At 70.8% G+C, this 41,602-nt stretch carries 31 protein-coding genes and 1 pseudogene; 18 read left to right on the top strand and 14 right to left on the bottom strand.

The genetic code is table 11. From position 1 onward, the window contains the following. Positions 1 to 298: pseudogene (locus CKO28_RS13570) on the bottom strand (IS21 family transposase); the annotation flags it as partial. 358 nt (positions 299 to 656) lie between these two features. On the opposite strand from CKO28_RS13570, the gene CKO28_RS13565 reads away from it, so the two are divergent. After that, complete coding sequence (locus CKO28_RS13565) at positions 657 to 887, top strand: hypothetical protein (RefSeq protein WP_200341324.1); 231 nt, start codon at positions 657 to 659, stop codon at positions 885 to 887. A gap of 105 nt (positions 888 to 992) precedes the next feature. On the opposite strand, the gene CKO28_RS13560 is transcribed toward CKO28_RS13565, so the two are convergent. Further along, complete coding sequence (locus CKO28_RS13560) at positions 993 to 2,009, bottom strand: Fe(3+) ABC transporter substrate-binding protein (protein ID WP_242480555.1); 1,017 nt, start codon at positions 2,007 to 2,009, stop codon at positions 993 to 995. Positions 2,010 to 2,273: 264 nt separating this feature from the next. Here CKO28_RS13560 and CKO28_RS13555 point away from each other — a divergent pair, with 264 nt between their 5' ends. Further along, positions 2,274 to 2,789: a PAS domain-containing protein gene (locus tag CKO28_RS13555; protein WP_200341323.1), complete on the top strand. Its 516-nt coding sequence runs from the start codon at positions 2,274 to 2,276 to the stop codon at positions 2,787 to 2,789. Between the two features lie 24 nt (positions 2,790 to 2,813). Here the strand turns inward: CKO28_RS13555 and CKO28_RS13550 are convergent, their stop codons facing one another. Next, positions 2,814 to 3,452, bottom strand: coding sequence for a histidine phosphotransferase family protein (locus CKO28_RS13550; protein WP_200341322.1), 639 nt, complete (start codon positions 3,450 to 3,452; stop codon positions 2,814 to 2,816). A 165-nt stretch (positions 3,453 to 3,617) separates the two neighbouring features. Between CKO28_RS13550 and CKO28_RS13545 the strand changes: the two genes are divergently transcribed. The 6 genes from CKO28_RS13545 (at position 3,618) to CKO28_RS13520 (ending at position 10,948) form a co-directional block, all read left to right on the top strand. Then, positions 3,618 to 3,800: a DUF3553 domain-containing protein gene (locus CKO28_RS13545; RefSeq protein ID WP_200341321.1), complete on the top strand. Its 183-nt coding sequence runs from the start codon at positions 3,618 to 3,620 to the stop codon at positions 3,798 to 3,800. A 92-nt stretch (positions 3,801 to 3,892) separates the two neighbouring features. Further along, a complete protein-coding gene (locus CKO28_RS13540) occupies positions 3,893 to 5,620 on the top strand; it encodes an NADH-ubiquinone oxidoreductase-F iron-sulfur binding region domain-containing protein (RefSeq protein ID WP_200341320.1) in 1,728 nt (575 codons plus the stop codon). Next, a complete protein-coding gene (gene fdhF / locus CKO28_RS13535) occupies positions 5,617 to 8,391 on the top strand; it encodes a formate dehydrogenase subunit alpha (protein WP_200341319.1) in 2,775 nt (924 codons plus the stop codon). Before CKO28_RS13540 ends, fdhF begins: the two co-directional genes overlap by 4 nt. 179 nt (positions 8,392 to 8,570) lie before the next feature. Then, entirely contained in the window at positions 8,571 to 9,260 is a 690-nt protein-coding gene (locus CKO28_RS13530) for a ceramidase domain-containing protein (protein ID WP_200341318.1), read from the top strand. 217 nt (positions 9,261 to 9,477) lie between these two features. Beyond that, positions 9,478 to 10,428 carry a UbiA family prenyltransferase gene (locus CKO28_RS13525; protein WP_200341317.1) on the top strand — a complete coding sequence of 317 codons (951 nt, stop codon included), beginning with the start codon at positions 9,478 to 9,480 and terminating at the stop codon, positions 10,426 to 10,428. 40 nt (positions 10,429 to 10,468) lie between these two features. Continuing rightward, complete coding sequence (locus CKO28_RS13520; RefSeq protein WP_200341316.1) at positions 10,469 to 10,948, top strand: type II toxin-antitoxin system RatA family toxin; 480 nt, start codon at positions 10,469 to 10,471, stop codon at positions 10,946 to 10,948. Here the strand turns inward: CKO28_RS13520 and CKO28_RS13515 are convergent. Further along, positions 10,945 to 11,241, bottom strand: a complete 297-nt coding sequence (locus CKO28_RS13515; RefSeq protein WP_200341315.1) for an ATP-binding protein — start codon at positions 11,239 to 11,241, stop codon at positions 10,945 to 10,947. The genes CKO28_RS13520 and CKO28_RS13515 overlap by 4 nt on opposite strands. Positions 11,242 to 11,329: 88 nt before the next feature. Between CKO28_RS13515 and CKO28_RS13510 the strand changes: the two genes are divergently transcribed. Continuing rightward, complete coding sequence (locus tag CKO28_RS13510; protein ID WP_200341314.1) at positions 11,330 to 12,058, top strand: SDR family oxidoreductase; 729 nt, start codon at positions 11,330 to 11,332, stop codon at positions 12,056 to 12,058. A gap of 9 nt (positions 12,059 to 12,067) precedes the next feature. Here the strand turns inward: CKO28_RS13510 and CKO28_RS13505 are convergent, their stop codons facing one another. From CKO28_RS13505 to gabD, 7 genes are all read right to left on the bottom strand, one after another. Next, positions 12,068 to 12,256: a hypothetical protein gene (locus tag CKO28_RS13505; RefSeq protein ID WP_200341313.1), complete on the bottom strand. Its 189-nt coding sequence runs from the start codon at positions 12,254 to 12,256 to the stop codon at positions 12,068 to 12,070. 135 nt (positions 12,257 to 12,391) lie between these two features. After that, positions 12,392 to 13,186, bottom strand: coding sequence for a DUF2189 domain-containing protein (locus tag CKO28_RS13500; protein ID WP_242480554.1), 795 nt, complete (start codon positions 13,184 to 13,186; stop codon positions 12,392 to 12,394). 273 nt (positions 13,187 to 13,459) lie between these two features. Then, positions 13,460 to 14,396, bottom strand: a protein-coding gene (locus CKO28_RS13495; protein WP_437127629.1) for an IS630 family transposase whose coding sequence is annotated in 2 segments (ribosomal slippage) — positions 13,460 to 14,060 and positions 14,059 to 14,396 — 939 coding nt in all. Because the reading frame shifts where the segments join, the coding sequence is not laid out codon by codon here. A gap of 444 nt (positions 14,397 to 14,840) precedes the next feature. Then, positions 14,841 to 16,079 (bottom strand): nicotinate phosphoribosyltransferase, encoded by a 1,239-nt coding sequence (locus CKO28_RS13490; RefSeq protein ID WP_242480553.1) that lies wholly within the window; start codon positions 16,077 to 16,079, stop codon positions 14,841 to 14,843. A gap of 66 nt (positions 16,080 to 16,145) precedes the next feature. Beyond that, positions 16,146 to 17,534, bottom strand: a complete 1,389-nt coding sequence (locus tag CKO28_RS13485) for a class II 3-deoxy-7-phosphoheptulonate synthase (protein WP_200341312.1) — start codon at positions 17,532 to 17,534, stop codon at positions 16,146 to 16,148. A gap of 169 nt (positions 17,535 to 17,703) precedes the next feature. Next, positions 17,704 to 19,119: a glutathione-disulfide reductase gene (gene gor / locus CKO28_RS13480; RefSeq protein WP_200341311.1), complete on the bottom strand. Its 1,416-nt coding sequence runs from the start codon at positions 19,117 to 19,119 to the stop codon at positions 17,704 to 17,706. A gap of 113 nt (positions 19,120 to 19,232) precedes the next feature. Then, entirely contained in the window at positions 19,233 to 20,714 is a 1,482-nt protein-coding gene (gene gabD, locus CKO28_RS13475; RefSeq protein ID WP_200341310.1) for an NADP-dependent succinate-semialdehyde dehydrogenase, read from the bottom strand. Between the two features lie 202 nt (positions 20,715 to 20,916). Between gabD and CKO28_RS13470 the strand changes: the two genes are divergently transcribed. The 3 genes from CKO28_RS13470 (at position 20,917) to CKO28_RS13460 (ending at position 24,338) form a co-directional block, all read left to right on the top strand. Next, positions 20,917 to 21,615: an SDR family NAD(P)-dependent oxidoreductase gene (locus CKO28_RS13470; protein ID WP_200341309.1), complete on the top strand. Its 699-nt coding sequence runs from the start codon at positions 20,917 to 20,919 to the stop codon at positions 21,613 to 21,615. A gap of 1,053 nt (positions 21,616 to 22,668) precedes the next feature. Beyond that, on the top strand, positions 22,669 to 23,679 hold the full coding sequence (locus CKO28_RS13465; protein WP_200341308.1) for a sugar kinase: 1,011 nt from the start codon (positions 22,669 to 22,671) through the stop codon (positions 23,677 to 23,679). After that, positions 23,679 to 24,338 (top strand): bifunctional 4-hydroxy-2-oxoglutarate aldolase/2-dehydro-3-deoxy-phosphogluconate aldolase, encoded by a 660-nt coding sequence (locus tag CKO28_RS13460; protein ID WP_200341307.1) that lies wholly within the window; start codon positions 23,679 to 23,681, stop codon positions 24,336 to 24,338. The genes CKO28_RS13465 and CKO28_RS13460 overlap by 1 nt, the downstream gene beginning before the upstream one ends. Before the next feature lie 52 nt (positions 24,339 to 24,390). On the opposite strand, the gene CKO28_RS13455 is transcribed toward CKO28_RS13460, so the two are convergent. The 3 genes from CKO28_RS13455 to CKO28_RS13445 form a co-directional block, all read right to left on the bottom strand. Next, a complete protein-coding gene (locus CKO28_RS13455) occupies positions 24,391 to 27,582 on the bottom strand; it encodes an efflux RND transporter permease subunit (protein WP_200341306.1) in 3,192 nt (1,063 codons plus the stop codon). 50 nt (positions 27,583 to 27,632) lie between these two features. Next, the gene (locus CKO28_RS13450) at positions 27,633 to 28,724 is read right to left on the bottom strand and encodes an efflux RND transporter periplasmic adaptor subunit (RefSeq protein ID WP_200341305.1); all 1,092 of its coding nucleotides are present in this window, start codon (positions 28,722 to 28,724) and stop codon (positions 27,633 to 27,635) included. Positions 28,725 to 28,822: 98 nt separating this feature from the next. Continuing rightward, complete coding sequence (locus CKO28_RS13445) at positions 28,823 to 32,062, bottom strand: ATP-binding cassette domain-containing protein (RefSeq protein ID WP_242480552.1); 3,240 nt, start codon at positions 32,060 to 32,062, stop codon at positions 28,823 to 28,825. Positions 32,063 to 32,270: 208 nt separating this feature from the next. Between CKO28_RS13445 and CKO28_RS13435 the strand changes: the two genes are divergently transcribed. The 6 genes from CKO28_RS13435 to cydB all read left to right on the top strand — a co-directional run. After that, the gene (locus tag CKO28_RS13435; protein ID WP_200341303.1) at positions 32,271 to 34,829 is read left to right on the top strand and encodes a cation:proton antiporter domain-containing protein; all 2,559 of its coding nucleotides are present in this window, start codon (positions 32,271 to 32,273) and stop codon (positions 34,827 to 34,829) included. A 105-nt stretch (positions 34,830 to 34,934) separates the two neighbouring features. Further along, positions 34,935 to 35,552, top strand: coding sequence for a FecR family protein (locus CKO28_RS13430; RefSeq protein WP_200341302.1), 618 nt, complete (start codon positions 34,935 to 34,937; stop codon positions 35,550 to 35,552). A gap of 28 nt (positions 35,553 to 35,580) precedes the next feature. Next, a complete protein-coding gene (locus CKO28_RS13425; RefSeq protein ID WP_200341301.1) occupies positions 35,581 to 37,503 on the top strand; it encodes a CHASE2 domain-containing protein in 1,923 nt (640 codons plus the stop codon). 762 nt (positions 37,504 to 38,265) lie between these two features. Next, on the top strand, positions 38,266 to 39,207 hold the full coding sequence (locus CKO28_RS13420) for an ACP S-malonyltransferase (RefSeq protein ID WP_200341300.1): 942 nt from the start codon (positions 38,266 to 38,268) through the stop codon (positions 39,205 to 39,207). A 272-nt stretch (positions 39,208 to 39,479) separates the two neighbouring features. After that, positions 39,480 to 40,904 carry a cytochrome ubiquinol oxidase subunit I gene (locus tag CKO28_RS13415; protein ID WP_200341299.1) on the top strand — a complete coding sequence of 475 codons (1,425 nt, stop codon included), beginning with the start codon at positions 39,480 to 39,482 and terminating at the stop codon, positions 40,902 to 40,904. Positions 40,905 to 40,916: 12 nt separating this feature from the next. Beyond that, on the top strand, positions 40,917 to 41,602 hold a 686-nt coding region (gene cydB / locus CKO28_RS13410), incomplete at its 3' end, for a cytochrome d ubiquinol oxidase subunit II (RefSeq protein ID WP_200341298.1).

Below are 41,602 nucleotides of genomic sequence, written 5' to 3'. Positions count from 1 at the left end.
GCCAATCGCGCACGCGCCGCTCCAGGGTCCGGCGGACCTCCTGGTCGGGAAAGCTCTCCGGATGATTGCGCATCAGGTAGTGCATCAGCGTGACCGGCTTGAGACTGGGGTCCCGTTCCAGCATCGGCACGAGCTCGCTTTCCCAGACCCCGGCCAAGGGATCCGGCACGGTCCGCCCGCGCGCGGTCTGGCGCTCGGAGGGCTTGCGCGGGTCTTTCTCATGCCGCCGGGCGGTACGCTCGCTCATGCCCGCGCGCGCGGCGGCGACGGCCTGGTTGTGATGCTTGCGTTCACGCATATAGAGTGCCTTCTGCTGGTCGGTGATGGGTCTACCGGGCAACCGCACCTCCATCGACTTGATCGACAGAGTTCTTGTTTTTCCTGCGGTCGCCCTAACGATCCGCACCGGCCAGTTTCCACCCGAAAAGACGGATCCACCGGGGCCAGCGCGATCCACAAGGCCCGGCCTCACCGACGGCCGGCCGACCTACGGCGCGCGACTGGGGGCGCGCGGTCGGCCGGCCTGTTCGGCCGGGCCTGTGGATCGCCCCGAGCCAGCCGTCACCGGTCAACGTGGCTGACGCTCACCGGCCACCGTTGTTGTCGCAGAACAGCTCGGCATCGTCGGGCTCACGCTTGCGGGCTGCGCCCGCGCGATGGACCCGACCGTGCTGGTGGGCGCCTCGCAGAGCCGGGCGGTGATTCTGTCCGATCCGGAGCGCGACTGGCGCGCGGCCGCGCAGCAGCACTGCGCGGACCATGGCCGCACGGCAGAACTGCGCAGCGTGCAGCAGCCGGACCCGGCGCCGTACACCGTTCGGCGCTACCTGGGCGCCCGCGATATGGGGCCGAACAAGTTGTACTATGTCGACTGCGTCGAACCGTAGGCCGGATCGAAACGTGGGGCCGCCCGCGGCGGACAGGCGGCATGAAAAACGCCCGCCCGGGGGACTTCCCCGGGCGGGCGCAGACCGTGGGCATCCGGGAGGGTGCTACTTCCAGCCGACGCGGTCGAAGATGCGCTGCGCCTCAGGCAGGTTCTCGCCGTAGGCGGCGACGTTGATGTCGTCGATCTTGAAGTCGCCCAGCTGCTTCAGCTTGGTGTTGGGCGCGACCTCCGGCACAGCCGGGTACTCGTTGTTGCCGTTGGCGAAGTAACGTTGGGCGAAGTCGCTCGCCAGGAACTCCAGGAACCGCACGGCATTCTCGCGGTTCGGGCCGTCCTTCACCACGCCCGCGCCGGAGATGTTCACGTGGGTGCCGCGGCCGTCCTGGTTCGGAAATACGTAGCCGACGTTCTCGACCGACTTGGGCTGGTTCTCCAGCAGGCGGACGAAGTAGTAGTGGTTCGCGACCGCCACGCCGCACTCGCCGGCGGCCACGCCCATGATCTGGTCGGTGTCGCCGCCCTCGGGCTCGCGGGCGAAGTTCTCGACCACCCCGGCGGCCCACTCCTGGGCTTTATCCTCGCCGTGATGCTCGATCAGGCTTGCCAGCAGGGACTGGTTGTAGATGTTGGAGGAAGAGCGGATGCAGACCTCGCCCTCCAGCTTCTCTTTGGCCAGACCCTCGTACGTGGTGACCGGCGGCCCGTCGTAGCGGGTCTTGTCGTAGAAGATGATCCGCGCGCGGGTGGAGAAGCCGAACCATTCGCCGTCCGGATGACGCAGGTTCTGAGGAATCCGGTCGTTCAGCACGTCGCTGTGGACCTCGGCGAATAGACCCTCGGTCTGCGCGCGCCACAGCCGGCCGGCGTCGACCGTGATCAGAACGTCGGCGGGGGTGTTGCGCCCCTCGCTCTCGATCCGCTGGATCAGCGCGTCCGAGGTGCCCTGGATCCGGTTGACCTCGATGCCGGTCCGCTCCTCGAACTCGGCGTACAGCTTCTCGTCGGTCTGATAGTGGCGGGCGGAATAGATGTTCACCTCGCCCTGAGCCTGGGCCGCGTCGGTCACCGCGAGCCCTGCGGCGAGCGCCATCGCCGCCGCTGTCATGCCATAAGCGCGCATGGTCTCTCGTCCCTCCCCTCGATCTGGTTTCGCGCCAGAGATTCTCGCGCGGGATCGGCGGGCGCGCTGTCTGGTCACAAGCGCCCCCATCGTGCCTGGGAGATAATGCAAGTGAATTGCAGTTGCAAGACGGGGCGGCGGGCGATGTTTCGCCGCACCGTTCGCTGAATGGTGCGCGATCGCGCCCGAACGGGTCCGGCAACCTTGCGCGCAATGTCGTTTTCTTGAATAATCGGTAATTCTCGTAAGATCGCGGCAGGTCGCATGTACGGTATAAACGGCCGTTATCACAATTGTGAAATAGGCCATGCTTACGAGTATTGGCGCTCGAAGGCCGGCGACGCTGGAATTCCAGCCCGTGCGGACATCGATCCGATCGAAATGTGGTCCTGGATACCGGCAACCTTGCTGGCAGAAGCCATCTTCGACGACCACGGCGCCCCCGCCGACTTTTTCTTCCGCGTCGCGGGGAGCCGGGTCTGCGAGCGCTACGGCCGCGAACTGACCCACCGGCATCTTTCCGAAATCCCGATGCAGGAGCAGCGCGACAGCGTGCTGGCGAACTACCGCGCCGTGATCGACACGCAGCGCGCGTTCTATTCGATCAACCGCTTCTTCGACACCGACGGCATTCTGCGCAGCTTCGAAATGCTGCTGCTGCCGCTGCGCGCGCATGGCAGCCGGTGCGACATGCTGCTGGGCGTGGTGATGCCGCTGCCGCGCGACTACGACGCGCCGGAAGGGGTGTGGATCTACGAAGCCGGCCCCGAATTGGCGTAAGGCGCCCTCCGTCCGGACCGACGGCTATTCCGGCAGCTGGACCAGGAAGGTGACCGCCCCTTCGGCTTCGCGCACGTCCAGGTCGCCGCCCATGCGCCGCGCGATCAGGCGGCTGAAGTACCCCTGCACCGCGCGCGGGCCGAGGTTGGCGACGTCGACGGCGTCGGCGAGCGCCGCGCGGGTCTCGTCGCGCAGGCGGGCGTTCGCGTCCTCGCCCGCGACGCGGACCGACCGCCCGTCACCCGCGGCTTCGACGCGGATCGTGCCGCCGCGCTGTAGGGTGTCGACCGCGAGCAGGATCAGGTTCAAGAGCAGCTTGCCGCCGCCCTCCGGACCGTGCAGCACCAGCGCGTCGGCGTCCCACGCCAGCTCCGCCTTCTGCGACGTCAGGTAGCCTTCGGCCAGGCGCTTCACTTCCGCGGGCCCCATATCGACCTGCCGGCCCGCCTGGCCATAGGCGAGGCGGAAAAACTGCACCGTCGAGGAGGCCTGCTTGGCCGATTTGTCCGCAAGCGCCAGCGCATCCTGCAGCATCTCCGGGTCGAGATCCTCGGCCATCAGCTCGAGGCCGTTGTTTACCGCCCCGACCGGCGAGACCAAATCGTGGCACAGGCGCGAGGCCAGCAGTTCAGCAACCCGCAAGTCGATTTCGATGTCCTGCATTAAATGCCCCCTTGATCCGACGCCCGGGCGGCCTGCCCGTCGCAACGCGCCCGGCCGGTCCCGTTGTGCGCCGTGGTGTGTGTCGCTGCAACCCCCATCTATGTCGCTCTGGGTCAGATTGACGCAGGCCGGGTTATGTAGGGTACAAGTCACTGAGGAGCCGACATGACCGACGAACCGCTGGCGCCCGGTATGCTGGTGCGCAATCCCGACGCCCCCGACTGGGGACTGGGTCAGGTGCAGTCGGTGATCGGCACCCGGGTGACCGTCAACTTTGAGAACCAGGGCAAGCTGCTGATCGACATCGCTCACGCCCGGCTCCATATCGTTGACGCCAACCACGGCTGACGCCAGCTCCGGCGAACAGGAGTGATGCAGGCGACCGTGCCAGCGCGGCGACGGCTCCCCTGCCTTCCGGCACTAAGATGGGGCCACACGCCATGGCCGACGGAAACCCGCCTAGCCCGCAGCGGCCGCTGGAGCGCCAGGTCAGCCCCGGTTCCGGCCGGCGCAAGGCGCCGACGACGCCCAAGGGCCGCCAGTTGGATCCCGAAGCCGTCGACGCGGTGCGCGCCCTGTTGGGCGACCGGTCGCGCCAACGCGACCTGCTGATCGAGCATCTGCATCTGCTGCAGGACCATTTCGGCTGCCTGCACGCCCGCCACCTGCACGCGCTGGGCGAGGAGATGCGCCTGCCGATGGCGGTGGTCTACGAAGTGGCGAGCTTCCACGCCCACTTCGACATCGTCGAGGACGGCGAGGCGCCGCCGCCGGAGCTGACCATCCGGGTATGCGACGGCATCGCCTGCGAGATGGCGGGCGCGCAGGAGCTGTTGGCCAAGCTGCCGCAGTCGCTGAGCGACAAGGTCCGGGTGGTCGCCGCGCCCTGCATGGGCCGCTGCGACACCGCCCCGGTCGCGGAGATCGGGCACCAAGGGCACCTGCATCACGCCACCGTGGCGAAGCTGGCGATCGCCGGTTCGGGCGGGCCGGTCGACGTGCACCAGCCGACCCCGGTGGATTACGATACCTACGTCGCCCACGGCGGTTACACCGTGCTGCGGGAACTGCTCGACGGGACCCGCACCGCCGACAGCATTCTGGGCGCGCTGTCGGACGCCAACCTGCGCGGCCTGGGCGGCGCCGGCTTCCCCGCCGGCAAGAAGTGGGGAATCGTCAGCCAGCAGCCGCACCCGCGTTACGTCGCGATCAACGCCGACGAGGGCGAGCCCGGCACCTTCAAGGACCGCTGGTGCATGGAGCGCGACCCGCACCGCTTCCTGGAGGGTGCGCTGATCGCCAGTGCGAGCGTGTCCGCGGACGCCTGCTACATCTACCTGCGCGACGAGTACCCGCAGGTGAACCGGCTGTTGCGCCAGGCAATCGACCGGGTGGCGCAGGAAGGGCTGATCGACCAGATCTGCCCGGTCTACCTGCGGCGCGGGGCCGGCGCCTACATCTGCGGCGAAGAATCGGCGATGCTGGAATCGATCGAGGGCAAGCGCGGCCTGCCCCGGCACAAGCCCCCGTTCGCCGCGGAGGTCGGGCTGTTCGGCCAGCCCACCCTGACCAACAACGTCGAGACGCTGTACTGGGTGCGCGACATCATCGAGCACGGCCCGCAGTGGTTCGCCGGCAAGGGCCGCAACGGCCGCAAGGGCCTGCGCCTGTTTTCCGTCTCCGGCCGGGTCAACAAGCCCGGGGTGGTGCACGCGCCCGCCGGAATCACGGCGCGCCAGTTGATCGACGAGTACTGCGGCGGCATGGCCGAAGGGCACGCCTTCAAGGCCTATCTGCCGGGCGGCGCCTCGGGCGGCATCCTGCCCGCGCGCCTGGGCGATATCCCGCTCGATTTCGGCACGCTCGACGAATACGGCTGCTTCATCGGCTCGGCCGCGATCGTGGTGCTGTCGGACCAGGACGACATCAAGGCCGCCGCCCGCAACCTGCTGCGCTTTTTCAAGCACGAGAGCTGCGGCCAGTGCACGCCGTGCCGCAACGGCACGGAAAAAGCGGTTAAGCTGCTCGAGCGCGATAGCTGGGACCAGGACCTGCTGGCCGACCTGTCGCAGGTCATGCGCGACGCCTCGATCTGCGGCCTGGGCCAGGCAGCCCCGAACCCGATCGACTGCGTGTTCAAGTACTTCCCCGAGGATCTCGCGTCATGACCGACGACACCATCCGCTTCGAGATCGACGGCCGTGAGGTCGAGGCCGCGCCGGGCGAGACGATCTGGACCGTCGCCAAGCGCGCGGGCATCGAGATCCCGCACCTGTGCCACCGCCCCGAGCCGGGCTATCAGCCGGACGGCAACTGCCGCGCCTGCATGGTGCAGGTGGAGGGCGAGCGGGCGCTGGCCGCGTCCTGCATCCGCAAGCCGTCGCAGGGCATGAAGGTCTCCGTCTCGGGCGAGCGGGCGAAGAAGTCGCGCGAGATGGTGTTCGAGTTGCTGGTCGCCGACCAGCCCCAGCGCGCGACCAGCCACGATCCGACCAGCCAGTTCTGGCAGTGGGCCGACCGCGTCGGCGTCGACCGCTCCCGCTTCCCCGAGCGCGAGCAGTGGCAGCCCGACACCAGCCATCCGGCGATGTCGGTCAACCTCGACGCGTGCATCCACTGCAACCTGTGTGTGCGCGCCTGCCGCGACGTCCAGGTCAACGACGTGATCGGCATGGCGCACCGCGGGTCCGAGGCCAAGGTCGTGTTCGACTTCGACGACCCGATGGGCGAGAGCACCTGTGTCGCCTGCGGGGAGTGCGTGCAGGCATGCCCGACCGGCGCGCTGATGGAAAGCGCGCTGTTGGACGCGAACCAGACCCGGACCGAGTGGCCGGACGAGCAGGTGGCGAGCGTATGCCCCTACTGCGGCGTCGGCTGCCAGGTCACCTACAACGTCAAGGACGACCGGATCATCTCGGTCGACGGCCGCAACGGCCCGTCGAACCAGCAGCGGCTGTGCGTGAAGGGCCGCTTCGGCACCGATTACAGCCGCCATCCCCAGCGCCTGCGGGTGCCGATGATCCGGCGCGAGGACGCGCCCAAGCGCGGCGACGATCAGGTCGACCCCGCCAACCCCTGGACGCATTTCCGCGAAGCCAGCTGGGACGAGGCGCTGGAGGCGGCGGCCGGCGGCCTGCAGCGGATCCGCGACCGTGACGGCGCATCCGCCCTCGCCGGCTTCGGCTCCGCCAAGGGCACCAACGAGGAAGCCTACCTGTTCCAGAAGACGGTGCGGGTCGCCTTCGGCACCAACAACGTCGACCACTGCACCCGGCTGTGCCACGCCTCCTCGGTCGCCGCGCTAATCGAGAACCTGGGCTCCGGCGGCGTGTCCGCGCCGTTCAACGCGGCCAACGATGCCGAGTGCATCATCGTGATCGGCGCCCGCCCGACCGAGAACCACCCGGTCGCGGCCAGCTACCTGAAGCAGGCGGCCAAGAACGGCGCCAAGCTGATCGTCATGGACCCGCGCTATCATGTGCAGCTGGGCCGCTACGCCTGGCGCAACGTCCAGTTCAAGCCGGGCCAGGACGTGGCGCTGCTGAACGCCATGCTGCACACCATCTTCGCCGAGGGCCTGGAGGATACGCAGTACATCCAGGCGCACGCCGACGGCGTCGACGCGCTGCGGGAAAAGGTCAAGGACTTCCCGCCGGAGGAGATGGCCGAGGTGTGCGGCGTCGACGCGCAGACGATCAAGGAATGCGCGCGCGTCTACGCCACCTCGAGCGCCTCGATCATCTTCTGGGGCATGGGGATCAGCCAGCACGTCCACGGCACCGACAATTCGCGCAGCCTGATCAACCTCGCGCTGTCGACCGGCCATATCGGACGCAAGGGCACCGGCCTGCATCCGCTGCGCGGGCAGAACAACGTGCAGGGCGCCTCGGACGCCGGGCTGATCCCGATGGTGTTCCCGGACTACAAGCCGGTCACCAACGCCGACTTCAAGAGCAAGTTCGAGGAGTACTGGGGCACCGAGCTGAACGGCCAGAGCGGCCTGACGGTGGTGGAGATCATCAACGCCGCGCACGACGGCAAGATCAAGGGCATGTACGTCCAGGGCGAGAACCCGGCGATGTCCGACCCGGACCAGACCCACGCCCGCCAAGCGCTCGCCAAGCTGGAGCATCTGGTGGTGCAGGAGATCTTCCTGACCGAGACCGCGTTCCACGCCGACGTGGTGCTGCCCGCCTCCGCTCAGCAGGAGAAGGCCGGCACCTACACCAACACCAACCGGCAGGTCCAGCTGGGACGCCCGGCGATTTCCCTGCCCGGCGCGGCGCGCCAGGACTGGTGGATCACCCACGAGATCGCCCGGCGGATGGGCCACGACTTCGGCTTTACCCAGGTGCGCGAGATCTACCATGAGATGGCGGGGATCATGCCCTCGCTCAACAACATCACCTGGGACCGGCTGGAGCGCGAGGGCTCGGTCACCTACCCCTGCCCGGCCCCGGACCATCCCGGCCACGGCATCGTGTTCACCGAAGGCTTCCCGACCACCTCCGGCCGGGGCGGCATGAAGCCGGTCGACATGACGCCGCCGGCGGAGCTGCCGGACGAGGACTACCCGCTGGTGCTGACCACCGGCCGGCAGCTGGAGCACTGGCACACCGGAGCGATGACCCGGCGCGCCCGGGTGCTCGACGACTTGGAGCCGGGCGCGGTCGTCTCGATGCACCCGCGCGAGATCGGCAAGCGCGGCTGGCGCGCCGGCCAGCGCGTCCGGGTCACCACGCGGCGCGGGTCGATCGCGCTTCAGCTGCGCGCGGACCGGGAGGTGCCGTCGGGCATGATCTTCATCCCGTTCGCCTATGCCGAAGCGGCCGCCAACGTGCTCACCAACCCGCAGATCGACCCCGACGGCAAGATCCCGGAGTTCAAGTTCTGCGCCGCCCGGATCGACAACGCGGACGTGAAGGAGGCGGCGGAGTAGCTCCCACCGGGCCTGTTGGACCCGGCCGATGCCCGCGATCGTCTGGCTTCCCGATTGGGTGAGCAGAGCATCCCGGCGGGGCCGTCTCCCACGGGGGTAAATGGGACACGGCTTGCTGCCTTGACGCCGGCGTTTCGACCACGTAGCTCACGCGCGACACCAGGGCGGGAGAGACACGCGTGGACGGCTGGTCCCAGCAGATCGACATCTATTGCGAGCGGATGGGCCCGCAGTTCTGGGCCGAGCCGGTCAACGCGGTGACCAACGCCGCGTTCCTGATCGCAGCGGTCTGGGTGTTCGCCGTGCTGCGCCGCGACGACCGGCTGGAGGCCGGCACGGGTCTGCTGCTCGGTCTGCTGACGGCGATCGGCGTCGGCTCGTTCCTGTTCCACACCATCGCCACGCGCTGGGCCGCGCTCGCCGACGTGCTGCCGATCATGCTGTTCATCCTGGCCTATCTCGGGCTCACGATGCGCCGCGGCTTCGGCCTGAACTGGTGGTGGGCCGGCGGGATCACGCTTGCGTTCCTGCCGGCCAGCATGGCTTTCGAAACCGGCGTCGAGCGCGTCCTGGGCGACGCGCTGGGCGGCTCCAGCGGCTACCTGCCCGCGCTGGCCGCGCTGCTCGTCGCCGGCGGCTGGCTGCTGGCGCGCGGGGTGACCGCGGGCTGGTGGCTGCTGGGCGCCGCAGGGGTGTTCGTCGCGTCGATCACCCTGCGCACCCTGGACGGGCCGCTGTGCCAAGCCACGCCGTTCGGCACGCATTTCATGTGGCACGTGCTCAACGCCGTGGTGCTGGGACTGTTGATCTGGGCGCTGGCCCGAATGCCCGGCGCACCCGGAAAGTCCGCGCGCGGCAAGGCCGCGTAAGCTGAACCCACGGCCGCCCGCCGATCCGGTACGCATTTCAAGACCCCGCAGCGCCGCGTTCAGTGCATATCCGGTCTTCAAACCTTCCCAGGCCAAACTGATCCAGCGCAATTCTGGGGCTTCCCAGCCTGTCTAGATAAGGCATCGTAGGCACGGGCGGCGCCGACCTCACGCGCCGCCGCCGCGCGTCACGAAGACCACTGGGGGGACGCACACCGTGGCCATCGAACCTTCCTGGGATGCCCTGGGCGGCGACCGGCCGCACCAGATCGCCAAGCGCCTGCTGCTGGCAACCCGGCCGCCGTTCATGTCGGCCTCGGCACTGCCGGTCCTGCTGGGAACGGCGTACGGCGCGCGGCAGGCGATCGGCTTCGCCGGCGTGGAGTTCGTGCTGGCGATGGCCGCGACCTTGCTGGTGACGGCCACCGCCAACGTCCTGAACGATGTCTACGACGACATCTCCGGCACCGATCCCCAGAACGACAGCCGGCTGCACCCGTTTACCGGCGGGTCCCGGTTCATCCAGAACGGCGTGATGACCCGCCACGAGATGGCGCGCTGGGGCGCGACGCTGGGCGGGGCGTCGATCGTGCTGGGGCTGCTGCTGACCGCGCTCGCGGGCTCGGAGATCCTGGCGTTCGGCGCCATCGGGCTGGGCCTGGCGCTGGCCTACTCGATGCCGCCGCTGCAGCTTGCCAGCCGCGGGCTGGGCGAACTTGCCGTGGGCAGCGCGTTCGGCCTGCTGCCTGTGGTCGGCGCGTTCTGGCTGCAGACCGGGCAGATCACCTGGACGGCCGGCCTGATCTCGCTGCCGGTCGCCTGCTGGGTGGTCAACATCCTGCTGGCGAACGAGGTTCCCGACGTCGCGGCGGACGCTGCCGCCGGCAAGCGCACCCTGGCCGTGCGCCTGGGCCCGGCGGGCACGCACGTCGCCTACCTGATCGTGCACACAGCGGGCGCGGTCGCGGCCGGCGTGGCCGCGTTGCTGGGCTTGCTGCCGATCTGGGCGCCGCTGGTCCCGGTCGCGATCGCCGTGGCCGCGCCGTTCGCCACCCGCGGCCTGCCTCAGATCGGCGACCCGCAGGCGATGACCGGCGGAATCAAGTTCACCATGCTGGCGCACAACGCCGGAACGCTGTGGCTGGCCGGCTGCGCCCTGCTGGCGTAAGCCCGTCAGGCTCCCTGCCCAACCCGGAGGACGCGGCGACATGGCGACCGTCTATCAGCGGCTCAAGGTCCCCTACTCCGCCCAGCAGATGTTCGACCTGGTGGTCGACATTGAGCGCTACCCCAGGTTCGTACCGGGCTGGCGCGCGGTCCGGATCACCGACCGTAAGGGCGATGGCGAGCGCGGCTGGCTGCACGTCGACCAGGTGATCGCGGACAAGGGCATCCGTTTTCGCTTCGACACGGACGCCCGGTTCACCCGGCCGACCTACCTGCGGATCGCGGCCAACGGCCGGCCGTTCCAGTATTTCGTGCTGCGCTGGCAGTTCCAGCCGCAGGATGACGGCGGCTGCGAGGTGATCGCCCACGCCCGCTACCGCCTGCGCAACATTCCGCTGCGTCATCTGGCGGAAAAATATTTCTCCCAGACCTTCAACACCGTGGTCAGTTCGTTCGCCGAGCGGGCAAAGAAGCTTTACGGCGTGCCGGCAGGGGCCGAGCGCCCGCGCAAGCGGGCTTAAGCGCCGCCGTGCGTGCCCGAAACGTCGGACCATCGCTTAGACGGCAGCGATCCGGGCAGACGGAAGCGCCGGTTCGACCGTCCGAGCGGGCGGAAATAGAGCCGCATCTCGGTGCCCGCATCGGGCGCGCTATCGATCTTCGGGCGGGCCCCGTGCGTGCGCGCCAGCCAGTCGACGATGGCGAGACCAGGGCCGCTGCCCTCGGTCGCGCGGCAGTCACCGCCGCCGGGCCGGTGCGATCCCGCAACCACGCGCACAGGGCAACCGCCGCCGGGCGCTGATTCGACCTTCATCGATCTTGCTCTCTCTTCAAGCAGTTAGAGCAAAATGCACGTTGAAGGTTGACTCGACCTTCATCGATTTTGCTCTAGCTGACCCGATATGACCGACCCGACCCCGACATTCGGCAGCTTTCCGGCGGACGGCGCCGCGGTGGTGATCGGCGCCGGCGGCGCGATCGGGCGGGCGAGTGCCGAGGCCCTGCGCGCCAGCCGCCGCTTCCGTGCCGTGCATGCCCTCTCCCGACGCAGCGATCCGCCGATCGACGTCACCGACGAGGCCAGCATCGCCGCCGCGGCCGAGCGGGTTCAGGCCGCCGGCCTGCCGGTGCGCCTGGTGCTGGACTGCACAGGTTTCCTGCATGACGAAACCCACGGCGGGCCGGAGAAGAGCTACCGACGGCTCGATCCCGCGCACATGGCCCACGCTTTCGCGGTCAACGCGATCGGACCGGCGCTGGCGATGAAGCATTTCCTGCCGCTGCTGCCGCGCGAGGGCAAGGCCGCTTTCGCCACCCTGTCGGCCAAGGTCGGCTCGATCGGGGACAACGGGTTCGGCGGCTGGTATTCCTACCGCGCGTCCAAGGCGGCGCTGAACCAGCTGGTGCGCACGGCCGCGATCGAGCTGTCGCGTCGCCGCGGCGAGACGGTGTGCGTGGCGATCCACCCAGGGACCACCGACACCCCGCTGTCCGAACCGTTCGGCAAGACCGGGCTGACCGTGCGCGCGCCCGGGGACGCGGCCCGGCGCATCCTGACCGTGATCGATGGCTTGGCTGCCCGCGACAGCGGCGGCTTCTTCAACCACGACGGCAGCGTCCTGCCCTGGTGATCCGGCCGGCTACCGGTCGTCACTGGAGCCTTCTTCGGGGTTGCCCGGGATCTCCATGTGAGCGGCGCAGGAACAGACCAACCGGCCATCGCCCATGGCGTTGACCACCGTCGGCTCGCCGCAGATCGGACATTCGACTTGCGACAGCGGCACCGGGCCCTGGGGCCCGGTGCCGCCACCGCGGGAGGGGTCGGACATGGCTCGGAGCGTCCCCAGACAGCTGCGGAAACGGGGACTTTGGAAGGGTAACGCCTGTCGCGGCTGCGACAAGGGCGCCCGTGTCTCGCACGCCGGTTTAGGTCGCCGGGGACGACCCGTGCGCCCGCGCCCCGCTTACACGCTGACCAGCTTGCGGTAGACGTGCCACGTCGCGTGGCCCAGCACCGGCAGGGTGATCGCCAGCCCGACGAACAGCGGGAGCGAGCCCAGAATCAGGCCGATCACCACGATCAGGCCCCAGGTCACGGCCGGGACCGGATTGCCGATCACCGCGCGCAATGACGTCTTCACGGCGGTGGCGACGTCGACGTGCTGGTCGATGATCATCGGGAACGACACCCAACTGATCGCCAGCACACCCAGCGCGAACACGGCGCCCACGAGGTTGCCGACGATCATCATCGTCCAGCCCTCGGCGGTTGTGAAAACCGCACTCAGGAACCCGCCGATCGAGGACGGGACCTCGCCCAGGGTCGCGGCGAAGATGCCCCAGGCGACCGCGAGCCAGACCACGAAAATCGCCGCCAGGATCAGTCCCAGGCCGACGATGCTCTTGATCGCCGGCGACTGCAGGACCTGGAAGGCGTGGTACCAGGACGGCTGCTGCCCGAGCTCGCGCCGACGGCTCAGTTCGTAGAGGCCGATCGCCGCGAGCGGGCCCAGCAGCGCAAAGCCGGCGGCGAGCGGAAACAGGATCGGCAGCACCTCGTAGCCAAAGGTGAGCCGGGACAAGAGCAGCGCCACCACCGGATAGATCGCGACCAGGAAGACCACGTGCGTGGGTTTCTGGAAGAAGTCGTGCGCGCCCCTGTCGAGCGCGTCGCGCAGATCGTCGCGCGTGATCTGGCGGACGAACACGCGCTGGTGCTCTCGGGCGTCCTCCATTGGCATGGTCGCGTCGCGCGCCATTTGGGTTTCCTCCCTTGCGGTGCCTACAAGCCCGTTCGTCGTTGTTTCGTTCGTGCGGTCCGGCGGACGGCGGCGCGGACCCGCTCACCGCCGACGGTTCGTTCTCCTAAGGGTAGCGAAGATTGGTGCGCCTGTCATGCCACTGCCCGCCTGGGCGCCGGGCACGCCTCAACCGGTGGGCGTGTTTGCGACCGCGCGTCGGAGCGTGGGGTCCGGCCGCCCGATACCGTGTCGTAGGGCTGCCGGGGACCCTAGAGCATTTTCGCCGAAGGTTTACGCATACTGGGCGTGGCGAAGGTAGTTGCGGCATTCCTCCGGGGTGAAGCGGTCCAGCAGACGGCCGATGGCTTGCCAGAGGTCGTCGACCGTTCTGGCCGCTTCCTTGCGCAGCAGGGCTTTGAGTTTGGCGAACGCCTGTTCGATCGGGTTGAGATCCGGGGAATAGGCCGGCAGGTACCAGAGCTGGGCGCCGGCCGCCTCGATGGTCTCGCGAACGCTGGGGCGCTTGTGGGCACCTAAGTTGTCGAGGATGACGATGTCGCCGGGGCGCAGGGCGGGCACGAGGAAGGACTCGACATAGACCTGGAAGGCCGCTGCGTCCATCGGGCCGTCAAGCACCATAGGGGCGGTGATCTGGTCGCAGCGCAGGGCGGCGGTAAAGGTCAGGGTCTTCCAGTGGCCGTGCGGCACACCAGCGACGAGGCGTTGGCCGCGTTGGGCGCGTCCGCATCGCCGCGCCATGTTGGTCAGCACGCCACACTCGTCGATGAACACCAAGCGCTCGGGATCCAGCTCGGGCTGCTGCTCACGCCAATCGGCGCGTGCCGCGGCGACGTCCGGACGGCTCTGCTCGGCGGCATGCGCCGTTTTTTTTAAAGCTGATGCCGCGGCGGTCGAAGAAGCTCCAAATCGCGGTCAGCCCGCTGCGCACCTTGCGCTCGGCCAGTTTGTCCCGCAGCTCCGCCAGCGTCAGGTCGGGCTCCGCCGCGATCGCCGCGAGCAGAAATGCCCCATGACCCTCCAGCTTCGAGCCTCGGGGCGCGCCCATTGCCAACGGCTCCATCCGTCCGCTCGCCCGCCAGGCCGCAACCCATTTCACCGCTGCGCTTTCGCTCACCTGAAACCGCCGCGCCGCCGCCCGCCGCGACGAGCCCGCCTCAACCGCCTCGATCACGCGGCGTCTGAGGTCGACCGACAAAGGACGCCCCATTCCCATCTCCCGTTCAAGATGTTTGAACGAGAATCGCACGAACCTCTACATATGGGAATCCCCGGCCGCGCCCACCGATTCCATGATCGCCGAAAATGCTCTAGAGCTGGCCCGGGTGTACGCCCGGCCCCGGCGCGGCGAGAGCGGCCAGCCGGCGCTCTTCCGCGTGTTGGAGGACGCACCCGAGGCGGTGGTGGCGGCGCTCCTCGGGGCGCTGGACGGGGCGACGCGGTCGGCGCCGGCGGGCGATTGCAAACGCCCCCTCTCCCTCGAGGGGTGCGGGAGAGACTCACGGGCCGCCGGCCCGTGGGAGGGTGAGGGTGGGACTCCCCGGAAGACAGCCGAGGAGTCCCACCCTCACCTATCCTCTCCCCTCAAGGGAGAGGGGCCCGCGGAGACGGACGTGGAACGCTCCCAGCGTCTGTGTGTCACAAACAGCGCAGACTACTTCCGCAACAGGAACTCGCGGCCGAGCTTCACGCTCGGCTTGCCGTCGTACTCGACGACGTCGGCGGTGGCGTAGGTCTCGGTCCACTTTTCCGGCAGGTAGCTGCCGGTGCCGATCACGTCGATCGGCGCGCTGGCGGCCGCCATCACCCGGCACTTCGCCGGCCCGAAACCGGAGGAGGCGATGATCTTGACTTGGGCAAAGCCGTGCTGGTCGAGCACTTCCCGCATCCGCCAGATCGCCGCCGCGCTGGTGCCCGCGCCCACGAGATAGCGCAGCTCGTCCTCGGTACGGTAGCCGCGGATGCACTGCGGGCAGTTGCGCTCCAGGACGGCGTAGGAGGTCGCCGGGTCCATGCCTTCCATGAACCGGCTGCCGGCGACGTCGATCCGGATCGAGATGCCGCCGGACTGCGCCTTCTCCGGAAAGCGCCGGCAGACGTCCAGCGTGTCGGTAATCTCCCGGCCGTAATAGTCGACCAGGACGACAAGGGGTTCTTCCGGAAACGCCTCGACGAACAGTTCCGCCGCGCGCACGGTCGAGCCGGCATAGCCGATGAAGGCGTGCGGCATCGTGCCCTTGCCCGCGGACTGGCCGAAGTAGTGCGCGGTCGCATCGGTGGCGTTGGCGACGAAGCCGGTGGCGTTGACTTCCCGCTTCGCCCGGTCGGAGCCGACGTGGGCGGCGTAGGCCATCAGATCGGCCATCTCGGTGCCGGCGCAATGGCGCGCGTCCATCGCCAGGAACGCCACCTTCGGCAGATCGGAACACATCGTATACGCGTTGTAGGCCGCCACGCACGGCGGGCCCAGCTTGCCGAGCAGGATCGTTTCCAGGTCGACCAGCTGGCTGAGCGGGCCGGTGATGTAGAGGATCGGCTCGCCCGCACCCACCCAGGTGCCTTCGGGATGGCGGACGTCGAGCTCGACCTCGAAGCCGCGCCGCGCGGCGACGTCGTGCAGCCAGTCGAGCGCCAGCCGGGGCGCGGAGATCACCGGCCGGCGCATGAACACCGCGTAGGTCACCTCGCAATCGCCGAACCGGTGGACGGCCGACTTGGTGCGCTTGAAATAGACGTCCGTCCAGTCGGCGATACCCTGGTCGTCCTCGGGCCAGCCGCGCGCGGGCGAGCGGGCGACGTTGACCGTGTCCGGGCCGGCGCCCGCCGGCGTGTCGGGTGCCTCCGTACGCCCGTCCTGCGGGCCGCTGCCCGGGCTGCTTGCGTCGTCGACCACGCGGCCTCCCCTTGTTGTCGTCCCGTCGTCCTGCCGGCGCCGGCCCGGACGCCCGATGGCCCTGTTTTACGACGCCGCGGCGAGGGCGCCGCCGTTCTTGGCCTCGCGCTCGGCCTTCAGCTCCTGCGCGGTCAGGAAGGCGAGCTCGAGCGCCTGGTTGGCGTTCAGCCGCGGGTCGCAATAGGTGTGGTAGCGGTCGCCCAGCCGGTCCTCGCTGATCGCCTGCGCGCCGCCGATGCACTCGGTGACGTCCTGACCGGTCATCTCGAAGTGCACGCCGCCGGCGTAGCTGCCCTCCGCGCGGTGGACGGCGAAGAACGACTTCACCTCCGACAGGATCTTGTCGAACGGACGGGTCTTGAAGCCGCTGCCGGCCTTGTGCGTGTTGCCGTGCATCGGGTCGCACGACCAGACCACCTGGTGGCCGGACTTCTGCACCGCGCGGACCAGCTGGGGGAGCCTCTCCTGCACCTTGTCCGCGCCCATCCGGCTGATCAGGGTGATCCGGCCGGCCTCGTTGTCCGGGTTCAGCGTCTCCAGCAGCTTGAGCAGCTCGTCCGGCTCCATCGACGGGCCGCACTTTAGGCCGATCGGGTTGTTGATGCCGCGCATGAACTCGACGTGCGCCTCGTCGAGGTCGCGCGTGCGGTCGCCGATCCAAACCATGTGCGCCGAGCAGTCGTACCAGTCGCCCGACAGGCTATCGACGCGGGTGAACGCCTGCTCGTAGTTCAGCAGCAGCGCCTCGTGGGAGGTGTAGAAGTCGGTCTCATGCATCTGCGGCACGTTCTGGCTGGTGATGCCGCAGGCGCGCATGAACGCCAGGCTCTCGTCGATCCGCTGGGCCAGCTCCTCGTAGCGCTCGCCCTGTGGGCTGCCGGAGACGAACTGCAGGTTCCAGCGGTGCACCTGATTGAGGTCGGCCAGACCGCCCTGGGCGAACGCGCGCAGCAGGTTGAGCGTCGCGGCCGCCTGGTTGTAGGCGCGGATCAACCGATCCGGATCCGGGCTGCGCGCGGCCTCCTCGAACTCGATCGCGTTGACGATGTCGCCGCGGTAGGCCGGCAGCTCCACGTTGCCCTGCGTTTCGGTGTCGGACGAGCGCGGCTTGGCGAACTGGCCGGCCATGCGCCCGACCTTCACCACCGGGCAGGCCGCGCCGAAGGTCAGCACCACGGCCATCTGCAACAGCACCTTGAAGGTGTCGCGGATGTTGTTGGCGTTGAACTCCGCGAAGCTCTCCGCGCAGTCGCCGCCCTGCAGCAGAAACGCCTTACCCTGCGCCACGTCCGCGAGCTGGCCCTTGAGCTGCCGCGCCTCGCCGGCGAACACCAGCGGCGGATAGCCGGAAAGCTGCTGCTCGACGTCGCGCAGCTTGGCGCTGTCGGGATAGGTGGGCACCTGCCGCACGGCTTTCTGCCGCCAGCTGTCGGGGGTCCAGGTCTGCTGCGTCATCGCTGAGGGTTCCATCGTGTCGTCTTGTGTAGTCCGCGTGCGCGCGGGAGCAAACTCCACACGGGGGCGGCTTGTAAAGCCCGCCGCGGAATGGCGCGCGGACCAGCGTGCCCTCGGGCCGGCGGGCGGAAGCGTCACGCGACCGGCCCCACGCTTGCCGCGGGCGCCGCTACTCCGCAGCCTGTTTCTCCACCGTCCGGGCGGGTTCGCGCATGGTGACGAACTCCTCGGCGCTGGTGGGGTGGATGCCCACGGTGGCGTCGAAGTCTTCCTTGGTGGCGCCGCATTTGACCGCCACGGCCATGCCCTGGACGATCTCCGGGGCGTCGACGCCGACCATGTGCACGCCCAGCACGGTGCGCGTGTCGGCGTCGACCACGAGCTTCATCAGGGTCGCCTCGTCGCGCCCGGACAGCGTGTACTTCATGGCGCGGAAGCGGGCCTGGTAGATCTCCAGGCGGCGCCCCTGGGCGGCGGCCTCGGCCTCGCTCAGGCCGACCTTGCCGACCGGCGGCTGGCTGAACACCGCCGCGGGGACGTTCGCGTGGTCCATCTCGCGCGGGCGGCCCTTATACAGCGTGTCGACCAGCGCCATCGCTTCCTCGATCGCCACCGGCGTCAGATTGACCCGGTCGGTGACGTCGCCGACCGCGTAGACGTTCTCGACGTTGGTGCGCGAATAGCCGTCGACCGGCACCTCGCCGCCGTGGCCGAGCTGCACGCCGGCGCGTTCCAGGCCCAGCCCGGTGGTGTTCGGCCGCCGGCCGGTGGCGAACATCACGCAATCGGTGTCGAAGCCGCTGCCGTCCTTCAGCGTTACCCGGTAGCGGCCGTCGCCGGTCTCGGTAATCCGCGCCGGATCGGCCTGGGTGCGCAGGTCGACGCCCTTCTTGGCGATCTCGGCCGCCACCGTGTCGCGGACGTCGTCGTCGAAGCCGCGCAGGATCTGCTGGCCGCGGTAGAGCTGGGTGACCGAGGCGCCCAGGCCGTTGAAGATGCCGGCGAACTCGACCGCGATGTAGCCGCCGCCGACGATCGTGACGTGGCCCGGCAGCTGCTCGAGGTGGAACGCCTCGTTACTGGTGATGCCGTGCTCGTGGCCTGGAATGTCGGGCACGACCGGATGCCCGCCCACGGCGATCAGCAGCGTCTCGGCGGTCACGCTGCCGCGCTCGCCGCCCTCGACGTCGAACAGGCTGACGGTGTGGTTGTCGATCACCCGGGCCTGCGCGCGCACGAACGCGACCCCGGCGTTGGTCAGCAGCTTCTGGTAGATGCCCTCCAGCCGGTCGATCTCGCGGTCCTTGTTGGCGATCAGCGTGGGCCAGTCGAACTCGGCCGTCGGGATCGACCAGCCGTAGCCGTGCGCGTCCTCGATCTCGTCGCTGACGTGCGCGGCATAGGACAGCAGCTTCTTGGGCACGCAGCCGCGGATCACGCAGGTCCCGCCGAACCGGCTCATCTCCGCCAAGCCGACGCGCTTGCCCTGCTGCGCCGCCATCCGCGCCGCCCGCACGCCGCCCGAGCCGCCGCCGATGACGAACAGGTCGTAGTCGTAAGCCGGGTTGGCGGCGGAAGCGGACATGGCTGACGTCTCCTCGTTTGACGGAATGCGCGCTTGGGGGCGGGGACAGCGGTGGCTGCGTCGGGCGGCGGGCTGCGACGGTAGCGCCCGGCCCGGGCACAGCAAAGGGCCGCCTACAGCCCGCCCATGCACATGTACTTGATCTCCAGGTACTCCTCGATGCCGTACTTGGAGCCTTCGCGGCCGATGCCGCTTTCCTTGACGCCGCCGAACGGCGCCACCTCGGTCGAGATGATGCCGGTGTTGATGCCGACGATGCCGTATTCCAGCTGGTCGCCGACCCGCCAGCAGCGGCCCAGGTTCTGCGAGTAGAAGTAGGCGGCCAGGCCAAACGGCGTGTCGTTCGCCATCCGCACCGCCTCGGCCTCGTCGGTGAAGCGGAACAGCGGGGCGACCGGGCCGAAGGTCTCCTCGCCCGCGATCTTCATGTCGGTGGTGACGTTGGTGAGCACGGTCGGCTGGTAGAACGTGCCGCCGAGGGCGTGCCGGGCGCCCCCGACGATCGCCTTGGCGCCCTTGGATGTGGCGTCGGCGACGTGCTCCTCCACCTTCGCCAGGCCCTGTCCGTCGATCAGCGGGCCCAGGTTGATGCCCTGGTCGAAGCCGCTGCCGACCTGCATCCGCCCGACCTTCTCCGCCATCTTCTCGGCGCACGCCTCGTAGACGCTGTCCTGCACCAGGATGCGGTTGGCGCAGACGCAGGTCTGGCCGGTGTTGCGGAACTTGGAGCCGATCGCGCCCTCGACCGCGGCGTCCAGGTCGGCGTCCTCGAACACGATGAAGGGCGCGTTGCCGCCCAGTTCCAGGCTGACCTTCTTGACCGTGTCGGCGCACTGGCGCATCAGCAGCTTGCCCACCGCCGTGGAGCCGGTGAACGACAGTTTGCGCACGCTCGGATTGGCGGTGAGTTCGCCGCCCACCGCCTCTGGATCGCCGGTGACCACGTTGAACACGCCGGCCGGCATGCCCGCGCGCTGGGCCAGTTCGGCCAGCGCCAGCGCGCAGTAGGGCGTCTGCTCCGCCGGCTTGACCACCACCGGACAGCCGGCGGCGAGCGCCGGCGCGCACTTGCGGGTGATCATCGCGATCGGGAAGTTCCACGGCGTAATCGCCGCCGAGACGCCAATCGGCTCTTTGGAGACCACGATCCGCTTGTCCGACTGGTGCGGCGGGATCAGGTCGCCGTAGATCCGCTTGGCCTCCTCCGCGAACCACTCGACGAACGACGCGCCGTAGGCGACCTCACCGGTGCTTTCAGCCAGCGGCTTGCCCTGTTCCAGGGTCATCAGGTGGGCGAGATCGCCCTGCGCCGCCATGATCAGGTCGTGCCACCTGCGCAGGATCTGCGCGCGTTCCTTCGCCGTCTTGGCGCGCCAGTCGGCGAACGCGCGCTCGGCCGCGGCGATCGCCCGGCGGGTCTCCCCGGCCGCCATGTCGGGCACGGTGCCGATCACCCGCCCGTCGGCCGGGTTGGTGACCTCGAAGGTGCCGCCGCCGTCGGCGTCCGCCCAGGCACCGTCGATGTAGGCCTGCTGTCGGAACAGCGCGGCGTCCTGCAGCTGTGGCGCGGCGGTGCGGCTGGCATCGGGGCTCATCGTCGTACTCCTGATCGTGTTCACGCGGCGGCGAGGCCGCGGGCGCGTTCTGCCCGGCGACTATAGCGCCGCTGAGACGCCTGCGTGAACCCGGCCGCACGCGCTTGCCGTGCACGCCAGGGCATCCCAACTTCGCCCATGAATCGGTTCATGGGCGAGATCCCGGAGCCGACACCCCGGATCAGGTATCAGGAGGATTGCCATGACCGTCGCCGTCGTCGTGGGCGCGGGCCCCGGACTGGGCAGCGCGCTGTGCCGCCGGTTTGCCGAAGGCGGGATGACCGTGGTTGCCGCCCGGCGCAGCCGCGGCGAACTGGAGCCGCTCGCCCGGGAGATCGGCGGGCGCGCCTACGAATGCGACGTCGCCGACGCGGATTCCGTGACCGCGCTGTTCGAGGCGGTCGACCGCAACCTCGGCCCGCCGGACCTGGTCGTGTTCAACGCCGGCGCGTTCCGCCCGTCGCGCGTGCTGGAGATCGATCCCGGCGAGTTCGAGCGCTGCTGGCGGGTCGGCTGCCTGGGCGGGCTCAACGTCGGCCAGGCGGCGCTCAAGCGGATGGTCCCGGCCGGCCGGGGCACGCTGATCCTGACCGGGGCCACGGCCGCGCTGCGCGGCGGCAAGGGGTTCGCCAACCTGGCGGTGCCGAAGTTCGGCCTGCGGGCGCTGGCGCAGTCGATGGCGCGCGAGGTCGGCCCGCAGGGCGTGCACGTCGCGCACACCATCATCGACGGGCAGATCCAGAACGAAGCCCGCGGCGCCAACTATTCCGAGGCGGAGCGCGGCGAGGACGCCCTCTTGAAGCCGGAGGGGATCGCGGAAACCTACTGGCAGCTGCACCAGCAGCCGCGCAGCGCCTGGACCCACGAACTGGATCTGCGCCCCTGGATGGAGCCATTCTAGGGCAAGATGCTGAAGGGTGAAATCACCTTTCAGCTGAATCTTGCGCTCTTTTCAACAAGTTGGGGCTACATTCGGCCCGAAGGCCGGTTCGGCCATCAAGCATGTAGCTCCAGGGCGCGCCTGGTCGCGACGCCCCTTGTCGCAGTTGCAAGCCACTCTCATCTGCAGTAGTGTACAGGATGAACAGCGGCGACCCGCCGTTCGGAGACGATGCTGGAGGACCCCGATCAGCGTGCGCAGTAAGGCGGCCTGCAATCTGGCAACGAGCGCCAACCCCCGCGCCTGCATGGTCGGCGGCAGTCTGGCGCTGCTGATCGCCGCGCTGATCGCCTACGGTCTGTCGGTCTAACCGCCCACGCCGTCCGCGCGCGCCGATCCGCGATCGGCCGCCCACCGCCCAGGCGCCGCATCGCCCCCGCGATGCGGCGCTTTGCGTTTGGGTGGCTGGCGGGCCGGTTGGCCGACAACCGTCGTGATCGAACGGCGCGGCGTGCCGGGTCGGCGGCGTCGACCCGCATGCCCGCGTGCTGCGCTGCGATACTACAAATTCTTACACGATCCCGGCACAGGGCTTGCCTAAAGCGGTCGTGTGTCGTTTTCCTAAAAGCCGACTGGACGGATCGGCCTCGGTCTATCGGGCCAGCCGCCATCGTGCGCCGCCGCCGGGCGCCGCGGCCGGGCGCCGCCGCCTGGGATCGAGCGGTGCGGGGGATCGAGCGGTGCCGGGGATCGAGGACACATTTCTCCACACACGGATGTCGAGCCGGCTGGTCCAGCTTGCGCGGGCGCTGCGCGCCGCGCCCGCGTTCGACGAACGGCTGGGCCGGATCAAGAGCGCGCCCGGCCGCATGACGTCGGCCGGCGAGTCCGCCGCCACGGTCGCAGCGCCGCGTCCGGCATTGCAAGCAGACCCAAGCGGTCCCTGGACAGGAGTTTCGAGCTCATGACCCTGCCATCCGCGCCCGCCGGACACTTGATCGAGGCCGCCCCGTCCGCCCACGCCGGCGACCGCGCCGTCGGGACCGCTCCGGGGCTGCCGGGAGCCGGGTCCTGATGGCCGACACGGGCGCGATCGCCGCGATCGGCGAATGCATGGTCGAACTGATCGACCACGGACCGGCAGCCGGCGACGGCCTGGGCCAGGGCTGGATGCGCCGGGGCTACGGTGGGGACACGCTCAACACCAGCGTCTACCTCGCACGGCTTGGCGTGCCGGTCGCCTACGTCACCCAGCTGGGCGACGACGTCTATTCCGAGGAGATGGTCCGTGCTTGGAACCAGGAGGGCGTGGAGACCGACCTGACCGCCCGCAAGGCCGGCGCCCAGCCGGGCCTGTACGCCATCCAGACCGACGCGAACGGCGAGCGCAGCTTCGCCTACTGGCGCTGGAACGCGCCGGTGCGCACGATGATCACCGACGGCGTGCTGGACCGGCTGCGGGCCGAGCTGGACCGGTTCGCGGTGATCTACCTGTCCGGCATCACGCTGTCGCTGTTCGACGACGGCCAGCGCCGGCAGCTCTACCACCTGTGCGAAGACGCGCGCGGGCGCGGGCTGTCGGTGGCGTTCGACACCAACCACCGGTCGCGCTGCTGGCCGTCCACGGCCGCCGCCGGAGACGCCTACGACCGAATGACCGCGATCGCGGACACCGTGATGCCGAGCTGGGAGGACTGCCAGGCGGTCTACGCCGACCGCGCGCCGGAGCAGGCCGCCCAGCGGTTCGCCCGGCGCGGCGCCCAGACGGTCGTGATCAAGCAGGGCGCGGACGGCGCCGGGCTCTACACCGAAGGCCGCTGGCGCCACGTCGCCGGGGTGACGGTCGCCAACCCGGTCGATACCTCCGCCGCCGGGGATTCCTTCAACGCAGGCTTCCTCGCGGCGACGCGCGCCGGCGCCACGGTCGATGCCGCGGCGGCGGCGGGCAACCGGCTGGCCGCGGTCGTGATCGGCCATAAGGGCACGATCGTGCCGCGCGGCGACTTCCAGGCGCCCGACATATCCGATCTGACCCCGCGCGACCCGGCCAAGCCGGCGGCGCGCAACGGTGCGGACACCACGTGATGACCCTGCCCCCGATCCCCGACAGCCTGCTGAGCGCCCTGCGCGCGGCCCCGGTCGCGCCGGTGCTGACGATCGACGACGCGGACCGCGCCCCGGCGCTCGCGGAAACGCTGTGGAACGCCGGCGTGCGGGTGTTCGAGGTGACGCTGCGCACGCCCGCCGGTCTCGACGCCCTGAGAGCGATGGCGGAGGCGGTGCCGCAGGCGGTCGTCGGCGTCGGCACGGTCGCCACGGCCGAGCATCTCCGCCAGGCCCGCGAGGCCGGCGCCGGCTTCGCCGTCGCGCCGGGCCACACGCCGGACCTGCTGACCGCCGCCGGCGAGGTCGGTCTGCCGCTGATCCCCGGTGTCGCCACGGCGTCGGAGATGATGCGGGCGCGCGAAGCCGGCGCGCGTGTCCAGAAGCTGTTTCCCGCACAGACGCTGGGCGGCCCGGCGCTGCTGCGCAGCGTCGCCGAGCCGCTGCCGGACCTGACCTTCTGGCCGACCGGCGGGATCGACGACAGCAACATGGCCGATTACCTGCACCTGGGTAACGTGCTTGCGGTCGGCAGTTCGCGCATCGCCCCGCGGGCCGAGATCGCCGGCGCCGACTGGCCGGCGATTGCCGGCAAGGCGCAGCAAAGCCTGCAACTCGCCCACGCCGTCCAGCGCGGCTGATCCACCGGGCTGGGCCGCCGGCACTTGGGCCGCCCGTCCCGGAGGCCGCCGCCTACTCCGCCGGCCGGCCGGCCGCGCTGGCGGCGGCCGTGACCGCGCGGGACTGCCGGTCCTCGCCCAGGCTCAGGACCAGGGCGGTCAGCGCCGGCAGGAAGGTCAGCGAGACGATCATCGCGCCCAGGATGCCGAACAGCACGATCGCGCCCACGCCGCGGTACAGTTCCGTGCCCTCGCCCGGGATCACCACCAGCGGCAGCAGACCGAACAGGGTGGTCAGCGTGGTCATCGCGATCGGCCGCAGGCGCGAGGCGACGGCTTCCTGCACCGCCGCGCGCGCGGCCATCGTCTCGTCGCGGACGTTCTCCATCGCCCGGTGCACGATCAGGATCGGGTTGTTCACCACCGTGCCCATCAGGATCAGGAAGCCCAGCATGGAAATCATGTCGAACGGCTGATTGATCGCCTGCAGGCCCAGCAGCGGCAGCTGGCTCCCCACCAGGTTCAACAGCTGCAGGCCGACGATGCCGCCCGCCGCGCCCAGCGGGATCGTGGTCATGATCAACAGCGGATAGCCCCAGTGGCGGAAGATCGCCACCAGCAGCAGGTACACGATCGCCACCGCGATCACGTAGTTGTTGGCGATCGCCTCCTGCGTCGCCTGCAGCTGGTCGCTGGCGCCGGAGATGTCGATCCGGACCGACTGCGGCACCTGCCCGCCGGCCTGCAGGTAGCCGACCAGGTCCTCGCGCACCTTCTGCACGCCGACCTCGAGCGGCACACCTTCCGGCGGGATGACGTTCAAAGTCACGGTCCGCCGGCCGTCGATCCGGCGGATCGTGTTGGTATCGACCGTCTCCACGATCGAGGCGGTCGTACCCAGCGGCACGACCCCGCCGGCGGGCGTGTAGATCGGCACGCTGTCCAGGCCCGACAGATCGGCGTTCTTGCCGTCGGGGCCATAGAAGTAGATGTCGATCTTTTCGTCGTCGCGGAAGAACTCGTCGACGAACGCCCCGTCGGTCATCGCCGCGACCGTGAAGCCGATCTGCTCGGCGTCCAGGCCAAGCTCGGCCGCCCGGTCGCAGTTGGGCCGGACTTCCACCAGCGGCTGCGAGAGGCTTAGGGTGCTTGGCTGCGCCTGGACCCGCGGGTTGTCGAAAATCTCCTGCGCCCGGGCGTAGGCGTCGGAGGCGACCTGGTAGACGTCGGCCAGGTTCGGGCCCGAAATGTCCAGGTTGACCGAGCGCGTACCGCCGTCGTTGGAGGTGATGATCGACCCGCGCGCCGCGAACGCGCGCATGCCCGGGTATTCGCGGAACTTCGCCGTCAGCGCGTCCATCAGCGGCTCGATGTGGTCGGGGTCGGCCGATTCCGTGATGATCCGCACGCGCGACGACTCGATCCGCATGTTGAAGTACTTCATCGCCGGCACCTCGGTCTCGCCGCGGTCGAACCGCGCCGGATCGTCGCCGACGAACGGCATGAAGTAGGTTTCCAGATCCATGCCGATTTCGCGCATCGTCTCCAGGTTGTAGCCCGGCGGCGCGCTCATCGAGGCGAAGGTCTTCGGCTCCTCGCCCTCCGGCAGGTAGGCGGCCGGCGGGGTCAGCGCGAAGATGATGAAGCCGCTGACGCCGATGCTGATCGCGATCGTGGCGAGCGGCCGGACCCGGCCCTGGGTCAGCCAGCCGACCGCCTTGGCGATCCGGCCCTCCTCCGGTCCGCGCAGGTCCGGTCCGTGGGTCAGGCCGCGGCCACGACGGAACTCGATCCGGGCGCTGGCGGTCGGCACGATCGTGATCGCGACCAGCATGGACGCCAGGATTGCCGCCGACACCGCGATCGCGACGTCGGAATAGAGCTGGCCGGCCTGCTCCTCGATGAACACGATCGGCACGAACACCAGCACGGTGGTGAGGGTGGAGGCGACCACCGCCGGCCAGACCTTGCGCACGCCGTTCACCGCCGCGCGCAGGCGGTCCATCCCGCGTCGGCGTTCCAGGTCGATGCTCTCCAGCACCACGATCGCGTTGTCCAGGGTCATGCCGATGGCGAACGCCACCCCGGCGAGCGAGATCACGTTGATCGTCCGACCCATCAGCATCAGCCCGAGGAAGGCCGCGATGGTACAGATCGGGATGCCGACCACGCCCACCGCCGTCGCCCTGGTCGAGCGCAGGAAGGCGAACATGATCGCGGTCGCCAGCACGGCGCCGATCGCCAGGTTCTGCCAGACGTTCTTGAGCGACGCCTCGACGTAGCCGGCGTCCTCCGCCATCAGCTGCATTTCCATGCCGGCCGGGCGCAGAACCTGTTGGTTGATCGACTGCATCTCGTCGATCATGGCGTACTTGATGTCGATCACGTTCGACCCGGCCTCACGGCGCACCGCAAGCGTCAGGACCGGCCGGGTGTTGACCCTGGAATAGCCGTCCAGTTCGGCGTGGCCGAAGCTGACTTCCGCGAGATCGCCCAGGCGCGTGACGCTGTCGCCCGAGCGGCGCACGACCAGCTGTTCGATGTTCCCGATGTCGCCGAACCGCCCGACCGTGCGCAGCAGGTACCGGCGCTTGCCGCTCGACACCTCGCCGCCGGAGACGTCCTGGTTGCGCTGACGCAGGGCGTCGCGCACCTGGGTCAGGGTGATGTCGCGGTCGGCAAGCTTGTTCGGATCCAGCATCACCTGGACCTGCCGCGCGGCCCCGCCCCACAGCGACACGCCCGAAACCCCGGAGACGGTCTCCATGCGGGTGCGCACGTTGTCGTCGATGAAGTCACGCATCATCGCCATGTCGAGCCCGCGCGGGTTGCCATCGACCGGCGCGACATTGAAGTACATGAACGAGTTGGAGGAGAACGAGGTCGCATAGACCCGCGGCTGGTCGACGTTCTCCGGGTAGTCGGGGACCTGGTTCAGGGCGTTGTTCACCTGAATCAGCGTCTCGGTGATATCGACGTCGTAGGGGAACTCCATCTCGACGCGCGCCTGGCCGGTCTCGGCGCGCGCGCTCAGCCGCTCCAGGTTGGGCACCTGACGCAGGAACTGCTCCTGCTCGATCAGGATTTCCTTCTCGATGTCCTGCGGCGTGGCGCCGGCCCAGCTGGTGCGCACCGTGATCGTCCGCACCTCCAGGTCCGGGATCATCTGGACCGGAATGCGCAGCGCCGCCGCGACCCCGATCACGCACACGATCAGCACGGCGACGGTTACCAGGATGCCGCGGCGGACAATGGCGTCGAACATTTAGGCGTGCGTCCCCGACGCGTCGGGCCTGGCGGTTCGGGCCCGGATCATCAGCTGCCGGACTCCGCCAGGCGGACCGGCTGTCCGGGGCGCAGCGTCTCGTTGCCCCGGGTCACCACCTGCCGACCGGCTTGCAGACCCGACTTGACCTGCACGAAACCGGAGAACGCGCGGCCGAGCGTGACCTGCACCTCCCGCGCGCGCAGCCGTTCGCCGCTGTCGTCCAGCGTCCACACGGTGGTCCGTCCGTCCGGGTAGCGGATCACCGCCCCGCGCGGAATGGCGACACCGCGCTGGCCGGTCGCTAGCTGGATCTCCGCCTGGGCCGACATGCCGGGCGCCAGCGGCAGCGGCGCGTCGGCCTCCGGGCGCACGCGCAGGGTAAAGGTGCGCTGGATGGGATCGCTGCGCGGCACGCGGGCCGCGATGCTTGCCCGCACGCTGCGGCCGGGCAGCGCCTCAAAGCCGAGGTAGATCGGCGCGCCGTCGCCGAGGTCCGGGAAGTAGGCCTGCGGCACCGCCAGATCGACGTACAGGCGGTCGACCGCGCTGACCTCGACCAGCGTCTCGCCGGGGGAGACCCACTCGCCCGGCTCGATCACCCGCTGGGTGACCACGCCGGCGAACGGCGCGTCGATCGTGTGCTGGTTCAGCCGCTCCCGGGCCGCCGCGGCTTCGGCCTGCAGCCGGTCGACCGAGGCGGCGGCGCGGCGCGCCTCGGCCCGGCGCGTATCCAGCTCGCTCTCCGGAATGTTGTTGGTCCGGGCCAGCTGCTCCGCCCGCTCGACGCGCTGGCGGGCGTCGGCCAGCTCGGCCTGGGCTTCGGCAACGGCGGCACGGGCGCGGGTCAGGTCGTGCCGGGCCAGCGCGTCGTCCAGCGCCACCACCGGGTCGCCCGGCGCGACGCGGGCACCCAGATCGACCGTGACCTCCTGCACCAGCCCGCCAAGCGAGGTCGACAGCTGCGAGGTACGCGGCGCCACCACGGTGCCGGAGACACGCACGATGTTCAGGATCGACCGGGTTTCCGCCGGGGCGACCTCGATCAGCGCGCCGCCGTCCTGGGCGCGCGCCGGAACCGCCAGCAGCAACGCCGCGGCCACGGCCGCCGCGGCCGTCCGGATCAACGCGTTCGCCGTCATCTGCGTCGCCTCGCTCAGCCGTCCCGCGGACAGCCTTGAAAAATGGGGCCAAAATTGAGGGTATCCAGTCCGTGCCACGATTTCGACCAGGAATGTAGCTAATTGCTCAGCTGCCGGACCAGCTGACCGCGCCCACGCGGCACCGCGCCGATGCCGCCGGCGAGCCCCGCGGCCACCGCCGCGACGATCCCCAGCGCGCCCGGCAGCAGGACGGCGAGCAGCCCCGGCTCCCAGTCGACCCGCAGCGCCTCGTCCGCCAGCCAGCGGCCGCCCAGCAGCCCGGCCGCGCCACCCAGGATCGCGGCCAGGACGCCGATCGCCGCCGCCTCGATCAGCCGGGCGGCGGCGATCTCCCGCCGCGACGCGCCGATCAGGGTGAACGCCAGCGCTTCCCGCCGGCGCGCGTCGACGTCGGCCGTGACCGCCGCCGCCAGGGTGAGCGCCCCCGCCAGCAGCAGGGTCGCCGCGACCGCGAGCGAGCCCAGGATCGCGCCGTCGATCACCGCGGTGATCTGATCGACGATCCGGCGCACGTCGATGCTGGTCACGTTGGGCGCGCTCGCGGCGAGATCGCGCATCAGCTCGTCAACCGCGTCGTCGGCGTTCTCGCCCACGCCCTTCAGCGTCACGATCCAGCTGTGCGGCGCCTCCCGGAACGGCTGCGGCGAGGCGACCAGCAGGTAGTCCGGCCGGTAGGAGCGGTAGCGTTCTTGCCGGATGTTGACGACCTCGCTGGTAAAGGTCCGGCCCAGCACGCTGTAGGTGATGGTCGCGCCCGGCGACAGGCCGAACGCTTCCGCCACGTCCTCCTGGGCGGAAATCAGCGGCGGGCCGGCGTAGTCCTCGGACCACCAAGCGCCTTGCATGATCGGGTCGCCGTTCGGCCCGGCCGACCAGGAAAAGCTGCGGTCGCCTTCGATCACCCAGCGCTCGCTCTTGTCGACGAGCGCGGCCTCGGCCGGCTGGCCGTTCACTTCCAGGATGCGCGCGCGCATGAACGGTGTCGCTTCCAGCCGGCCCAGGCCGCTGTCGCGCGCCACCCGGTCCCGGATCCACCCGACCTGATCCGGCTGCACGTCGATCAGCACCAGGTCCGGCGCGCGCGTCGGCAGGTCGGAGCGCAGCGACCCCTCGAGCGAATTCTGCGCGGCGATCACGGCGGTGATACCGGCGATTCCGATGCCGAGCGCCAGGGCCTTGGTCGCCGCGGCGCCCGGCACCGCCAGCCCCTGGCGCGCGACCAATCCCAAGAAGCTGCGCGGGTTGCGCCGGGTCGCGAGCAGGGCCAGCAGCCAGCCAGCGATGCCGAGCGCCGCCGCCGCGCCGGCCAGTCCGGCCGCCGCGGTCGCGGCCAGGTAGGGTTGCGGCAGGCTGACCACCGCCAGCGCCAGCGCCGCCAACACGCCGAGCGCGCCCAGCGCGACGTGGCGGCTGTGCGGATCGACCGATGCCTCGCCGCCGCGCATCGCGGCCCCGGGCGGCGTCCGCGCGGCCGCCGATAGTGCCGCGGCACTGGCCCCGAGCAGTCCCAGTGCCAGGGTCGCCACCACCTGCGCGGCCGGCCCGGCGAGGTCGAGCAACCGCCAAGACAGGTGCAGGCGTCCGGCGATCAGGTCCATCAGAAACCAGACGACGCCGAACGCGATCGCCATGCCGAGCGCCAGCGCCAGCACGGCCGCCACCGCGATGATCGACGCATGCAGCGCGGTCACCAGCCCGGCGGTCGCGCCCGACAGCCGATATAGCGCGATCGTCCGGCCGCGCCGCTGGACCCAGACGGTGGCCGCCGTCCAGGCGCCGGACAGGCCGATCGCCAGGGCGACCAGTCCCGCCACGCCCAGGAAGGTGGTGGTGCGCTCCGCCACCCGGCGCACCCGATCGCCGACATCGCGCGGGCGTTCCAGGTCCCAGCCGCGCGCAGGCTCCAGCGCGTTCAGCCGTTCGACCGCCGCGCCGACGTCGGTGCCGGCCGGCAGGCGCAGGCGGTAGACGTACTCGGCGAGCGTGCCGCGCCCGGTCAGGCCGGCGGCGTCCAGCCGGTCGCGCGCGACCATCACGCGCGGACCGATCATGAACCCGCCGGATGCCAGCCGGTCCGGCTCGTGCATCAGCGTCGCGCGCACGGTGAACGCCTGGCTGCCCAAGCGCAGCGTATCGCCGATCTGGATGCCCAGACGCTGCAGCAGCGCCGGCGCCGCGACCGCGCCCGGCCGGCCGTCGCGGGTCGCCAGGGCGGCCTGCAGGCTGTCGGCACCGTTCAGCTCGACCTCGCCATACAGCGGGTAGCGCCCGTCGACCGCCTTCAGCTCGACCGCCGCGCGCAACGCCTCCGACCGCGCGCTGGTGCGCAGCTCGACGACTTCCGACACCTGGCCGAGCTCGCCGAGCTGGCGCAGCGTGTCGTCGCCGAGCGGGCGGTTGATCACCCCGACCGCGACGTCGCCGCCCAGCATCCGCTTGCCGTTGTCCGCCAGCGCGCCCGTCAGTCCGTCGGCCAGCAGCCAGACGGTGCCGAGCATCCCGGCCGCGACCGCCACGGCGGCGACGAACAGGCGCAGACCGAACACCCCGGCCGCCAGCTCGGCCTTGAGCAGCGTCCACAGCGTGCCGGGATGCAGGTCCTGGGCGTAAGCGTTGTCGGGCAGGCGCTTCATCTCAGCCGACCACCTGACCGTCGTCGATCGCCAGCACCCGGTCGCACTGGCCGGCCAGCGCTCGTCGTGGGTAACCAGCAGCATCGCGGCGTCGGTCTTGCGGCACAGATCGAACATCGTGGCCACGATGCTGTTGCCGGTGCGCCGGTCCAGGTTGCCGGTCGGCTCGTCCGCCAGGATCAGCCGGGGCGAGGCGACGAAGGCACGCGCGATCGCGACCCGCTGCTGCTCGCCGCCGGACAGCTGGCTCGGCCGGTGGTCCAGCCGTTGGCTCAGGCCGACCCGCTCCAGCATGGTCGCCGCCTGCGCCTGGGCATCCGGGGCGCCGGACAGGATCAGCGGCAGCGCCGTGTTCTGCCGGGCGGTCATCGCGGGCACCAGGTGATAGGCCTGGAACACCACGCCGATGTTGTGCCGGCGCAGGCGGGTGCGGGTCGCTTCGTCCGCCGCGCCCAGGTCGGTGTCCAGCACCTGGACGGTGCCCCCGGTCGCCTGCTCCAGCCCGCCGATCAGCGCGATCAGCGACGACTTGCCGGAGCCCGATGGCCCGGTCACCGCGACGATCTCCCCGGCGCGCACCGACAGGTCGATGCCCTGGAGGATCGCGATTTCGCCTTCCGGGGAGGGGTAGGAAAGCTGCGCCCCATCCAGGCGCACGATCCCGCTGGCCGGCGTCTGGGTCATCGAACTACGGCTCGTCTCGGGTGGTTGGGGAAGCTGGGCTCGGCAGGCGGTTGGCTGCGCGCGGCCGCGCGGCGCGCTTCAAACGCCCGCCAGTCCCAGCAAATGCGTGTCGGCACCGGCTTTGCAAGCCAGCGGTTGTTTCAGCAACAGTCTGTTGCCGAAAGTCGTCCCATCTGCACGCGCGTCAATCTCCGCTATAGTCGCCGCCATGACCGTGACCGCCTTTATCGTCGTCGCCACCAGCGCCGTGCTCGCCCTGATCGCGCTGGCGGTCCCGGCGGCGAAGCGCGTGGGGGTCCCGCTGCCGGTGGTCGTGTCGGTGGCCGGCCTGACCGTCGGGTGCCTGCCGCTGATCTTCCAGATCGACACCCCGACCCGGTTCCTGGACGCCTACGACGCCTGGATCGTGGAGCAGATCGCGCTCGACAGTCAGGCGCTGCTGCTGTTGTTCCTGCCGCCGCTGCTGTTCGAGATGGCGCTCGCGGTGAACGTCCGCCGGCTGATGGACGACGCGCTGATCGTGCTTCTGATGGCGGTGGTCGCGGTCGTGCTCGCGACCGGCCTGATCGGGCTGTCGGTCTGGGCATTCTCCTCGTTCAGCCTGGTGCTCTGCCTCCTGCTGGGAGCCGCGATCTCGACCACCGACCCGTCCGCGGTCGTCTCCACCTTCAAGGAGATCGGCGCGCCACGCCGGCTTCTGGTGATCCTGGAAGGCGAAAGCCTGCTGAACGACGCGGCGGCGATCGCGCTGTTCACCGTGCTGGTCGCGCTCGCCGGGGCGGAGGCGGCGGTGTCGCCCGGCGGGGTCGTGCTCGCCTTTCTGTACGACGTGGTCATGGGGGCCGCGGCCGGGATCGCGGCCGCCTGGACGGTCAGCCGGCTGTATCCGCTGCTGGGCGGCTCGCCGGTCGCGGAGACCTCGATGACCGTGGCGCTGGCCTACGGCGCCTACCTGCTGGCGGACGTCGGGCTCGGCGCGTCCGGGGTGGTGGCAGCGGTGTGCGCGGGCCTGACCACCACCGTTTCGGGCCAGGTGCGCATGGGCCCGGGCAACTGGCGCAACGTCGCGACCGTGTGGTCGCAGATCGGCTTCTGGGCGAACACGCTGGTGCTGCTGATCGCAGCCGCGCTCGCGCCGGCGCTGTTGATCACCCTGCACTGGTCGCACGCCCTCTTGCTGGTCGCCGCGTTCGCGGGGGCGTTCCTGGCCCGGGCGGCGATCCTGTTCGGGCTGTTGCCGGGGTTCAGCCTGCTCGGCCTGGCGCAGCCGATGACCGGCGGGCAGAAGACGCTGGCCTGGTGGGGCGGTGTGCGCGGGGCGGTGACGCTGTTGCTGGCGTTCTCGCTCGCCGAGGTGACCGCGCTGCCGGAAGCCGACCGCACCGCCGTGGCCGGGGTCGCCTGCGGCTTCGTCTTCCTGACCCTGCTGGTCAACGCCGCCAGCCTGTCCTGGCTGACCCGGCGGCTGGGCCTGGACCGCCTGTCCGCCGGCGACCTGGCGCTGCGCGAGAAGGTCGTTGCCGGCACCCTGGAGGAGATCCGCCAGCACGTCCACGAACTGGCCGCCGAGCGCGCGATCGATCCGCAGGCCGCCGAAGACATGCGCGACGTCTACGAGGGTCAGCTGCGCCGCACGCTGGAGGAAACGCAGGGCGTCGACATCCCGTTCCACAAGCGTCTGGAGCTCGGCCTGACCATCCTGTGCACGCAGGAAAGTCAGCACTTCCAGGACGCGTTCGAGGCCGGCGCGGTGGGCGCCGCGGAAACCCGACGCCTGCGCACCACCGCCGAGCGGATCGGCGATGCCGCCCGGACCGGCGGGCGCAAGGGCTACCAGCGCGCCGTGGACGCGGCCGCGCGGGTGCCGCGGCCGCTGATCGCCGCCGCTCTGCTGCAGCGCGCCGTCGGGATCGACCGGCCGCTGCGCCAGCAGCTCGGGCTGCGGCTGACGGTTCTGCTCGAGACCGAGAACGCGCTGCGCGACCTCGAACGCTTCGTGCCCAATCCGCTGGCCCAGATGATCGGCGAGGACGCCGCCGCCAACCTGGGCCAGCTTCTGGCCGAACGCCGGCAGATGGTGCGCGCGCAGATCCGTGCGATCGGCGAGCAGTATCCCGTGTTCACCGAACGGCTGGAGACCCTGCTGCTGCTGCGCGCCGCGGCCAGACGGGAGCGGGCGCAGTACGACCAGCTGCACAACGCCGGGGTGATCGGCGCGGAGCTGCACGGCTGGCTGGTCCGGGACCTGGAGGCGCGCCGGCGCCAGCTGCGCCGCGCGCTGCCCGACCTGGACCCCGGCCTGTCGCCGCGGGCGCTGCTCGACGACGTCGCCCTGCTCGATCCGCTGGACGGCGATCAGAAGGACCGGCTGGTCGGCTACCTGACGCCCCGGCTGGTGTTCCCGGGCGACCCGCCGGTGCGCCCGGACCGGCCCGGGCGCGCCGGCCGGCAGGCGCGCAGCCTGTGCATCCTGGCAAGCGGCGTCGCCGAACGGCGCGACGACCACGCCACCGTCTGGCTGCACCCCGGCGATGTCGTCGGCACGCGCGCCCTGCTCGGTCTCGCCGACCCGGTGCCGGCCCAGGTCGTGGCGGTCAGTTTCTGCCGGGTGCTGCTGCTGACCCGCAGGGCGCTGCGGAAGCTCGACCGGCAGGAGCCGGAGATCGCCGCCCGGCTGCGCGCGGCCGCGCGGAAACAGGCGTTCGCCAAGCCGGCGGAGGCCCCGGATCGAGGCGTCGGCACGCCCGCACTGGTGCGTTCGGACTAAGCCCGACGGGCGCGTCCGGGCCCGCAGCGCCGGGACTGCGGATGTGATAAGCTCAGCCGTTGTTCCCGCCACATCGACGGGAGCGTGCCCCGAAAGGCCGTGCCGATGCGCACTTTCCTGGCCGCCGCGTTCGCCGCCGTGCTGCCCGCCGCCGTGTGGCTCGCCACTGGGCCGGCCGCCGCGCAGACCGACGCCGTCGGCACCGTGACCGGCCTGACCGGCCCGGCGAGCGCCTGGACCGACGCCACGCCGCGGGCGCTGACGCTGGGCGCCCGGGTGCACCGGGGCGAGACCCTGCGCACGCTGGCCGATGCCAAGCTCGCGGTGCGTTTTACCGACGGCTCGAAGCTTACCCTCGGCGCCGACAGCCAGGCCGCGGTCGACGCGTTCGCGCCGACCCGCGGTAACGCCGCGATCCGGCTGCTGCGCGGCATCCTTCGCCTGGTGACCGCGCCGGCCAGCGCCTGGCGCAGCTTCGAGGTGGAGACCCGCAGCGCGGTCGCCGCCGCCCGCTCCACCGAATGGGTGGTCGCCTTGGACGCGGAAGGTGCGACGGCGGTCTTCGTCGTTTCCGGCCGGGTCGATGTGCGCGCCCGCGAACGCTCGGTCACGCTCGCCGCCGGCGACGGCACCGACGTGCCGGCAGGCGAACCACCCGGCGAGGTCAAGCGGTGGAGGCAGGCACGGGTCGACCGGGTGCTGGCCGCCACGACCCTGCCGTGACGCCCGCGCGCGGGCGGGAGGCGCGGTGATGCGGGGCCGCGCGGTTCTGGCCGCCGTGGCGTTCCTGCTGCTGGCGCTGGCCTACCCCGCGGTGCGCGAGGTGCCGCGCGTGGCCGGCCTGGAAAGCGACACCCTGACCTGGCGCTACGGCCTCCGCGGCCCGCGGCTCCCCGAGGCGCCGGTGACAATCGTGGCGATCGACGACGCGACCGTCGCCGCCGCCGGCGGCTGGCCGGTGCCGCGCGACCGGCTGGGTACCGCGAACCGGCGGCTGAGCCAGGCCGGCGCCGCGGTGATCGCGGTCGACCTATTGATGGCGGAACCGGCCCGCGACCCGGCGGCGGACGCCGCGCTGGCGGACGCCCTGCGTGCCAGCGGGCGCACCCTGCTGCCGGTCGCCGGAACCCTGGACGGCGCGGCGGCGGGGCCGCCGCCGGCCGACCTTGCCGGCCACACCGTGCCGCTGCGCCGGGCCGCCGGCGCGTCGGCGCCGCCCCGGCCGGACGCGCTGCTGACGCCGATCCGAATGCTGGCCAAGGCGGCGGCCGGTCTCGGCCACGTCAACGTGGCGCTCGGACCGGACGGCGGCTTGACCGGGATGCACCCGGCGATCCGGCTGTCCGACGACGGCGCGCTGCCCGGTCTCGCGCTGCTGGCGGCGGCCGGTTACCACGGCCTGGACCGGCGCGACCTGGCGGTCGACCTGCCGACGGCGGTCCGGCTCGGCGCCCGGCGGATACCGCTTGGGCCGCGGGGGCGCTGGACGGCCAACTTCTACGGCCCCGGCGGCAGCTTCCCGACGCTGCCGCTGATCGACGTGCTGCGCGGCGCCTTCAACCTGGCGGACGTGCGCGGCCGGGTGATCTGGCTGGGCGCCACCGCGACCAGCGCGGGCGATACCTTCGTCACCCCGTTCGACCCCGCGATGCCGGGGGTGGAAGCGTTCGCCACGATCACCGCCAACCTGCTGGGCGGCGGCTTCCTCGCCCATGGGCCGGGCACCACCCTGGCGGAGATGGCGGCGGTGTTCGCCGTCGGCCTGCTCAGCTGGCACGCCGCCCGGCTGCGCCCGGCACGGCTGGCGGTCATCGCCGCGGTGCTGCCGGCCGCCGCGTGGGTGGCCGTGACGCTGGCTGCGTTCAGCCTGGGCCAGGTCTGGCTCAACCTCACCGTGCCGGTCGCTGCCGGCGGGCTGGGCGCCGCGGCCGCGGTGAGCGGCCGGCTGGTGCTGGGCGACGCGCAGCGCCGCCGGCTGGCGCACTACGTGCCGCAGCCGCTGGCCGAGGCGCTCGCCAACACCGACCGGCCGGCGTTCGAGGGACAGGTCCTGCCGGCGGCGGTGATGTTCGTCGACATGGTCGGCTTTACCGCGCGCAGCGAAACCGCCAGCCCCGGCGACACGGTCGCCACCATGCGCCGCCTGCATGCCGAGCTGGAGGACGGCGCCGCCCGCCACGGCGGCTACGTCGACAACTTTGCCGGCGACGGCGCTATGCTGGTGTTCGGCGTGCCGCGGCCGCGCCCCGACGACGCGGCCCGGGCGCTCGCCTGCGCGCGCGAGCTGCTGGCCCGCATGGCGCAGCTCGACCTGCCGGTGCGCATCGGGCTGCAATTCGGCCCGGTCCAGGTGGCGCGCCTGGGCGGCCGGCAACAGCACCAACTGACCCTCGCCGGCGATACCGTGAACCTCGCCAGCCGGCTGATGGCGGTCGCCAAGGAGCGCGGCGTCGGCCTCGCCGTCGCGGGCGCCGTCGTGGCGCAGGCCCCCGAAGCCGCGCGGGCGCACCTGGCCGGCCTGGTGCACTGCCCGGCGACGGCGATCCGCGGCCGGCAGGCGCCGATCGACGTCTGGCTGGGCCCCGCCCCGGCGGACGCGGCCCAGGCGGAGAAGGCGGCGGGCGCGGCGGAGGGCGCCGACCATGCCCCGGACGGCGGACGCCCTCCGCGATGACCGGCGGCGCGCGGCGTTCCGGCACCGCCAGGCACTGGGCCGGAGGTTCCGGTACGCTGTCGCGCCACACCGCGATCCGGCCCGCGCGGCCGCGCAGCTGGTGCGGGCCGATGCCCAGGCTGGACGGGCCAAAGCCGCCGCGCGCATCCCGGCGGGCGCGCCAGGCGTCGAAGGCGGCCGGCATGGCGTGCCCGCGGCCGGCGCCCCAGACGACCGCGCAAGTCGAAGGGGCGGTTGACCGTCATGCTATCGACCACCAGACCGGCGGCCAGCGCCGCGCGCACCAGGCTTGCCGGCAGCAGGCCGTGCCGCGGCTCGCGCGTCCACGCGTCCGGCGCCCGCTCCGGGAGTCGCTGACCCAACGTCCTGCCCGCCGCCACGGGAAACGCCCATGCACCGGTGACGGACGGCAGGCGTGCGGCCGACACTTCAGCCGTGTAGGATGGGGGCAGAACGCCCACAGGTGATGGCGCTATTCCGGCTGAGCCGCGCCGGGGCCGCCGGAAATCGCGTCGACATGGCCGAGCGCGCGGCAGCGTGGCATCATGCCCTCGCAACGCGGCCGCGGCCGACGCCCGCGAGCCGACCGGCCCCATGCCGCGGGTCGCCGGGCCGCCGGGCCGCGCGGTTTCTCGGCGGCCCGCTACCAAGCCGCCCGCTACCAAGCCGTCTGGTCCCGAGCCGTCTGGTCCCGAGCCGTCTGGCGCCAGGCGGCCGTCACCCGGCGCCCCCGACCCGGCTCCCCCCGAGAGGAGGTCTTTCATGACCCGTGCCTTCATTTTCCCCGGCCGCGGGGCAGAGACCATCGGCATGGGCCTGCATTACGTGCAGGCCTATCCCTCCGCGCGCTACGTCTTCCAGGAGATCGACGAGGCGCTCGGCCAGGAACTGTCCCGACTGATCTTCGAGGGCCCGGAAGACGAGCTCGCCGACCCCGAGAACGCCGACCCCGCGATGCTGGCGGTCAGCCTCGCCGGGGTGAAGGCGCTCGAGGCGCAGGGCGACCTCTGGCTGTCGGAGACCGGGAAATTCGTCGCCGGTCACGGCCGCGGCGAGCTGACCGCGCTGGCGGCGGTCGACGCCCTGTCCGCCGGCGAGGCGGCGAAGTGGCTGCGCGCCCGGGCGCGCGCGGTCTGGTCCGCCTACCCGCGGGCCAAGGGCGCGATCTGCACGGTCCACGGCCTGGACCTGGCGACCGTCAAGGCGCTCGCCGAGGCGGCCGGCAAGCAAGGCGTCTGCGAGCTGGCCCGGGACGACGCGCCCGACAGCCACGCCGTCAGCGGCGAGCGCACGGCCGTGGAAGCGTTCGTCGCAGCGGCCGCCAAGAAGGGCGGCGAGACCCAGTTCCTGGACGGCATCCCGCCGCTGCACTGCCCGCTGATGGACCCGGCGGTGGCGCAGCTGCAGGAGACGCTGGCCGACCTGCCGGTGGCGCCGCCCAAGCTGCCGCTGGTCTCCAACGTCACCGCCTACGCGCTGGAAAGCCCGGACGAGATCCGCAACCGCCTGGCCGAACAGGTCGCCCGACCGATCCGGTGGCGCGAAAGCGTGGAGTACATGACCGACCACGGCGTCACCGAGTTCCTCGAAATCGGCCACGGCGACGACCTCAGCACCTACGTCCGCGCGATCTCGGGCTCCCACGAGGCCCACGCCATCGAAGACGCCCAGGACATCGAACGCGCCCTCGACGACGTGCTGTAGCCGGCCCGCCGCTTGGCGACCCGGGCGGATTCACCGCACCGGGCTCCGGTAGGCCGGCCGGGCCGCCCGGAATATGTTCACAACGCACACCACGCCGGTGCGCGGCCCGGCCGCCGGGGCCGCCTTCGGGCGTCCGCGCCGCCGCGGCGCGCGGCATCTGGGACACATGCGCACAGGCTAAATTAGACGAATTGAAAGCTGTGGGCCGGCGCTTAGCCTCATAGTCAGAATAAAGCTTTTCCGGCACCCCGGTCGACGCTTCGGAGGGATCGATGCTCGACGCGCTCACGGCGCTCGATCTGGCGCGCATCCAGTTCGCCTTTACCGTCTCGTTCCACATCATCTTCCCAGCCTTCACGATCGGCCTGGCCAGCTACCTGCTGGTGCTGGAAAGCCTGTGGTTCTGGACCCGCGACGACGCCTACGCGACGCTGTTCGCCTACTGGAAGAAGATCTTCGCGGTCGCCTTCGGCATGGGCGTCGTCTCGGGCATCGTGATGTCCTACCAGTTCGGCACGAACTGGAGCAGCTTCGCCGACAAGGCCGGCCCGATCGTCGGCCCGCTGATGGGCTACGAGGTGCTGAGCGCGTTTTTCCTGGAGGCGGGCTTCCTCGGCATCATGCTGTTCGGCTTCAACCGGGTGGGGCCGAAGCTGCACCTGTTCGCCACCGCGATGGTGGCCGTCGGCACGCTGTCCTCCGCCTTCTGGATCCTGAGCGTGAACAGCTGGATGCAGACGCCCGCCGGCTTCGCGATCAACGACGCCGGGCAGTTCGTGCCGGAGAACTGGTGGGCGATCATCTTCAACCCCTCCTTCCCCTATCGCCTCGTCCACATGGTGCTGGCCGCCTACCTGACGACCGCCTTCGTGGTCGGCGGGGTCGGCGCCTGGCATCTGCTGAAGAACAGCCGCGACCGGGGTGCCAGGATCATGTTCTCGATGGCGATGTGGATGGCGATCGTGGTGACGCCGCTGCAGATCGTCGCCGGCGACCTGCACGGCCTGAATACCCTGAAGCACCAGCCGGCCAAGATCGCGGCGATGGAGGGACACTTCAAGACCCACGAGAACGGCGCCCCGCTCTACCTGTTCGGCATCCCGGACGACCAGGCGGACAAGCTCCGCTGGTCGGTCGGCATCCCCAACCTCGGCTCCTACATCCTGACCCACGACTGGGACGGCAAGGTGAAGGGCCTGGAAGCCTTCCCGGAGGACAAGCAGCCCCCGGTCGCCTGGGTGTTCTGGTCGTTCCGGATCATGGTGGCCCTGGGCCTGGCGATGCTCGCGGTCGGCGGCTGGGCGCTGGTGCAGCGGCTGCGCCGGCGACTCTATGCCGACACCTGGCTGCAGCGCGCGGCCGTGGCGATGGGGCCATCCGGCTTCGTCGCGGTGCTCGCCGGCTGGGTCACGACCGAGGTCGGCCGGCAGCCCTATACCGTCTACGGCCTGATGACGACGGCGGAGAGCGCCTCCACGGTGGGCGCGCCGGCGGTCGCGGCCTCGCTGGTCGCGTTCATCATCGTCTACTTCACCCTGTTCGGGGCGGGCACGGTGTACATCCTGCGCCTGATGGCGAAGCCGCCGCGCACCGGCGACGTGACCGGCGGGCCCGAGACGGACGGCGGACCGACCCGCGCGGCCGGGCTGACACCGGCCCCCTCGGTCGCCCCCGACAAGGTCTTCCCCGCGGAATAGGAGCGCTGGGCCATGATCGATCCGGCAACCATCTGGGCCGCGCTGATCGCGGTGGCGGTCCTGGCCTACATCCTGCTCGACGGCTTCGACCTGGGGGTGGGGATCCTCTACCCGCTGGTCGAGAGCGAGCAGGACCGCGATTTGATGATGAACTCGGTCGCCCCGGTCTGGGACGGCAACGAAACCTGGCTGATCCTGGGCGGCGGCGGCCTGTTCGCGGTGTTCCCGCTGGCCTACGCGACCATCCTGCCGGCGCTCTACGCGCCGCTGACCGCGATGCTGCTGGCGCTGGTGTTCCGCGGCGTCGCGTTCGAGTTCCGCTGGCGCAGCCGGCGCCACAAGCACCTCTGGTCGGCCGCGTTCGCCGGCGGCTCGATCCTGGCCGCGTTCGCCCAGGGCGTGGCCTTGGGCGCGCTGGTCCAGGGCATCGAGGTCGAGGGTCGGGCCTACGTCGGCGGCTGGTTCGACTGGCTCAGCGTGTTCAGCGTGATGACCGGTTTCGCGCTCGTGGTCGGCGACGCGCTGTTGGGCGCCACCTGGGTGGTGATGAAGACCGAGGGCCGCCTGCGGCACCAGGCGCAGCGCTTTGCCTGGGGCTTCGGCGCGCTCACCCTGGCGGCGATCGGCTCGGTCAGCATCTGGACGCCGTTCCTCGACCCGGCCTATCTGGCGCGCTGGTTCGACTGGCCGAACCTGAT

It is taken from the genome of Rhodovibrio sodomensis, from assembly GCF_016583645.1.
GTDB classification, from domain to species: domain Bacteria; phylum Pseudomonadota; class Alphaproteobacteria; order Kiloniellales; family Rhodovibrionaceae; genus Rhodovibrio; species Rhodovibrio sodomensis.
The sequence above is the reverse complement of the archived record's forward strand: the minus strand, read 5'-3'. Positions and strand labels throughout refer to the sequence as shown.

Coding starts and splice junctions, on each gene's coding strand:
- CKO28_RS13445 (WP_242480552.1), bottom strand. CDS start 32,062: ATGACCCAGACGCCGGCCAGCGGGATCGTGCGCCTGGATGGGGCGCAG.
- CKO28_RS13485 (WP_200341312.1), bottom strand. CDS start 17,534: ATGACGCAGCAGACCTGGACCCCCGACAGCTGGCGGCAGAAAGCCGTG.
- CKO28_RS13555 (WP_200341323.1), top strand. CDS start 2,274: ATGTACGGTATAAACGGCCGTTATCACAATTGTGAAATAGGCCATGCT.
- CKO28_RS13560 (WP_242480555.1), bottom strand. CDS start 2,009: ATGCGCGCTTATGGCATGACAGCGGCGGCGATGGCGCTCGCCGCAGGG.
- gabD (WP_200341310.1), bottom strand. CDS start 20,714: ATGAGCCCCGATGCCAGCCGCACCGCCGCGCCACAGCTGCAGGACGCC.
- fdhF (WP_200341319.1), top strand. CDS start 5,617: ATGACCGACGACACCATCCGCTTCGAGATCGACGGCCGTGAGGTCGAG.
- CKO28_RS13465 (WP_200341308.1), top strand. CDS start 22,669: ATGGCCGACACGGGCGCGATCGCCGCGATCGGCGAATGCATGGTCGAA.
- CKO28_RS13450 (WP_200341305.1), bottom strand. CDS start 28,724: ATGACGGCGAACGCGTTGATCCGGACGGCCGCGGCGGCCGTGGCCGCG.
- CKO28_RS13470 (WP_200341309.1), top strand. CDS start 20,917: ATGACCGTCGCCGTCGTCGTGGGCGCGGGCCCCGGACTGGGCAGCGCG.
- CKO28_RS13550 (WP_200341322.1), bottom strand. CDS start 3,452: ATGCAGGACATCGAAATCGACTTGCGGGTTGCTGAACTGCTGGCCTCG.
- CKO28_RS13420 (WP_200341300.1), top strand. CDS start 38,266: ATGACCCGTGCCTTCATTTTCCCCGGCCGCGGGGCAGAGACCATCGGC.
- CKO28_RS13545 (WP_200341321.1), top strand. CDS start 3,618: ATGACCGACGAACCGCTGGCGCCCGGTATGCTGGTGCGCAATCCCGAC.
- CKO28_RS13460 (WP_200341307.1), top strand. CDS start 23,679: ATGACCCTGCCCCCGATCCCCGACAGCCTGCTGAGCGCCCTGCGCGCG.
- CKO28_RS13520 (WP_200341316.1), top strand. CDS start 10,469: ATGGCGACCGTCTATCAGCGGCTCAAGGTCCCCTACTCCGCCCAGCAG.
- CKO28_RS13425 (WP_200341301.1), top strand. CDS start 35,581: ATGCGGGGCCGCGCGGTTCTGGCCGCCGTGGCGTTCCTGCTGCTGGCG.
- gor (WP_200341311.1), bottom strand. CDS start 19,119: ATGTCCGCTTCCGCCGCCAACCCGGCTTACGACTACGACCTGTTCGTC.
- CKO28_RS13455 (WP_200341306.1), bottom strand. CDS start 27,582: ATGTTCGACGCCATTGTCCGCCGCGGCATCCTGGTAACCGTCGCCGTG.
- CKO28_RS13510 (WP_200341314.1), top strand. CDS start 11,330: ATGACCGACCCGACCCCGACATTCGGCAGCTTTCCGGCGGACGGCGCC.
- CKO28_RS13415 (WP_200341299.1), top strand. CDS start 39,480: ATGCTCGACGCGCTCACGGCGCTCGATCTGGCGCGCATCCAGTTCGCC.
- CKO28_RS13430 (WP_200341302.1), top strand. CDS start 34,935: ATGCGCACTTTCCTGGCCGCCGCGTTCGCCGCCGTGCTGCCCGCCGCC.
- CKO28_RS13505 (WP_200341313.1), bottom strand. CDS start 12,256: ATGTCCGACCCCTCCCGCGGTGGCGGCACCGGGCCCCAGGGCCCGGTG.
- CKO28_RS13500 (WP_242480554.1), bottom strand. CDS start 13,186: ATGGCGCGCGACGCGACCATGCCAATGGAGGACGCCCGAGAGCACCAG.
- CKO28_RS13435 (WP_200341303.1), top strand. CDS start 32,271: ATGACCGTGACCGCCTTTATCGTCGTCGCCACCAGCGCCGTGCTCGCC.
- CKO28_RS13565 (WP_200341324.1), top strand. CDS start 657: ATGGACCCGACCGTGCTGGTGGGCGCCTCGCAGAGCCGGGCGGTGATT.
- CKO28_RS13540 (WP_200341320.1), top strand. CDS start 3,893: ATGGCCGACGGAAACCCGCCTAGCCCGCAGCGGCCGCTGGAGCGCCAG.
- CKO28_RS13515 (WP_200341315.1), bottom strand. CDS start 11,241: ATGAAGGTCGAATCAGCGCCCGGCGGCGGTTGCCCTGTGCGCGTGGTT.